We start from the raw sequence: 54,912 nt of genomic DNA, 5'->3' as shown, positions 1-54,912 counted from the left end.
GCCCACCACGATCACCGGCACGCCCACGCCCAGGCGGCGCAGGAAGCCCGCGCGATAGAGCCGCAACCGCAAGGCGATGAGTGCCGCGTAGACGCCGGACAGCATGCGGGCCCAGAGGGGCACGGGGGCGTCGCCGAACCAGTAAGCGGGGGTCTGCGCCACGCGCTTGCTCACCCCGGTTCGCCCTCGCGGAACTGCATCTGGTGCAGGTGCGCGTACAGACCGCCCTTCGCGATGAGTTCGGCGTGCGTGCCCTGCTCCACCAGCCGGCCCTGATCGAGCACGAGGACCTGGTCGGCATGTTCGATGGTGGACAGACGGTGCGCGATCACCAGCGTGGTGCGGTCGGGCATCAGCTTCTGCAGCGCGTTCTGCACCAGCCGCTCGGACTCGTTGTCCAGCGCGGCCGTCGCCTCATCGAGGATCAGGATCGGCGCGTCCTTCAGCATCGCGCGCGCGATCGCCAGGCGTTGGCGCTGGCCACCCGACAACCGTCCGCCCTTGTTGCCGATCGGCGACTGCAGGCCATCCGGCAGTTCCTGGACGAATTCCATGGCGTTGGCGCCGCGCACCGCCGCGTCCATGCCGGCCGCGTCCGCACCCTGCAGTTCGCCATACGCGACATTGGCCGCCACCGTGCCGTCGAACAGCATCACCTGCTGCCCCACGAGGGCTATCTGGCGGCGCAGGTCGGCGAGCGGGTAGTCCTGCAACGGGTGCCCGTCCAGCAGGATCTGGCCGGATTCGGCTTCGTAGAACCGCGGGATCAGTTTGATCAGCGTCGACTTGCCGCTGCCCGAGCGACCGACGATCGCGGTGACGGTGCCGGGACGCGCGGTGAAGCTGATGGCCTCCAGCGCCGGACGCGCCTGCCCCGGGTAACGCGTGGTGATGTCGCGGAACTCCAGCAGGCCTTTCGCGCGGTCGAGGCTACGCTTGCCCGAGTCCTGTTCGTCTTCCGCGTCGAGCACGGAAAACAGGCGCTGCGCAGAAGCCACTCCACGCTGGAGCATGTTCTGCACGTTGGTGAGCTGCTTGAGCGCCGGGATGATCGCCATCATCGAGATCATCAGCGTGACGAAGCCGCCTGCCGTCAACCGCCCCGCCATCGCCTCCCTGCCCGCGAAGAACAGCAGCAGCGCCAGCCCGATCGCGCCCATCAGCTGGACCATCGCCGAGGAGATGCTGCGCGTGGCTTCGACCTTCATCGCCAGCTTGAGGTTGGCGTTGGCCAGGCCTTCGTAACGCGTGAGCTCGCTGCGCTGGGCGCCGTAGACCTTCACTTCCTGCTGATTGGAGAGCGTCTGGTCGGCCGCCTGCATCATCTCCGCCCCGCTCTCCTGGATGCGGTGACTGATGCGGCGGTAGCGCTTGGCTACCTTGTCCATGATCCACGACAGCGGCGGCGCCATGATCAGGATCGCCAGCGTGACCTGCCAGCTCGTCCAGAACATCACCACCAGCGCGGCGATGATCTGCAGGATCTGCTGCAGCATCACCTTCATCGCGTCGACGGCCGCCTGGGCCATCTGGTCGGCATCCGACCCGAGGCGAACCAGCATGGCGGGCACGGGCTCGGTATCGAAGCGCAATCCCGGCAGGCGCAGGTACTTGCCCAGCACGTTGACGCGGACATCGCGCGCGATGCTGCGCGCCGCCTTGCCCATGCCCATGTCGGTGACGTAACCGGCGATGCCGCGGATCACGAACAGCCCCACGATGGCCAGCGGCAACAGCAGGCTCTTGGCACGGTCGCGATCGATGAAGGTCTCGTTGACCACCGGCTCCATCAGTTTGCTGAAGGCGCCGCCCGCAGCGGCTTCGATCAGCATGCCGAGTCCCGCCAGCAACAGCAGGCCACGGTACGGCCGGGCGAACGTCATCAGCCTCCGGTAGACCTGCCAGGGCGACTGGGTATCGCTCACTTCCGCGCCTCCGGCGCCGTGGCGATGTTGATCCGGCGGAACCCCAGCTGGCCCAGCGCATCCAGCGCGGTGACCACCGCCTGGTGGGGGGTGCGGGCATCCGCGCGCAGCAGGACAGGCCGGCTGCGATCGCTGCCCGCCACCTGCTCGAGGGTCTGCTTGAGCGCGTCGATGTCGGTGCGCAGCACTTCGTGTTCGTCCACGAAGTAACGGCCATCCGCATTCACCAGCACGCTCAGTGCCTTGACCTGCGCGGCAACGGGTTCGCCGTTCGCGCTGGGCAGCTGCAGCTGCAGCATCGAGCGCGCGTCGAAGGTGGTGGTGATCACGAAGAAGATGATCAGTACCAGGATCACGTCGATCAGCGGCACCAGGTTGAGGTCGGGCTCGTCCTGCGCGCGGTCGTCACGGATGCGCATGCGGCGGCCTCAGGAACCCGTCGCTGCCGGCGTGGCCGCCGGACGCGGCACCGCGCGCGGATGGCGGGCCTCCAGGGCATCCACCAGGGCGCTGGCTTCCTTTTCCATCTCCATCACGTAGCCGGTCACCCGGCCACGGAAGTAGCGGTGGAACAGCAGGGCCGGAATCGCGACGATCATGCCCGCCGCCGCGCACACCAGCGCCTTGCCGATGCCGCCGGCCAGCGCATTGACGTCGCCAACGCCGCTGTCCTGGATGCCCAGGAACATCTGGATCATGCCCACCACGGTACCCAGCAGGCCCAGCAGCGGGCCGGCGGACGCGATGCTGCCCAGCGCATTGAGGAACTTCTCCATGCGATGGACCAGATGGCGACCGGTGTCCTCGATGCGCTCACGGATCTGGTCGCGCGGCTTGTTCCGCACGTCCAGCGCCGCCGCCAGCAGTTCACCCAGCGGCGAGTTCCGGCGCAGGGATTCGATGTGGGCCGGCTCCAACTGGCCGCGGGCGGCCCAGGTGCGGACTTCCTCGCCCAGCCCGGGCGGCAGGATCTCCTTGCGGCGCAGCGACCAGAAGCGTTCCACCACGATGGCCAGCGCCAACACGCCGAGCAGCAGCAGCGGGATCATCGGCCAACCGCCGGCCTTCACCAGTTCCAGCACGTTCAGTCCTCCGGCGCATCGGGCCGTCCGTCTTCAGGCCGATAGGATAGCCCACCGGCCCGCTGGCGCCGCACGGCGTCCCACGGGCGCGCCCGGTCGTGACGCCGCTCACGGACCGACAGCCCGTCGCGTCCCAGCCAGATGCGCACGGCGCCGCTGGATTGCGTATCCAGCACTTCGGCGCCGGCCTCGCGCCATCGGGCGACCACGTCCTCCCGCGGGTGGCGGAACCGGTTGCCGAACCCGCTGGAGCCCACCGCCAGGCGCGCACCCGTGGCACGGACGAAGCTGCCCGCCGACGAACCGGCACTGCCGTGATGCGGCAGGACGACCACGTCACTCCGCAGCCAGGCGGCCTGCCTGCGCACCAGCCCGGCTTCGATCTGCGTGCCGATGTCGCCCGGCAGCAGCACCGCACCCTGCGTCGTACCTATCCGCAGGACGCAGCTCGCCTCGTTGCCGAAGTAGGGAAAATGCGGCGGCGGGTGGAGGAAGCGGAACTCCACGCCATCCCAACGCCAGGCCGCGCCGCCGAGGCACGGTGCGTCGCCCTCGACGGGCGATCCCGCGGGCGCCAGCGTGATCGCCACGGGCACGGATTCACGGACCGCCGGGACGCCTCCGGCGTGGTCGTTGTCGCCGTGGCTGACGACCAGCGCGTCAAGGCGGGGCACACCGAGGGCCCGCAGTGCCGGCACGACCGCCCGCTCGCCTGCGTCGAACCCTTCCTCCACCGCAGGCCCGGCGTCGTACAACAGTGCATGGTTCGCGGTCCGCACCACGACGGAAAGCCCCTGCCCGACATCGAGCACTACCAGTTCCATCTCGCCTTCGCGCGGCAACCCGCGGTCGGGCCACAGCAGCGGCAACCACAGCACGGAGGCCAGCATCTTTCCCGGCACTCCCTTCGGCAGCAGGATGAAGGCGGCGCCCATCAGCGCCAGGGGCAATGCCCACACGGAAGGCTCCGGCAACCACCACAGGGCGAAGCGGCTGTTCGCGAGCCACGTGAAGGCAGGCCAGGTCAGGTCAAAGCACGTCGCCGCCCAACGCCACGCCACGCCGCCGGCACCGGGATGGACCCATTCCCCCACCGTGCCGACCAGGGACAGCGGCACGACGACGAGGCTCCACCACGGGATCGCCACCAGGTTCGCGAGCGGGCCGGCCAGCGATGCCTGTCCGAACAGCACCGCCGTCAACGGCAACAGCCCCAGCGTTGCGACGCCCTGTGCCGGCAGGAACGCTTTCGCCCAGTGCAGCGACGCCGGCAGGCACCACGCCAGCCAGGCGACCCCGGCGAAGCTCAGCCAGAAACCGGGCGCCAGCAGCGACAGCGGATCGCATACGAGCATGGCGAGCATCGCCAGCACCAGCGCATCCACCACCCGCGCAGGACGCCGCGACGTACGCGCCAGCACCACCACCGCGATCATCAGCACGGTGCGCAACGTGGGCAGCGCGAACCCCGCCACCGCCGCGTAGCCGAGCGCCCCGGCCAACGCCAGCCACCCGATGGCCTGCGGCCGTGGCATGCGGCGCGCGAGCGCCGGGAACAGTCGCCACGCCAAGACCGCCAGCAGGGCGAAGGCACCCGCCACCAGGCCGACATGGAAACCGGAGATCGCGATCAGGTGCGTGAGCCCTGCGGCCCGCAACACCTGCCAATCGTCCTGCGACAAGCCACGCGTATCCCCGAGCGCAAGCGCGCGCACGAACCTGTTCGACGCAGCAGGCGCTCCGGCTTCGATGCGGGCGGACATCCTGGACCGCCATGCATCGAGGCCGCTGCCCGCTTCGAGCCTCATTGCGCGTTCCGGGGCGCGCACGTAGCCAGTCGCGCTGATCCGCTGCGCCATGGCGTACCGTTCGGCATCGAAGCCGCCGGGATTGGCCAGCCCACGCGGCGCCCTCACCCGCAGGTGGAAGCGCCATCGCTCGCCTGCGCCAAGCGCGCGGCGGGGGCCGATCGTCTCGGCGCCGTGCTCGTCGTACCACGCGACACGCACCGTCCGGCCCCGCAGCGGCAGCGGCTGGTCGGCACCGTCGTCGATGCGAAAGAGAAAGCGGGTACGGCGCGCCTCCGGCTCGGGCAAGCCATCGACGCGACCGGTGACGACGATCTCCCGCCCTTCCCATGCCACCGGCAGTTGCGACTGCAGGCTCCAGCCGGCATGCAGCCCCGTCCAGGCAAGACCGACCAGCGCCGCGCCGAACCAGCGCCATCGTGTGGGCGCGACCCACCACCCCAATCCCACGGCCAGACCGGTCCACAGCGCGGCCACGCCGGGCAGTTCGCTCCGCCACAAGACGCCTGCCGCGCCGATGAGCCAAGCCAACGCGCACGCCAATCCCAATGGCGGCATGGACCGGGCCGGTGTCGCCTCACCCGCCATCGGTGCGATCCAGCGGACTACGCACGGCACCCGCACCCCGGTTCAACACATGCGTGTAGATCTGGGTGGTCGAGACATCCTTGTGGCCGAGCAGTTCCTGCACGGTGCGGATGTCGCAGCCTGCTTCGATCAGGTGTGTGGCGATCAACCCGCGCGCGCCGCGCCGCGCCTGCCCCACCGCCAGCACCACACCGTCGCCGCCGTATCGCATCGCACCGCCTCCATGCCGGATAACGCGATCACGGTTGCACGCGACAGCGAGCAACGCATCGGCCAAAACCCTTGATGCTGCTGGCATTTCTCCCGATTGACGGGTAGGACGACCCCGACCCAGAATGGGGCCACACCCCACGCAGGGGTCTAATAGGCGTTAGGCACCCATGTTAGGAGTGACTTTACTCATCGTCCTCTTGGTTCTTGGCATTCGCACGTTCGTTGCGCTACGCCGAGAGTCAGCCGTGCGTTTGGAGTTCAAGCAATCTTCACAGCTCGACTGGCTGGTTCTGCTTTACCCGCTCGGCCCCATTGCCTTGCTCATTGGCCCACTGCTGGTGCCAAAAGCTATTCTGCTTGCCGCAGTCGCTGCGTTCTACGCATACATACTAATGGTCGCATCTCGACAGAGAAGCGCGCTGGAGTGCGCAGGTACTGACAGAGTTAAAGGTTCGCTCTCGGCCACATCCTATGCTTCACTTGGCGCAATCATTGGCTTGATCTACGTGGCTCTGACGGGCATCTTTGCCTTCCTCGGCCGGGCCGCTCAGTCTCCAGGGCTGGGGGCCTAACAATTCATTCAAGCCGAACCCGCTTCGCGGGTCGGCTTAACTCAGGCGTTAGGCGGCTATGCCATATCTGCGCGACTTTCAGCTTGCTCTCCGGGAGCATGATCGGGAGCTCTACAAGCAATTGCTCCCCATCTGGGACCCGATCGAGATCGAGGTACGTCGCTCTGTCCCTAGCCGATTCAGCTTCGGCGGGGTCGGAAAGATCGTCCTGGAGCTTGGCCCGCAAGTTCGACCCCTGCCGGAGTACCGAGTTCTTCTCAATGTAGGTCTGCTGCATTGGCCTGATTTTGACGTTCGCAAGCATCTCAGCCTTGCCACGCCAGAGCGCACCAACGAATCGCTTGCCATCGTTGAGACCGCGATGGCTTCCCTGGCGACGCGCTTTGATCAAGACACCCCGTGGTTAGATGCCGCGTTGGCTCGCATTCGGGGTGCGCCGCCTAACAATTCATTCAAGCCGAACCCGCTTCGCGGGTCGGCCTAATTCAGGCGTTAGGCCTCTAATGACAGATCGCAACGATCATCTCCCCGAAGCGCTCGTGGTTGTTGAACGAGACGGGGTTCATCGCATTGAGAATCGCGAGGTTCTTAGGGATGGTGATTCATGCTTCTTAGTTTTCGCCAGATCAGACGGATCGAGTGTGCGCGTACCCATAGATGGCACCAAGCTTAAGAGCACCGTGGACGGGCTGGTTCCGGCAGATTTTATCTACAACGGCGGAGCGCTCGCTGCTCCTCAGCAAGAGGTATAAATCATCATGTTCCGGGCCTTTCGAGATCTTGGTCTGAGGCCTAACAAATCATTCAAGCCGACACCGCTTCGCGGCGCGGCTTAATTCAGGCGTTAGCCAGACTTATGGCATCTAAGCTCGCCACCAAGAATACAGCGCGCTCGCTTGCCGCTATCGCGCTAGCCGGCATTGCGGCTGCGCTCATTGCATACATGCAGGGTTACAGACTGGATCTTTCCAAAGATTCCGCGCCCGCGTGGATCCAAGCCATCGGCAGCATCCTCGCAATCATCGCGGCTGCTTGGATAGCCAAGCAGCAGAACATGCACAGCCGCAAACTCGAAGAATACAAGCAAGCAAAGGCAGACAAGCAAAAGCTTGAAGTGATCATGGCGCTTATGGCCCGCTCGCATCGCTTGGCCATCGACGTATGCAAAGCCTATGAATCGAATGAACAAGAAGACATAGACCAGATATCGCCGCCACTCATGGCCGACACCCATCACGCATTGATGGCATTGCCAGTATTTGACATCCCTGAGTGGCAGCTTTCATTGGACGTACTAATGATAAGTCGGGCGCTGGCTTCTCTTCGAGAGCAGTTTCTCGCTCTGCAAGATTCTGCGTCAGAAGAAGAATTTCGCTCAAACCTTAAAGACCTGAATGAGCTTGCAAGTGAGATCAAGAAGATCAGCGAAGACGCTGTTTCGATCGCCAAAAATAAGATCAAAGAGCGAGACTTGGTTCTTGAGAGGTCTGGCTAACAATTCATTCAAGCCAACGCCGCTTCGCGGGTCGGCTTAATTCAGGCGTTAGGCGCCATAGAGACAGCATGCAATCCAAAGATGCGTACTCCATCTTGAGCAAAGAGCTAGCCGAGGCGGCAATGCCTCCACCCTCGGAGCTCTCACGGCTAGCCGACGGCGCACCGTTCTCACGCTCTATCGACCCGTCGGGTGAACCGGTAGAGATTGAGATTCACGTGCCCTGGCATGGGCCGGATCGAGCCACCGTTCTCATCTCAGCGCACGCCAGGGGTTCAAGCACCTGGCATCATCAACATTGTAAAGAGAGTTTGGTTGTGGCGTTGCGGCCTGACGTCCAATAATTCAATCAAGCCGAACCTGCTTCGAGGGGCGGCTCACTTCAGGCGCTAGGCAGCATGAAAGAACTTCTGCTCTCGTTTCTTCTTTCGGCCTCGCCCGAGTCTGGAGGCGTGGGCATGATTCCTGCCAGCGACGTGTCAATAGCCGGTGTCGCCATTGGCGATTCACCTGCTCAGGTGAGGTCAAAGCTCGGAGAGCCGAACACCACTGAAGGTATCCCAGACTACCTCCCGCTTCACTACAACTATCCAAATGTGCGCGTGTCCTTCGACGGAGATGTGGTCGCGGGACTCTTCACCCGTAGTGCGAGTGGCTGCACACCGAAGGGCCTGTGTCCAGGAGACAGTCTGGACAAGATGCGGAGGCTTTATGGCGAACCACTTAGGACGGACCGAGAAACAGGCCGCTTCTTCGAGTACTACGGCGTAGATCTGTACTGCTGGCTCCAGATTCCGGACCAAGGAGACAAGGTGCTATCCATCTATGTTGCATGCCAACCATGAAGCTTCCGCCGAATACTTCATTCAAGCCGAACCCGCTTCGCGGGTCGGCTTGGTTCAGGCATTAGCCGGCGTGGAAACATCGTTGCGAACTCAATACCTCGCCCTGCTTATCCTTCCGGTACTGGCGTCATGTTCTACCGGCGGCGCGAAAGGGCAAGACAGGATCTGCACTGAGATTGCCACGTTCGCTTCAACTATAGAAACTGGCCATAGTCGCGCCGTGGTACTGCGCGGTGGCTGGGGCGGTGATGCACCGAACACCCTCATGACGCACGATTGCCAGCACGCTGACTATGACCCCGGGAAAGCGCTTTGCGCCTATTTGGTACCCAACACTTCCTGGGAGTTTGGCAACTACAACGCAAGCAGAGTCGCCCAGTGCCTAGACTCAGCGGAGCGTCGCGCTTTCATTCGTCGCATAAACAAGCACGAATGGCCAACGGAGATGACGTCGTCATTGCGACTCCTCGCGGACAAGCGCATTCAAGTCACCGTGCGACTGGAGAAGAGCGGCACCGTACCGGGTAAGTTGTCCGATCTATCAGTGCTTACTTTGTCGGTTGAACGCGGAAACGATTAGCTTGCCTCCTAGCAGCCCATTCAACCCGAACCCACGTCGCGATTGAACTCAACCACGCGCCCCATGGATAGCCCTAGCGCCAGATTCTGGATCACCTGCGGGGCATCGCTGCTCTCGGCGATCGTATCCTCGTTGGTATTCCCGCCAGCGTTCGTACCTTGTGCGGTGCTGCTTGGGCTGGGCGGAGCTGGTTGGGTCATGTTCGCGCATGCCAGACAGGCGGGGGGCTGGGACAAGCTGTCGGCGACCAGATTTACGGTGGCGCGCTTGTTGGCACGGCAGGTGCAGCACTCTTGGCATCCGGCGCGGGTCTGTCCATGACGGTGATAGCCTTCAGCAAAGGCCTCCCTCACTGAGCTACGGGCCTGACAATTCATGCGAGCCGGATCCGCTCCGCGGCCCGGCTCATGACGTTGGAAGCCACCTGCCAGGGCGATTCACCCATGCATCCCGCCGATCCCGCAATGTCCCTGTTCGAAGTCGTCCGCTGGGGCAACGACTCGGATGCCGTCTCCACGGGAGGGCCGGATGGTCCTGACACCTGCTTCCTCGTCAGGGCCCGGTCCGTGGAGCAAGCAGCCACGCTGGTGGACCAGCAGCTCGCCCGCATGCCGGGCGACGTCGTGAACGCATGGTCGGCAGCCATCTACCTGCTGGGCACGGAATCATCCACGCAATCCGAAGAACGGATCCTTCGCGGCCCCTACATCCAACACGCTTATCGCCATGGTTGGCGGCACTGGTATCGGCAGGGTGCGGGCGAACCCTGGATGGAAACCATCCAGGCCTGACGGATCATTCCGACCGAAACGATGCTGCGACCGCCACGCGCCTGGCGTCAGCGTGGCGCGAGACAGGACAATCAGACGGCTTCAGGCGCCAGTTCGCGCAACTTGCCCTCATGGAGTTCCAGCACCCGATCCAGCCGACGCGCGAGGCGTCGGTCGTGGGTCACCAGCACCAGACTGGTCTTCTGCGCGCGATTGAGCTCGAGCATCAGATCGAACACGACTGCAGCGGTCTTCTCGTCCAGGTTGCCGGTCGGCTCGTCGCCCAGCACGCAGGCGGGTTGATTGACCAGGGCGCGGCCGACGGCGGCGCGTTGGCGTTCACCGCCCGACAGCTCGCCGGGTTTGTGCTCGAGGCGATGCCCCAGGCCCACCGACTCCAACAGCGACTTCGCACGGGCCGCGGCGTCGACCGTGGCGGCGCCGCCCAGCATCACCGGCATCATGACGTTCTCGAGTGCGGTGAACTCGGGCAGCAGGTGGTGGAACTGGTAGACGAAACCGAGCGATGTGTTGCGGAGCTGGCCGCGCGCGGCATCCGACAGCGACGACATCCTCTTGCCGGCCACATAGACCTCGCCGGAGGTCGGCGTATCGAGCCCGCCCAGCAGGTGCAGCAGCGTGCTCTTGCCTGCACCGGACGCACCGACGATGGCCACGGTCTCGCCCGGCTGCACGTTGAGCTCCAGGCCGTCGAACACCGGCGTGCGCAGCTTGCCTTCGGCGTAGGTCTTGCCCAGCGCTTCGGCATGGATGACCGCGGTACGGATGGACTCATTCATAGCGCAGCGCCTCCGCAGGCTGGGTGCGGGCGGCGCGCCACGCGGGGTACAGCGTGGCCAGGAAGCTCATCGTCAGCGCGACCGCCGCGATCACCACCACTTCGCCCGCGTCCAACTCATAGGGCAGACCGGTGATGTAGTAGACGTCCGCCGGCAGCAGGGTGACCTTGAACACCGCCTCGATGGCCGCGAGGATGTATTCGAGGTTGATCGTCAGCAGGATGCCACCGATCACGCCCAGCACGGTACCCATCACGCCGATCAGCACGCCTTGGACCATGAAGACCTGCATCACACCGCGCGGCGTAAGCCCGAGCGTGCGCAGGATGGCGATGTCGGCCTGCTTGTCGGTGACCAGCATCACCTGCGAGTTCACCAGCGAAAACGCGCCCATCAGGATGATGAAGGACAGCAGGATGCCCATCACCGTCTTCTCCATCTTCAGCGAGTGGTAGAGGTTGGCGTTCTCGCTGGTCCAGTCGCTGATCCGGTAAGGCCCTTGCAGGCGCAACGCGAGGTCGCGCGCCACGTCCCACGATTGATACATGTCGTGCAGTTTCAGGCGTACGCCGGTCACGCCCTCGCCCATGCGTAGGACACGCTGCAGATCGCCCATGTGGACGAGTGCGAGATTTCGGTCCACATCATTGTGGCCGACCGCGAAGATGCCAGTAACGGTGAAGCGCTTGATGCGCGGAGACACGGTGAACGCGGTGCTCTGCAGCTCGCTCGTGGTCACCATGACACTGTCGCCCACGCCGACGCGCAGCCACGCCGCCAGCTCCTGGCCCAGCAGGATGTGGAATTCGCCCGGCTTCAACGAATCCAGCGTGCCGGCCTTCATCTTGTCGCCGATCACGGAAACCTTCGGTTCCTCGCCCGGCAGGATGCCGGTGACCAGCGCGCCCTGCGGATCGGCGTTGCCGGTCAGCATCGCCTGCACGTGGATGAAGGGAGCCGCACCCGCCACGCGCGGATCGTCCATCGCGATCCTGGTCGCATGCGGCCAGTCGTGCATGGCCTCCCCCGCCCCCATCACCGTGGCGTGCGCGGTGGCCTGCAGCAAACGGTCGCGGATTTCGCGCTGGAAGCCGCTCATCACCGACAGCGTGGTGATCAGGATCATCACGCCCAGGGCAATGCCCACGACCGAGGCCAGCGAGATGAAGGAGATGAAACCGTTGCGGCGCTTGGCGCGGAGGTAGCGCAGGCCGATGGCGACGGGGATGGGTTTGAACATAGACCCCTATGGTGCCATCGCTCCCGTCGGTCGCCCAGCATCGCCGCCGCCCGCAGCAAGGCGCAGTTCACGCCGGGCGCGGGCCGGCAGCGTATCCGGCCACCAGGCCGCATGTTGCCAGCGCCCGCCGGGCGACTCCCGCCAGCGCAGGAACGCCAAGGGCCCCCGCCAGCGGAGGCGCATCTCGTGCAGGGGCTCGCCGTCCACGGTGGGCAGCCGGTCGTCGCCCGGGAACCAGAACGCCCGCACGGGCCGGACGCCATGGGCGTGGGCAAGCCACAGGCCGCGGGCGAGCGCCAGTGCGGCGCCCGGCCAAGCGAAGGCGCGCGGCATTTCGCATATCAGCAGGGAGGCCGCCGCCGACAGACCCAACATGACCAGACACGCCTGCAGCAGGCGCGAGGGCCGCCATTCAAGCCGGCAGTTGACGGATCCGTTCGACCAGCGCGGCGAGTTCGGCATCGGGACATTGCTCGTAGCCCATGAACCAGCGCCAGAGCTTATCGTCCTCGCAATCGAGCAGGCGTAGGAAAACAACGCGCTGCGGCTCGGATTCGGTCGCCCAACTACGGTCGAGATAACGACCGAACAGTTGGTCCAGTTCGCGCATGCCGCGTCGGCAACGCCAGCGGATCCGCTTGAGTTCCGGATCGTCGCTCATGCCGCCGCCAGTGCGAAGGCGAGTCGCACCCAGAACGCGATCAGCACCAGTGTCGCCAGCGCATAGGCGACGAAACGGGTCATGACGTGGTTGTAGGTGCAGTGGACCAGGCTGTGCACGGCACGCAACGCGACGAAGGCCCACGCCAGCGAGAGCGACACGGCATCCGAGATGCCGAGGTGCGCGGCCAGCAGCGAACCGGCGTAAAACAACACCGGAAGTTCGAACAGATTGCGGAAGTTGTCCGATGCACGGGTATCGCCCAGCAGGCGCACCGAATCCGCGGCGTTCGCCAGCGACTGCGCATGGATGCGCTTGCGGGTCATTTCACCCAGGCGAAGCTGGTACAGCCTGACCCACACGAGGAAGGTCAGGCCGGCCATCGCCACCGCGGGCCAGAGGATCGCCGTGGCAGGTGCGTCGCTCATGCGGTCAGGCGCGACGCGCCATCATCAGCTTCTTGATCTCGGCGATCGCCAGCGCCGGGTTCAGACCCTTCGGACAGGTACGCGCGCAGTTCATGATGGTGTGGCAGCGGTAGAGCTTGAACGGATCTTCCAGATCGTCCAGGCGGGCACCGGTGTCCTCGTCGCGCGAATCGATGATCCAGCGGTAAGCCTGCAGCAGGATCGCCGGGCCCAGGTAGCGCTCGCCGTTCCACCAGTAGCTCGGGCAGCTGGTCGAGCAGCAGGCGCACAGGATGCACTCGTACAGGCCGTCCAGCTTCTTGCGGTCTTCCGGCGACTGCAGGCGCTCGCGGTCCGGCGGTGCCGGGGTCTGCGTGCGGATCCAGGGCTTGATCGAGGCGTACTGCGCGTAGAAATGGGTCAGGTCGGGGACCAGATCCTTCACCACCTCCATGTGCGGCAGCGGATAGATCGGCACTTCCGCCTTGCCGCAATCGCCGATGGCCTTGGTGCAGGCCAGCGTATTGGTGCCGTCGATGTTCATCGCGCACGAGCCGCAGATACCTTCGCGGCACGAGCGGCGGAACGTCAGCGTCGGATCGATCTCGTTCTTGATCTTGATCAGCGCGTCCAGGACCATCGGGCCGCACTTGTCGAGGTCGACTTCGTACGTGTCGGTGCGCGGATTGGCGCCGTCGTCCGGGTTCCAGCGGTACACCTTGAAGGTGCGCACGTTCTTGGCGCCCTTCGCGGGGAAGTGCTTGCCCTTGGTGACGCGCGAGTTCTTCGGGAGCGAAAATTCGGCCATGTGTCAGGTCTCCCGGGCTCAGTAAACGCGTGGCTTGGGCGGCACCACATCCACGTCCTTGCTGAGCGTGTACATGTGCACGGGGCGGAAATCGAAGCTGCACTTGCCGTCTTCGGCGACATTGACCAGCGTGTGCTTCTGCCAGTTGACGTCGTCGCGCTCCGGGAAGTCCTCGTGCGCGTGCGCGCCGCGGCTCTCGTGGCGCTGTTCGGCCGAGTTGATCGTGGCGACCGCACTGAGCAGCAGGTTGTGCAGCTCGTAGGTCTCGATCAGGTCCGAGTTCCAGATCAGCGAACGGTCGCTGACCTTCACGTCCTGGAAGCTGGAGAAGATGTCGGCCATCTTGTCGCAGCCTTCCTTCAGCGTCTTGCTGGTGCGGAAGACGGCGGCGTCGGCCTGCATCGTGCGCTGCATGTTGTCGCGGATCACCGAGGTCGGCGTGTCGCCGTTGGCGTTGCGCAGCTTGTCCAGGTGCGACAGCGCCTTGTCGCAGGCATCGCCCGCGAGCGGCTTGTGCGAGGCACCGCTCTTGATGGTCTCGGCGCAGCGGTTGGCCACCGCACGGCCGAACACCACCAGGTCGAGCAGCGAGTTCGAGCCCAGGCGGTTGGCGCCGTGCACCGACACGCAGGCCGCTTCGCCGATGGCGTACAGACCGGGCACGACGGCATCCGGGTTGTCGCCGACCTTGCGCACCACTTCGCCGTGGTAGTTGGTCGGGATGCCGCCCATGTTGTAGTGCACGGTCGGAATGACCGGGATCGGCTGCTTGGTGACGTCCACGCCGGCGAAGATGTGGGCGCTCTCGGCGATGCCGGGCAGCTTCTCGTTGATGACTTCCGGGCCCAGGTGGGTCAGGTCGAGCAGGATGTGATCCTTGTGCTCGCCCACGCCGCGGCCTTCGCGGATCTCGATGGTCATCGAACGGCTGACCACGTCGCGCGACGCCAGATCCTTGTAGTGCGGTGCGTAGCGCTCCATGAAGCGCTCGCCGTTGCTGTTGCGCAGGATGCCGCCTTCGCCGCGCACGCCCTCGGTGATGAGGCAGCCCGCGCCGTAGATGCCGGTCGGGTGGAACTGCACGAACTCCATGTCCTGCATCGGCAGGCCGGCACGCATCACCATGCCGCCGCCGTCGCCGGTGCAGGTGTGCGCGGACGTCGCCGAGAAGTAGGCACGGCCGTAGCCGCCAGTGGCCAGCACCACGCCATGGGCGCGGAACAGGTGCAGCGTGCCGGTGGCCATGTCCAGGGCGAGCACGCCGCGGCAGGCGCCTTCCTCGTCGAAGATCAGGTCGAGCGCGAAGTACTCGACCATGAAGCGCGCATCGTGCGCCAGCGATTGCTGGTACAGCGTGTGCAGCATCGCGTGGCCGGTACGGTCGGCCGCGGCGCAGGTGCGCTGTGCCGGCGGACCTTCGCCGTACTTGGTCGTCATGCCACCGAACGGGCGCTGGTAGATCTTGCCCTCCTCGGTACGCGAGAACGGCACGCCGTAGTGCTCCAGCTCGATGATGGCCGGGATGGCCTCGCGGCACATGTATTCGATGGCGTCCTGGTCGCCCAGCCAGTCCGACCCCTTGATGGTGTCGTAGAAGTGGTAGCGCCAGTCGTCTTCGCCCATGTTGCCGAGCGCAGCGGAGATGCCGCCCTGCGCCGCCACGGTGTGCGAGCGGGTCGGGAAGACCTTGGTCAGACAGACGGTCTGCAGGCCCTTGGCGGCCAGGCCGAAGGTCGCGCGCAGGCCGGCGCCGCCGGCGCCCACCACGACCATGTCGTACTTGTGTTCGGTGATCTTGTAAGCGGACATTGACTCAATTCCCCAGCGCGATGCGGGCCACGGCGAAGACGCTCACGATGGCGCCCAGCACGGCGATGAACTTGACGGTGGTCTGCACCGCGAGGGCGAGCAGCGAGTTGTGGATGTAGTCTTCCAGCACGACCTGCAGGCCGAGCTGGGCGTGCCAGAACATGGCGACCAGGAAGCCCACGAGCAGCACGGCGTTCCATGGCTTGGACACGGCAGCGGTGGCGGTGACGTAATCGGCGCCGATCAGGCTCAGCACGAACACCAGGAACCAGATCGTCAACGCGACCAGCGCGGTCGCGGTCAGACGCTGATGGACGAAATGCTCGGTGCCGGTCTTCGCCGAGCCCAGGCCGCGCGCGTTCTTGATCGGAGTGCGGAAGTTGCTCATGCGCCACCTCCCAGCAACACATACGCCCAGATCAGGGCCGTGATGACCAGGCTGCCGATCACCGACAGCCAGCTGTTGCGCACGAACGTCGCGATGCGGTAGCCGATGGCGAAGTCCTGCACGATGTGGCGGATGCCGTTGCACAGGTGGTAGGCGAAGGCCCAGGTCCAGCCGAACAGGAACACCTGGCCGTACCAGGCGCGGGCCGTGTCGGTGAAGCAGTTCCAGGCTTCAGGGCCGATCATCAGCGTCAGCAGCCCCGCGGTGATCACCAGGGCACCCGCGGCGAGGACGATGCCGGTGGCGCGGTGCAGGATGGAGGTCGCCATCTGGATCTGCCAGCGGTAGACCTGCAGATGGGGGGAAAGCGGACGTTGTGGAGTCGCCATTGACGCGCTCGTTGTCTCGGCTGGGCGGTCGTGACCGCGTTGGCTCAAACGCTGCTCAGAAATCGATGCAGCGCCCGTTCTTTTCCCAATCCCCGTAACGCGTGGGTTCGGGCCCGTCGCGTCCGCCGATCTCCTTCGCCACGGCCGTTCCCCCTGCCCCGTCGCCCGCATGCGGGGTGGAGGTTTCGGGTGGCTGTGTTCCGGGATCGGTGTCGGGAGTCGGGAGTGTTTGACCTATCATGGCGGTCTCGCAACGCACAAAATTTTAATCCCCACCCCCTTGGCTGACAACCTTTCCCGTACCAGCACGCCGTTTTACGCCCTGTCCGACCATGCGCTGGTGACGCTGGAAGGGCCTGATGCGGCGGGCTTTGCGCAGGCCCAGTTCGCCAATGACGTCGCCGGACTGCCTGCCGGACAATGGCAGTGGAATGCGTGGCTGACGCCCAAGGGACGCGTGATTGCGGTGTTTGCGCTGGCGAAGCTGGCCGAGGATCGCGTGTGGCTGGTCCTGCCCGATCACCCTGCCCCCGCATTCGCCGATGCCCTCCGGCGTTTCGTGTTTAGACGAAAGTTGAAGATCGAGTCCCGTGCCGACGCGACGATCGGCGGCGCTTTCGCCGCGCCCCTGGTGGCGCATGGCGCAACGCTGTCGATGGACGCTGGCGTGCTCGAACTCGACTGGAGTGGCGCAGGCGGCCCGCGCACGCTGCGCGTGGACGTGGCCGCCCCTGCGACGGACGACGCCCGGCAGCAGGCCGCCTGGCGCGCCGCCGACCTGCGCCATGGCCTTCCACGGCTTTCCGATGCGCAGCGCGAGCAATGGACGCCGCAGCAACTGGCGCTGGACCGGCTGGCGGCCTACAGCGTCAAGAAGGGCTGCTACCCGGGGCAGGAAATCGTCGCGCGCACCCATTTCCTCGGCAAGGCCAAGCGCGCACTGCAAGGCTTCCACACCGCCGAACCCGTCGGTCCCGGCGCCATGGTGCGCGACAGCGAACGCGACATCGGCGAAGTGGTGAGCGCCGCGCCAGAAGGTCCGCAAACCCTGCTGCTGGCCGTACTGCCCCTGGACCACACGGGTGAAGGCCTGTCGGCCGATGCGCAGCCGCTGGCGCGCGTGCCGTTGCTGGACGGCCTTCGCCGCTGACCCTTCTGCGCGGGGATTGATCCACGTCAATGACGTGGAGGACTGCGGACCTAGACTGCCCTGAACCCAGGCACGAGGACACGCGCATGCACCACGACGTCATCATCATCGGCGCCGGCCCGGCAGGGCTGTGCCTGGCCAAGGCGCTATGCGACCTCGACCTCAAGGTCGCCCTCGTGGAGCGCCAGTCGCGCGCCGCCATCGCCGAACCCGCGTTCGATGGCCGCGAGATCGCGCTGACGCATGCCTCGATGCGCCTGCTGCGCGACCTGGATATCTGGCGACACCTGCCCGATGACGCCTGTTCGCCGCTGCGTGCCGCGCGGGTGATGGAAGGCGACTGCCTGCACGACATGCGCATCGACGCCGCGCTGGCCGGCAAGCAGCAACTCGGCATGCTGGTGCCCAATCATCGGATCCGCGAAGCGGCATGGAAAGCTGTCAGCGACCTGCCCGGCCTGGACTTCTTCGACAGCGCGCGCATTCATGCGGTCCACACGACCGACGACCATGCCGGCATCACCCTCGGCGACGGGCTCCGCCTGGAGGCGCCCCTGCTGGTCGCCGCGGACAGCCGCTTCTCCGACACGCGGCGCGCAATGGGCATCGGGGCCGACCAGTACGATTTCGGCAAGAGCATGCTGGTCTGCCGCATGCACCACGAGCAGCCGCACCAGGGCGTGGCGTGGGAATGGTTCGGCCACGGCCAGACGCTGGCGCTGCTTCCGCTGAAGGAGCACGAATCCTCGGTCGTCATTACCCTGCCCGATGCGGCGGCGCGACGCCTCGCCGCGTTGGACGTGGACGCCTTCGCTTGCGAGATGGAACAGCGCTACGGGCACCGGCTGGGCCACATGAAGCTGGAAAGCAGCCGGCACGTGTATCCGCTGGTGGGCGTCTACGCGCGCCGGTTCGTCGGGCGCCGGTTCGCGCTGGCCGGCGACGCGGCGGTCGGCATGCATCCGGTCACGGCGCACGGCTTCAACCTCGGCCTGGCCAGCGTCGAACGGCTGGCCGACATGGCGCGCGAAGCGCTGCAACGCAAGGGAGACCTCGGTTGTGCGGAAGGACTGGCGCGCTATGAGCGTCGCCATCGTCGCGGCACGCGGCCGCTCTACCTGGCCACGCGCGCCATCGTGGAGCTCTATACCGACGACCGTGCCCCGGCACGCCTGGTGCGCGAGGGCGTGCTGCGTGCGGGTCGCCGCCTGACGCCCTTCCGCCGCGCGCTCGCGGGTATGCTGGCCGACGAAGCCCCCACCGACCGTCGCCCACTCCAGCGCCTGCGCGATGGCCTGGCGCTATTGCGCCCGGCCTGACGGCTCAGGCCAACCAGGCCTCGAAGCGATCCAGAAACAGCTGCAGTCGCTTGCGCAGGCGCTCGTCGACGATCTCGCCCGCCGCATCGATCTGGCCTTCGCGATACTGGATCGCGATCTCGGGCTGCGGCAGCACGGCCACGTCGACCGCGGCCAGCACGTTGCGCAGGTGCTGCTGCGCCGACACCGTGCCGTGCGCGCCCGGTGACGTGCCGATGATGGCGGCGCGCTTGCCGCCGAAGGAATTGCTGCCGCCGGGACGACTGCCCACGTCGATGGCGTTCTTCAGCACACCGGGGATGGAACGGTTGTATTCCGGCGTGATGAACAGCAGCGCATCGCAGCCTTCCACCTGCTGCTTGAACTGCCGGCCCGCCGCCGGGAAATCCGCATCGTCGTCCTGGTCGTACAGCGGCAGGTCGCCGATGCCGATCTGCTCGAAGACGAAGCGATCGCCGGCCAGCCGCTGCACGGCGTGCGCGAGCTGCCGGTTGTAGGAGCCAGCGCGCAGGCTGCCGACGATGAGGCCGATGCGGGGCGTGGGCATGTCCGTTCCTCGATCAGGGAGTCGCTGCCATCATGCCAGCCGGTCGGCCGCCGCGACGATGTCCTCATCGCCCGGCAACACCAGGAAGGCCGCACCGGCCAGCGGGGTATAGGTGTCCGCGCCGACGACGCGCTGGAACGGACGCGCGCGGTAGCCGGCTTCGGCGATCGCCGTGATGACGCCCTCGCCCACGCCCGCCGCATGCCGGCCTTCGTCCACCACCAGGATGCGCTTGGCCGTCTTCGCCTGCTCCGCGATGAAGGCGTCGTTGAGCGGCACCAGCCAGCGCAGGTCGACCACGCGCACCTTCCAGCCGTGCTTGCGTTCGATGGTCCGCGCGGCCCGCAGGCTCATCGGCACGCCATTGCCGTAGGTGAAGATCACCAGGTCGTCCGCGCCTTCGCCGTACACGCGTCCTTCACCGAGGGTCATCGCCTCGTCCTGCGGCGGATACGGGAACAGCCACTGCCCGTCGCCAGCCTCGTGCAGGTCCTTGGTCATGTACAGCGCGATGGGCTCCAGGAACATGGTGACGCGCCCATCCACCTTCGCCAGCGCCGCCAGCGTGCGCAGCATGGTGGCGGCGTCATCGCCACGCGAGGGACAGCCGACGACGAGTCCCGGGATGTCGCGCAACGCCGTGATCGAATTGTCGTTGTGGAAATGCCCGCCGAATCCCCGCTGGTAGCCGAGGCCCGCGACGCGCACGACCATCGGGTTGCGGTACTGGTCGTTGCTGAAGAACTGCAGGCTGGCCGCCTCGCCACGGATCTGGTCGCAGGCGTTGTGGAAGTACGCCAGGTACTGGATTTCCGGCAGCGGCAGCATGCCCATGTTGGCGTAGCCCTGGGCCAGGCCGAGGATCATCGTCTCGTCCAGCAGCGTATTGAACACGCGGCTGCCCTTGAACGCCTTCTGCAGGCCCTTGGTGACCGTGTACACGCCCCCCTTCTGCGCCACGTCCTCACCGAACAGCAGCGTCTCGGGATACTTGCAGAACAGGTCGTGCAGTGCATTGTTGATCTGGATGGCGAGATGCCGTGGCGGCAGCTTCTCCGGCAGCTTATCCTCGCTGCCGAAGGCCGCGACACGTCGCTCGTGCGGTGCCGTGCGCGTCGCCTCCGCCGCCACCGCGTCGGGCGTGTACGGTGCCAGCGGCGCCATCACGTGCTCCAGCGTGGTGATGCGCGGGCGGCTGTCGGCATCTTCGGCGGCCGCGAAGCAGCGCTTGCGCATCGCTTCGTACAGCGCGAGCAGGGATTCCTTGGTGTAGAGACCGGACGCCAGCGCGACCGCGGCACTGCGCAGCAGCGGATCGGTCGCCTCGACCGCGCACAGTTCCTCCAGTGGCCGCCATTCGATCTCGAAGTCGGTGCCCGCGTGCCCCATGATACGGGTGGTGCGCAGGTGCAGGAAGGTCGGGCGGCGGGTGCGGCGGCAGTGCTGGACAGCGGCCTGCACTTGCCCGTAGCCCGCGGCGAGATCCAGGCCATCGGCGTGGAAGTAGTCCAGGTCGGCGCGGTCGCGGAAGTTGCGTCCGATCCAGCCGTCGGGCGTCTTCACCGAAATGCCGATGCCGTTGTCCTCGCAGACGAACAGCACCGGCGCCGGCAGCTTCTGGTAGGCGGTCCATGCGGCCGCGTTGAACGCCGTCTGTGCGGTGGCGTGGTTGGAGGAGGCGTCGCCGAACGAGCAGATCGCGATGCTGTCCTCGGGGATCGGCAGTGCATGGCCGATGCGGCGCGCCTGTTCGATCGCCACTGCGGTGCCCAACGCCTTCGGCAAGTGGGATGCGATGGTCGAAGTCTGCGGCAGCACCCACAACGGCTTGCTGCCCCACACCTTGTGCCGACCACCGGATGCGGGATCCTCCGCACTGGCCGCGAAGCTCAGCGCGGAATCCATCACCGGATCCATGCCCGGCAGCTTGCGGAAGCGTTCGGCCATGAACCCGCCGCTGCGATAGTGCAGGAACGCCGGATCGGTGTGGCGCGTCGCGCGCGCGACCATCGCATTGCCTTCGTGACCGCTGGAACCGATGGTGTAGAAGACCTTGTTCTGCACGCGCAGGACGCGCGCCATCAGGTCGAGGTGGCGGCTCACGAGCTGCGATTCGAGCAGCTCGACGAAGCCGCGCGCGTCCAGCGCACTGCCAGGCAGCACGGGCTCCGCCTGGGCCGGCGCATCGCGCACCTGACCCTCCCATTCCTTGACGAACTCGACGAAATTCTGGTCGCAGATCTCGGCCCGGTTCAGGCCCTTCATGCGTGCGGGAATTGCTTTGGCAGTCATGTGCTCGCTCGGATCAGGAGGACGCCAGGCGCGCGGCGACATCGTCGCTCACACCCGGCATGGGAACGAAACCCGGCTGGGCGCGAACGCGCGCCAGCCAGTCGGAGATATGCGGGTATGCCGCAAGATCGAAGCCGCCGTCGTCGGCGCAGTGGGTGTAGGCGAACAGCGCGATGTCGGCCACACCGTAAACATCGCCCGTGAACCACGACGCGCCCTGCAGGTGCTTCTCCATCACGACCAGCGCCTGGGCGCCGCGCTCGTGCAGGCGTGGCAGATCGGCACGACGCGGCGAATCCAGCGACGTCCAGCCCCGGATGAAGCGCGCCACCGCGATGTAGGGCTCATGGCTGTACTGTTCGAAGAACAGCCAGCTCAGCGCCTGCGCACGCTGCCAGGCATCGGTTGGCAAGTAGGCGCTGCCTTCCGCCAGCCAGCAGAGGATGGCGTTCGATTCCACGAGGATCGCGCCATCGGCACGCTCCAGCATCGGCACCTTGCCGTTCGGGTTCTTCGCCAGGTAACCGGGCGTGCGAGTGCCACCCTGGGCGCTGTCGACCTCGATCCAGGCATAGGGCCGGCCGAGTTGCTCGAGCAACAGGCGCACCTTGTGGCAGTTGCCGGACGTGGACATGCCGTGGACGGTGACGGGATCAGGCGACATGCGGATGCTCCGGCAGGACTGGAATGCGGGTGGCCTTGGCGAGGTCCTTGTCGCGACCGAAGGCGAGCAGGATGCGACGTTGTTCTGCCGGCGTCGGGAGACGCACGCCGTAACCGGCGATATCGAGGCGCACGTCGTCATGCACCTGCACAGGCTGCCATCCCGTGGCCGTCATCAGTTCCAGCCCACCCATGACTTCCACCGGCATCGGCAGGTGCACGAAGCGCGCGAACGCGGAGCGGAAGCGTGTCTCATCCGCGGGACGGTAGGCCGTATCGACATGATCGACCCACGCCTCACGCAGTTGCAGCGCGTCGCGGCGACTGCAGAGCACGTCGATGTCCTGCGGCACCACATCCGGAATGCCGGCCAGCACCATCGCCGCACTGCCGATGATCCACCAGGGATCACGGAACGTCTGCGCCATCTGCGGCAAAGCATCGTGCAGGCCTGCGTGCAGCGCGGACGTCGGGCTCACGGTTGCGCCACCCTGCCCGCCTGCCATTGCGCGCGCGTCTGGCCCCAGACTTCCACCGGCTTCTCGTGGTGGGGTTCGGGCAGGCGGTCCATCCGCAGGTAGATCGAGCCGAGTTTTGCGGCGACGGTCTTCGAGTTGGTGTTCTGCGGGTCGATGGTGTGGATCACGTCCTCCCAACCCAGGTGGTCGAACGCCCAGTCCACGCTCGCCGTCGCGGCCTCGGGCGCGTAACCGCGTCCCCAGGCTTCACGGGCGATGCTCCAGCCGACCTCGGTGCCCGGCCAGCCTTCCGGCTGCCACGGCCCTACCCGGCCAATCCAGCGGCCACTCGCTTTCTCGATCACCGAGAACATCCCGAAACCCTGCAGATGCCAACTACCCAGCGTCGCCGCCAGACTGCGCCAGGCGGGCGAGCGCGCCTGCGTGCCCCCGATGTAGCGCATGGTCTCTTCGTCGGTGGCGAACGCAGCCCACGCTTCGTAGTCCTCGCGCCGCGGCAAGCGCAGCAGCAGGCGGGGCGTTTCGAGTTGCAGGTCGGAAAGGTCCATCGGTGCCACGTCATCCCAGAACGGAAGGCAACCCCACGCGCTGAACATCCGGTCCGCGCGCGGCCTTGGTCGCACGCACGGTGCGGCGCTTCCTCAGAACGCGTTGATGCCCGTCAGTTCGCGGCCGATCACCAACTGGTGCACGGTTTCCGTGCCTTCGTAGGTGATGACCGATTCCAGGTTCAGCGCGTGGCGGATGGCGGCGTGCTCGGTGGTGATGCCGGCGCCGCCGAGCAGGTCGCGGCATTCGCGCGCGATGTCGATGGCCATGCGGCAGTTGTTCCACTTCGCCAGCGATACCTGCGAAGGCGCCATGGTGCCGGCATCCTTCAAACGACCCAGCTGCAGCGACAGCAACTGCGCCAGGGTGATCCGGCGAGCCATCTCGGCCATCTTGATCTGCGCACTCTGCGTGGCCGCCACCGGGCGGTCGAACAGGATGCGCTCCTTGGTGTAGGCCAGCACTTCGTCGAGGCAGGCGATGGCGGCGCCGATCGGACCCCAGGTGATGCCGTAGCGCGCCTGGGTCAGGCAGCCCAGCGGGCCCTTCAGTCCTTTGACGTTGGGCAGGCGGCTGCTGTCGGGCACGCGCACGTTGTCGAAGAACAGCGCGCTGGTCACCGATGCGCGCAGGCTCATCTTGTGCTTGATCTCCTGCGCGGTGAACCCGGCCATGCCCTTCTCGAGCAGGAAGCCCTGGATCCCGTCGTCGGTCTGCGCCCAGACGATCGCGATGTCGGCGAGGTTGCCGTTGGTGATCCACATCTTCGAGCCGTTGATGACCCAATCGTCGCCGTCGCGACGCGCGTGGGTCTTCATGTTGGCCGGGTCGGAGCCGCCGTGGGGCTCGGTCAGGCCGAAGCAGCCGATCACCTTGCCGGCCGCCATGTCCGGCAGCCAGCGCTCACGCTGTTCTTCGCTGCCGTAGGCGTAGATGGGGTACATGCACAGCGAGGACTGCACGCTGACGAAGCTGCGGATACCGCTGTCGCCGCGCTCGAGTTCCTGGCAGATCAGGCCGTAGCTGACCGCATTGAGGCCGGCGCAGCCGTACTTTTCCGGCAGCGAGGAACCCAGCAGGCCAAGTTCGGCGATCTCAGGCACGAGTTCCTTCGGGAAACGCCCCTGGTCGAAAGCGTCGCCGATGATCGGCCGTACACGCTCATCGGTGAAGCGGGCCACGGCGTCCTGGACGGCGCGCTCCTCTTCGCTCAGCAGGGAACGGACATCGAACAGATCGTACGGGTTCAGGGCCATCGCATTTCAACCGGCGTTTGAGGTATCCGGCGATTGTATGCGGTGGCCGTCCGGGCCGGTAAGCGCCAGTCCGCAAAGCGAAGGCCGGCGAAACGCCGGCCTTCGAGGGGTGCCACGTTGAAACGCAGGTCCCGGCCGGGACCGCGGGTTCAGCCCTGCTTGGGCGTGTCCACGCTGGCGGTCTGGGTGACGACCTGACCGTCGATCACCGGCAGGCGGGCGCCCGGCTCCTGTTCCATGCGGATCGTCTTTTCCTGGCCTTCGAAGCGGTAGGTCACGTCGTACCCGACGACCTTGTCCGTGGTGCCCAGGGCGATGCGGCTGCCCGGCTTGCTGTCCATGCGCATCGTGCCGGTGGTGCCATCCGGGTTGCGGTAGGTCACGTTGTAGCCGGTCACGCGCGAAGACTCGGACGTCGCGTTCTCGGTATGGCACTGGCGCTCGGTACGGCTGACGACCTTGCCGCCCACGTGGCGCTTGTCCACCTGGTTGCCGATGGCGCCACCGGCCACCGCGCCAGCCACCGTCGCGGCCTTCTTGCCGCTGCCGCTGCCGACCTGGTTGCCCAGCAGGCCGCCGATCACGGCACCCGCCACGGTACCGCCGACGTTGCCGTCGCGTTCCGGCGCGCGCTCCTGCACGACCACGTCCTGGCAGACTTCGCGCGGCGTGCTGCTGGTAGTCGTCTCGCGTACGGCTTCGGTACCGATCACCGTGGCGTACAGCTTTTCCGAACTCGTCACCGGGGCGGATTTGACCACCTCGGCGTACTGCAGGGTGCTGACCGGGATCTGGTTGTCGGTCGAGGCCGCATCGTCCGCGACCAGTGCACCATCCGCGGCGGTCACCAGGCCGGCATCCGCCGGGCCCTTGTCCCCGCCCTTGAGGAATGCCGCCGTGGCCACACCGCCCACCAGCAGCGCGCCGACGGCGACAAGAATGGTTGTGGTATTGCTCTTCATCGCTGCCTCCAAGTCGGGCCTTGCCCGGTTCACATTGGCCATCATTGCACCACTGCGAACCTGAACCAAGTACCCGCGAACGGCGACGAAAAACAACGGAAAATGAACGATTCCGTGACCTGCCGATCATGCTAGCGTGACGCCCATTCCAGACCGGCCGAGGTGCCACCACGATGCCTAGTCCCTTGCTGCTCCCCGTGCTCGAGTGGGCGCGCCGGCTGCGTTATCCCACGTTGTTCAAGATCACGGCGACGTTGTTCGTGATCAGCGTGCTGCTGCCTCCGGGCCTCGATCCGATACCGCTGCTCGACGAAGTGCTGTTCGGCCTCGGCACGCTGCTGCTCGCCAACTGGAAGCGCAGGAAAGACCCGCCCTCCTCGCTCGAGGCGCCCGACGCACGCCGCTGACGCCATGCTGGTCGACAGCCACAGCCACTTCGATGCGCCCGAACTGGACGCCGACCGCGACGCCGCGCTGGCGCGCGCGCGCGCAGCCGGGGTGACGCGCCAGGTGGTGCCGGCGGTAACGGCGGCTTCGTGGCCGAAACTGCGCGATGTCTGCGCGCAGGATGCGGGATTGTTCGCCGCCTACGGCCTGCACCCGATGTACCTGTCGGAGCATCGGCCCGAACACCTGGACGAACTGCGCGCCTGGATCGAACGCGAGAAACCGGTCGCGGTCGGCGAATGCGGCCTTGATTTCTTCGTGGAAGGGCTGGATGCGGAGACGCAGCAGTTGTACTTCGATGGCCAACTTCGGCTGGCGCGCGAGTTCGACCTGCCCTTGATCGTGCACGCCCGCCGCGCGGTGGATGCCGTGATCGCGTCGATCAGGCGGGTCGGCGGCCTGCGCGGCGTGGTGCACAGCTTTTCCGGCAGCCCGGAACAGGCGAAGCAACTGTGGCAGGCCGGTTTCCTGATCGGCCTGGGTGGGCCGGTGACGTACGAGCGCGCCAACCGGCTGCGCACCCTCGCTGCCACCATGCCGCTGGATTACCTGTTGCTGGAAACGGATTCGCCCGACCAGCCCGACGCCGGTATCCGCGGCCAGCGCAACGAGCCCGCGCGGCTGCCGGTGATCCGCGATGTCATCGCCGGGCTGCGCGATATCGCCGCTGACGAAGTAGCCCGCGCCACCACGCGGAATGCGGAGCGCCTGTTCGCACTGCCCGCTGTCGGGAGCTGAGCGTCAGCGCACGGCCGCAGCGCCCTCGGCCGTGCCGGGAGTCCACGCATGGTAGGCCTTGACCACGATCTTCCATGCGTCGCCCTGACGTAACAGCGTCATGTGGTCCAGCGCCTTCATGTCCGGATAGTCCAGTTCGATCACGGCCGTCGCGACGTCGCCGGTCACGGTGATCTGGCGGACATGGCGCGTGCGCTTGGCCTCGTCCGCCGGTACGCGGCCGCTCGAAGAGGCATCGATGTAATCCCGCGCAGGCCAGCGCCGATAGCGCCCGTCCTTGAACCCCAGCAGCACCGCATCATCGGCGAATGCGCGCTGGAAGTGCCGACGCTGGCCGGTCGCATGGCCGTCCAGATACGCCTGCAGCGGCAGGCGCACCGCGGCCACGTCATCGCCGCTCGCGCTTGCGACATTGTCCGCAGCGATCGCCACGACCACTTTCCCGCGGGTCGAACCGGCGCGGTTGTGCTGCTGGGCCTGGACGATCTGCGCCAACGGATACAGGCCATCGACATGGACGCGCAACTGACCGGCCGCGATCAACGGTGCCACGCCGTTGAGCCCCGCCTGCACGTCCCAAGGCGGTGTCGCGGGGCAGACGATACGCCCCTGCGTGCAGACGGCGGCGGGGGCCTGGCCGACCAGCGTGACCAGTCGCCCGCCGTCGCGCAGCACGTCGGGCGAGCGTGCCAGCGTGTCGCCGCCGACGGTATCGACCACGATGTCGACATCGCGCACAACGTCCTCGAAGCGGACGCTGCGGTAGTCGATCACATCGTCCGCGCCGAGGGCGCGCAGGTAATCGTGGTTGCGCGCCGATGCGGTCGCGATCACCTGGGCGCCGCGCGCCTTCGCGAGTTGCACGACCATCGAACCCACGCCGCCGGCGCCCCCGTGCACCAGCACGCGTTCTCCGGGCCGGACATCGGCCGCACCGACCAGGTAGCGCCACGCCGCGACGGCGACCGTCGGGTAAGCCGCGGCTTCCTGCAGCGTGAACGCGGGCGGCGCCGGCACGAGCGCCGCGACCGGTGCCGCCACATATTCGGCATAGCTGCCGGACCGCTCGCGCGGATCCACGATACCGGCGACGCGGTCGCCGCAGGCAAAGGTGGTAACGCCGGGCGCGACGGCCACCACCTCGCCGGCGAAATCGCCGCCCGGCGTGGCAGGAAAGGGCAAGCGACCCGCTTCCTGCAACTTCCAGTCGACAGGATTGATGCTTGCGTAGTGCACGCGCACCAGCACGTCACCCGCACCCAGCGTGGGTGTCGGCACGCGCTCCACGCGCAACGCCTCCGGGCCGCCGGGCGCATGGATGCGTGCGGCGCGCATGGTGTCGGGAACGACGGAACAGGCATGGGCTGCCGCGGCGCAAGGCAGCAGGCTGGCCAACATCAGCAGGAGGCGGGTGTACATGGAAAGGGAACGGTCGGGAGGGGCGCGAACTATCCCCCCACGCCATCGCCGTGCACAGACGACATGCGCCAGAACGTCGCGCTCGCGCGCCGGGGCGAGTCGCTTCGCCCTCTCAATGGCTGGCGGCGACGACCTTGCGCGGTTTGAGCAGCAGTTCCAGTGCCTTGCCCACCATGGCGAAGGCGAAAGCGCCGGTGATATGCGTCGCCGCGCCCAGGCCGACGCCGCAGTCCAGCTTCAGCGCGGCATCGGCGCCCAGTTGTGGACGCAGGCCGCACACGGTGCCGTCCGCCTGCGGATAGTTGACGTTTTCCAGCGAATAGACCGCCTGCACGCCGAAGTAGCGGTCGCGGTTCTTCGGGAAATTGAACTCCGCGCGCAACTTCTTGCGGACCAGCGCAAGCAACGCATCGTGTTCGGTGCGCGAGAGATCGCGCAGGCGGATCTGGGTGGGATCGGTGCGCCCGCCCGCCGAACCGGAGACGACGATCGGCAGCTTCCGCCGCCGGCACCAGGCGATCATCTCCACCTTCACGCGGAAACTGTCGCAGGCATCGAGCACCAGGTCGAAATCGCGATCCAGCAGCTCCTCCATATTGGAAGCCGTCAGGAATTGCGGGACGACATCGACGTCGATCAGCGGGTTGATCGCGCGGCAACGTTCGGCCATCGCCTCGGCCTTGTTGCGGCCGTAGTGACCTTCCAGCGCGGGCAACTGGCGGTTGGTGTTGGAGACGCAGATGTCGTCGGCATCGATCAACGTGAGATGACCAACGCCCGAACGTGCCAGCGCTTCCACCACCCACGATCCGACGCCGCCCATGCCGACGATGGCCACCCGCGATGCCGCATAGCGTTCCGTCGCGCCCACGCCGTACAGACGGTCGATGCCGGCGAACCGGTCCCGGAGTTCTTTCTTCATCTCACTAGTGTAAGCCGTGGCGCGAACCGTGATGGCCGTCGTACCATCGCCCGGTCACCCACATGGAGCCCGCCGCATGGCCAGCCAGCCCGAGACCAAGAAGCCTTCCGCCGCTTCGCGCTACTTCTTCCTCTTCCTGATCGGCCTGGTGGTGGGCGCCATCGGCACGGTGATGGCGATGCGTGCGCTGCAGGCGCGCCAGGACCCCTTCCCCCACAGCGTCATGCATGTGATGGGCAAGCATGCCGGCCAGTTGGCAGACAAGGTCAAGCAGAACCGCTGCGCGGCCACCGACACCATCCCGCACGTGCGCACGCTGCGCGCGATGGCCAACGACCTGGAACTCGCGTTCCCGGGGCTGGCCGACGACGCGCGCTTCAAGAGCCATACGAGCCAGTTCCGCGCCGACCTGGACGCTGCATTGAGTGCGCCTCCGACCGATTGCGCCGCCGCATCCGCACTGGTCGAGAAAGTGGGCGGGGACTGCAAGGCCTGCCACCAGGATTTCAAGGGGTGACGTCGGCGTCTCGCCCATGAATCCCACCTGACATCCGGGCCGCGCAAGCGGCCCGATTGTCATCACGTTCACGCGCGGCTGCGGAGCATGTGACGCGAGAAGACCCGGCGAACGCACGGGTTACATCGCACACAGGAGCCCCCCATGAATATGCGTCTGCTCGTCATCGGTTTGACCGCCACCGTCGCCCTCGCCGGTTGCGCCAGCACGTCACCGGGTTACGGCAACAGCGGCTATGGCGGCGGCTACAACGCCCCGGCCAGCCGCTACTGCGCCGATTGCGGCATCGTCGAGCGCATCGACGTGGTGTCCTCGGGGCGCAGTGCCCCGTCGGCGACGGGCGCCGTGCTCGGCGGCATCGTCGGCGCGGTGGCCGGCCGCCAGATCTCCGATCGTACCGGCGGCAGCGACGGCAACAAGAACGTCTCCACCGTCGCCGGTGCCGTCGCGGGCGCGGCCGCGGGCAACGCCATCCAGAAGCGCACCACCGGCGATACCTACAACGTCACCGTGCGCATGGACGACGGTCGCCGCGTGACCATCAGCCAGCACGACTTGGGCGGCATCCGCGAGAACACGTACGTGCGCGTCCAGAATGGCCGCGTGGTGCTGCGCTGATCCACGCACACGCCCCGTCAGGCAAAGAAAAAGCCCGGCATCTGCCGGGCTTTTTCTTGCGGAGCCCGCGCCAGGCGCGGTACGCGTTACGATCACTCAGACGGGTTCTACCGCATCCGCCTGCAGGCCCTTCTGGCCCTGCACGACGGTGAAGGTGACCTTCTGGCCTTCCTTCAAGCTCTTGAAACCCTGGGTCTGGATGGCGCGGAAGTGCACGAACACGTCTTCGCCATTCTCACGGCTGATAAAGCCGAAGCCCTTGGCATCGTTGAACCATTTAACGGTTCCGGTTTCACGCTCGGACATCTTGTTGCTCCTTGGAACGGGTGGTGGTTACGCCTCTCGGCGGCTGGTTGCAAGGAGGACACGAGGTACAAGCGATGCAGCGGATCATTGGATCTACCCCATCAGGCCACGGTGCACGGTGACCTTGGCAACGACAGCGGCCGCACAGTAACCCGGCATTTGGCAAAATGCAAACGCTTGAACGAGAAAGTCAACCCCCCGGCAAGCCTTTGATTCCCTAGGAGAATTGTTTGGACATCCAGTTTCTGTACTACGCCGTGGCCATCGTGCTGATCCTGGTCGGCATCGCCGGGGTCATCCTGCCCGCCCTGCCCGGCCTCCCGCTGGTGTTCGCCGGCATGCTGCTGGCGGCGTGGGCAGGCGATTTCGAACGGATCCACTGGGGCACCCTGGTGGTGCTGGGACTGCTGACGGCGCTGTCCTTCGCGGTGGACATCTTCTCCACGGCGATCGGCGCGCAGCGCGTCGGGGCCAGCCGGAAAGCCCTGCTGGGCACCGTGATCGGCACCTTCGCCGGCCTGTTCTTCATGCCCATCGGCTTGCTCGCAGGCCCCTTCATCGGCGCGCTGCTGGGCGAGTTGTGGCATGGCCGCGAGTTCCGACAGGCCACCAAGGTCGGGCTGGCCACCTGGCTGGGTATCGTCCTTGGGGTGGTCCTGAAGCTGGGCCTGGCCTTCGCGATGCTGGGGCTGTTCGTCTTCGCCTGGTTCTTCTGACCTTGGCGCGTCGGCTGGCAGAATGGCGGCGCCCCCACCGAGCGACCCCTGCATGACGCATTGCATCCGACTGCTCCCCCTCGTCATTGGAGTTACAGGCGCGCTGAGCGCCCATGCGCAGGAAAGCGCGCCGGTCGCGACATCGGCCGAAGCCTGCTTCCTGCTGGAAAACGACGCCCAGCGCCTGGCCTGCTACGACCAGGCCCTGGGGCGCACCGCCGCCGACACCCGCCGGGCGGATGAAGAAGCGGTGGCGGCGAAGGAAGCCGAGGCCGCCGCCCGCGCGAAGGCCCGGGCCGAAGCGCGCGCCGCCGCCGAAGCGCAGGACCAGGACGTAGCCCTGAGCGAGCGCACCCGCCGCCGGCTGGGGGCCTGGTTCCGCGCGGACGACCCCGCGGACGCCGACCTGATCGCCAACGCCGGGCGCGGCTCGTTGCTGGACAGCCGCTGGGAACTGGCCAAGGACTCGAAGCTGGGCGTGTTCCAGCTGCGCGGCTACAAGCCGGTGTACCTGCTGCCCGCCTTCTGGACCAGCCAGGTCAACGAGACCCCGACTTCGCCGAACCCCGACAACACGATCACCACGCCGCAGGAGTTGCAGGACATCGAGGCGAAGTTCCAGCTGAGCTTCAAGACCAAGTTCGCGGAGAACCTGTTCGGCGACAACGGCGACCTCTGGGGCGCGTACACGCAGAGCTCGCGCTGGCAGGTGTTCAACGGCGAGGAGTCGCGGCCGTTCCGAGAGACGAACTACGAGCCGGAAGTGATGCTGGTGTTCCGCAACAACTACAGCATCGCCGGCTGGAAGGGCCGCATGGCCGGCATCGGCATCAACCACCAGTCCAACGGACGCGGCGATCCGCTGTCGCGCAGCTGGAACCGCGTCATCGCCACCATCGGCCTGGACCGTGAGAACTGGGCGTTCGTCGTCCGGCCGTGGTACCGCGTCCCGGACGGCAACGACGACGACAATCCGGACATCGAGGACTACATCGGCCGTGGCGACGCGATGCTGACCTATGCGAAAGGCGGTCACGTCTTCACCGTGCTGGGCCGGCACTCGCTGCGCGGCGGCGACGATTCGCATGGCGCGCTGCAGGTGGACTACGGCTTCCCGATCAACCGCACGTTCCGCGGCCACCTGCAGGTCTTCCATGGTTACGGCGAAAGCCTGATCGACTACAACCACAAGGCCACCTATCTCGGCCTGGGCATCTCGTTGCTGGACTGGTACTGATGGACGACGTGACGATCTACCACAACCCCGCTTGCGGGACCTCGCGCAATACGCTGGGGCTGATCTGCAATGCCGGTATCGAGCCGCAGGTCGTCGAGTACCTGCAGACGCCGCCCGACCGCGCCACGCTGTTGTCGCTGATCGCGGCCATGGGCGTGCAAGTGCGCGAGGTCGTGCGCACCAAAGAGGCGCTCCATGCGGAACTCGGCCTGGCCGGGGCCGATGATGCGGCGCTCATCGACGCCATGCTGGCGCATCCGGTGCTGATCAACCGCCCGATCGTGGTCACTGCCCTGGGCACGAAGCTCTGTCGCCCATCGGAACAGGTGCTCGACATCCTCCCGCAACGGCAGCGTGGCGCCTTCACCAAGGAAGACGGCGAGCCGGTCGTGGACGCGGCCGGAAACCGCATCGCCTGACGTAAGATCGGGCGCAGGACCTGTTTCGCCTGCCAAGGAAGCCAGCCATGTCGCGCCCGCGCCGTTCGTTCTTCGCCTATGCCTCCGCCCTGCTGGGCCTGCTCAGCCTGATGGCGGTGCTGTGTTTCCACTACCCGGAACTGCTGACCAGCAAGGAGTTCCGCGCGGCCTACAACGAACAGTTCGCCCGCCACCTGCTGCTGGTCGGATTGGTCGCGGCGTTCATGCTGGGCACGGTGGCCATCCTGCGCGACCGCAACAAGCGCATTGCGCTGGTCGGCGTGGGCGGCGCCACGCTGGCGGTGTTGCTGGGCGGCACCAACGTGCAGTTCGATGCCATCGGCAAGACGCCGTATTCGCTGGGCCTGGACTGGTTCGTGATCTCGCTGTTCTTCTCGGCGCTGGTGTTCGTGCCGCTGGAGCATTACCTCGGCAAGCGCCGGATCTCGCCGTTGCGCCCCGGCTGGCGCACCGACGTGACGTACTTCTTCATGAGCCACATGCTGGTCCAGTTCATCCTGATCCTGGTGACGGCCTCCACCTCGACCATCGCCGGCCTGGCCGCGTTCCCCGCCTTGAAGGACGCCATCCAGTCGCTGCCGGTCTGGGCGCAGTTCCTGATCGCCGTATTCGTCGCCGACCTCGCGCAGGCGCTGCTGCACCGCGCGTACCACAACATTCCGTGGCTCTGGCGCTTCCACGCCGTCCACCATTCCAGCCGCGAGATGGATTGGCTGGCCGGCTCGCGCATCCACATCGTCGAGATCGTGCTGACCCGCAGCGCGGTGCTGCTGCCGCTGCTGATCCTCGGCTTCTCGACGCCGGCGGTGAATGCCTACGTGATCCTGGTCGGCCTGCAGGCCGTGCTGGCGCACGCCAACCTGGGCATCCGCTTCGGCTGGCTGGAGTACCTGCTGGTGCTGCCGCGCTATCACCACTGGCATCACGCCCGGCACAAGGACTACCTGGACGTGAACTACGCCATCCACCTGCCGCTGGTGGACATGTTGATGGGCACGTTCAAATTGCCGCCCAGGCAGGAAGCGTGGCCGGAAGAGTATGGGGTGATGAAGCTGGAAACGGTGCCGCGCGGCATCCTGCGCCAGCACCTGATGCCGTTCCAGGGCGGGCGGAAGTTCGACGAGTATGTGGACTGAGTTGCCAAGGCAATCGGTGTGGGAGCGACGTGAGTCGCGAAACTGCATGACCCAAGCGATGCGAGCCGGAGAAAAAGCTCGCGACTTACGTCGCTCCCACAAGACGCCTGTCCACTACGTCCAGTCCGTCAACCCCTCACGAGCATAGACGTCCTTGAAGCTCGGCAGCGCCTTCATGCGTTGGGCGTAGGCCTCCAGCACCGGCCAGGTGTCGGTGGGCTTCGGCATGTTGCGCGACCAGCGCATCAGCATCGTCAGCAGGAAGTCGGCCGCGGTGCGCTGCGTGCCCAACAGGTAGGGGCCATGCGCCTCCAGATGCCCGGCGACCTGTCCCCACGCCTTCTCCAATTTCGCCCGGGCGTGCTGCTGCGTGGCCTCGATGTTGGCCTCGCCGGCGATCTCGTCCGAATAGAACCACGCGCGATACGCCGGCATCAGCGTGTTGGCGCAGAACAGCATCCACCGGTAGTACTGCGCACGCTGTGCGCTCGCCACGGCAGGCGCCAGCTCGGCGCGCGGATGCGTATCGGCGAGGTGCATCAGGATCGCGGCGGTCTCGGTGATCACCTGACCGTCCATCACCAGCGTGGGCACCACGCCGGCGGGATTCAACTTCAGGTACTCGTCGGACTTCTGGTCGCGCTTGTCGAAGTCCAGCTCGCGCAGCTCATGCGGGATGCCGAGTTCGATCAACAGCCAGTGGACGACCAGGCTGGCGGTGCTGCGGGAGTAGTAGAGCGTCGTCGACATGCATGGACCTATGAAGTTTGAGCCCCTCTCCCTGCGGGAGAGGGGTTGGGGTGAGGGGCACCGAAGGTCAGGATGACTCAAGCACTCCGGCTTCGTTCGCCCCTCATCCGCCTTCGGCACCTTCTCCCGAAGGGAGAAGGGAATAGCCTCAGGCCACCACCACCGGAATCTTCCCGATCCGCGCCTGCCATTCCTTCGGGCCGGTCTGGTGCACCGAGGTGCCCTGCGAATCGACGGCGACCGTCACCGGCATGTCCTGCACGGTGAACTCGTAGATCGCTTCCATGCCCAGGTCGGCGAAACCGACGACCTTCGCCGCCTTGATCGCCTTCGAGACGAGGTACGCCGCGCCGCCGACCGCCATCAGGTAGGCCGACTGGTGCTTCTTGATGGCCTCGATCGCCGCCGGGCCGCGCTCGGCCTTGCCGACCATGCCCAGCAGGCCGGTCTGCGCGAGCACCTGTTCGGTGAATTTGTCCATGCGGGTGGCGGTGGTCGGGCCGGCCGGGCCGACGACTTCATCGCGCACGGGATCGACCGGGCCCACGTAGTAGATGAAGCGGCCCGTCAGATCGACCGGCAGCGCCTCGCCCTTGTTGAGCATGTCGACCATCCGCTTGTGCGCGGCATCGCGTCCGGTCAGCAGTTTGCCGTTGAGCAGCAGGACTTCGCCCGGCTTCCAGTTGGCGACATCCTCGCGGGTCAGCGTGTCGAGATCGACGCGACGGCCCTTCGATGCGTCGTAGGTCAGCTCCGGCCAGTCTTCCAGCGACGGCGGGTCCAGCATCACCGGGCCGCTGCCGTCGAGGGTGAAGTGCGCGTGGCGCGTGGCGGCGCAGTTCGGGATCATCGCCACCGGCAGGTTCGCCGCGTGGGTCGGGTAATCCTTGACCTTGATGTCGAGCACGGTGGTCAGGCCACCCAGGCCCTGCGCGCCGATGCCCAGCGCATTGACCTTCTCGTACAGCTCCAGGCGCAGTTCCTCGGCACGGTTGTTCGCGCCGCGGGCCTGCAGGTCGGTGATGTCGATGGGCTCCATCAGCGATTCCTTCGCCAGCAGCATCGCCTTCTCGGCGGTACCGCCGATGCCGATGCCGAGCATGCCCGGCGGGCACCAGCCGGCGCCCATCGTCGGCACGGTCTTCAGCACCCAGTCGACGATAGAGTCGGACGGGTTGAGCATCGCGAACTTCGACTTCGCTTCCGATCCGCCGCCCTTCGCGGCGACGATCACGTCGACGGTGTTGCCCGGCACGACCTTGACGTTAACCACGCCCGGCGTGTTGTCCTTCGTGTTGGTGCGCTTGCCGGCCGGGTCGGCCAGCACGCTGGCGCGCAGCTTGTTGTCGGGGTGGTTGTAGGCGCGGCGCACGCCTTCGTGGACCATGTCCTCCACGCCCATCGTGGCGTCGTCCCAGCGCACGTCCATGCCGATCTCGAGGAACACGGTGACGATGCCGGTGTCCTGGCAGATCGGGCGATGGCCCTCGGCGCACATGCGCGAATTGATCAGGATCTGCGCGATGGCGTCCTTCGCGGCCGGCGATTCTTCGCGGCCATAGGCCGACGCGAGGCTCTTGATGTAGTCGACCGGGTGGTAGTAGCTGATGTACTGCAGGCCGTCGGCGATGGACTGGATGAGGTCTTCTTGCTTGATCGAGGTCATGGGACGTAAAGCCGGGGGCTGCCGGTGGGGTAGCGGGCGGAAGCGTCCATTTTAGGCCAAAGTGGCTCCGTGCCCGGCTGTCACGCCACGTCGCCCTGCCCCGTCTTTGGTCGCATGAACGCCGAAAACACCTTCGAAACCCACCGCTCCCGTCTTTTCGGGCTCTCCTACCGCCTGCTGGGCAGCCGCAGCGACGCCGAGGATGTCGTCCAGGACACCTGGCTGCGCTGGCAGCAGACCGACAAGACCGGCATCCGCGACCCCGAGGCCTGGCTGGTCACCGCCGCCACCCGCCTGGGCATCGACCGCCTGCGCGCGGCGCGCGTGCAGCGCGAGCACTACACCGGCCCCTGGCTGCCCGCGCCCTCGGACATCGACGAGGCCCCCGGCCCGGAGCGCACCGCCGAAGTCTCGGAACAGGTCTCACTGGCCTTCCTGGCCGTGCTGGAACGGCTGGGTCCGGAGGAGCGCGCCGCCTTCCTGCTGAAGGAGGCCTTCGACTACGACTACGCGCAGATCGCGCCCCTGCTCGGCCAGAGCGAGGCCAATTGCCGGCAGATGGTCCATCGTGCGCGCGAACGCGTGCAGGCAGGGCGTCCGCGCTTCGACGTGCCGCCCGAGAACCACCGACGCCTGCTGGAGCGCTTCATGGACGCCGCGCGTCGCGGCGACCAGCCTGCGATCACCGCCCTGCTGCGCGAGGACGCGCAGTTGGTCTCCGATGGCGGCGGCAAGGCGCAGGCGGTCATCCGGCCGCTACAGGGCGCGATGCGGATCGCACGGCTGTTCTGGGCCGCCTACCGCCGGCAGGACCCGACGATCGCCTGGCGCATGGGCACGGTGAACGGCGAGCCTGCGATCCTGCGCTACCGCGACGGCGTGCTGGTCGCGGTGATGGTGGCGATGAGCGATGGCGAACGCATCAGCGAACTGTTCACCGTCGCCAATCCGGACAAGCTGGGCACGGCTGTCACGGCGCAGGACGGTGGCGCGTCCTGGTAGTGAAGGTGGCCATGACGGCCACCATTGAGGCACTGCCATGACCATGAAATTCCATCGCGTCGACTATCCGAAGTACGTTCCCGAGGCCTTCCGCGGTCTCTACGCCACCAGCACGGCCGTCCACAACGGCGTGCTGGGGAAGGAGTTCCTTGAACTCATCTTCCTGCGCGTCTCGCAGATCAACGGCTGCGCCTACTGCATGGACATGCACAGCAGCGCACTGGTCAAGGCCGGGGTGGAGTCGCGAAAGCTGCACACGCTGGCAGGCTGGCGAGACAGCCGCTTCTTCGATGCCCGCGAAGGCGCCGCGCTGGCCTGGGCGGAGCAGCTGACCACCTTGCCCTCCGGCGCACCGGCCGACAGCACCTACGAGGCGCTGAAGACGCATTTCGACGAACAGGGCATCGCCGAGCTGACCATGGCGGTGGCCACGATCAACGCCTGGAACCGCCTGGGCGTGGGGATGCAGCCGATCCTGGCCTGATCTCCGCCGCTCGCCGACCCCGTGCGCGGGCGGCACAATACGCGGATGGATACCCTGGTGCTCATCCTCGACCTGGTCGGTACGTTCGTGTTCGCGCTCAGCGGCGCCATGCTGGGCGTGCGCCGCCGCCTGGACATCTTCGGCGTGCTGGTGCTGTCGTTCATCGCCGCGACCGCCGGCGGCATCACCCGCGACCTGCTGATCGGCGCCACGCCGCCGGCGGCGCTCAGCGACTGGCGCTATCCGGTCACCTCGCTGGCGGCCGGCGTGGTGACGTTCTTCCGCGCCTCGCTGATCGAGAAGCTGCACCATCCGGTGCGGCTCTTCGATGCGATGGGCCTGGCGCTGTTCGCCGTCGCCGGCACGCAGAAAGCGCTGGAATACGGCATCGCCCCGCCGATGGCGGCGGCGATGGGCATGCTGACCGGGATCGGCGGCGGTATCGCCCGCGACCTGCTGCTGGCCCAGGTGCCGCTGGTGCTGCGCGCCGAACTGTATGCCGTGGCCGCGCTCGCCGGCGCCTCGATCGTCGCCCTGGGCTACTGGCTGGTGCTGCCGCCCCTGCCCTGCGCGCTGTTCGGCGCAGCGGTCTGCTTCGGCCTGCGCATGGCCGCCATCACCTTCGGCTGGCATCTGCCGGTGGCGCTCCAATCGGGCGGCGACGGCGAGCCGCCCGGCCCGCTGCGCTGACCTCGCGCGTCCGCGTGCGCCCAAGCGTGCACGGGGGCCGATGAGCCGTGGCGCACCGCGGGGCGCATGGCCTTAGCATGGCGGCACCTGCGTCCGTACCCGTCCACCGCCATGGCCATCGCTGCATCCCGCACCCTCGACATGCCCCGCCAGCAGGCCTTCTGGCTGCTGCACCTGGCCGGCTGGGGCGCGTATTTCGCGCAGGGCTGCCTGTATGCCGTCGCGCACGGCAAGCCTTCGGGGTACTGGGTGGTGCCGCTGACGGCGGCGATCACCGGCGCCGTGGTCACCCTGGGACTGCGCTACCTGCTGCGCGCGTGCTGGGGCCTGCCGCCGCGCCGGCTGCTGGCCGTGATGGTGCCGGCGATCCTCGTCAGTTCGGCCGTCATCGATTTCGTCACCCGCGAGGCACTGGTCGATTTCTGCGAAACCTGCCGGCCCTCCACCCAGTTGGAGTTCATCGCCTACTCGCTGGGCTATATCTACGTGGTGCTGGCCTGGGTGGGCGCCTACATGGGCATCAAGTACTACCGCCAGTTGCAGGGCGAAACCCAGCGCGCGCTCGCGGCGCGCAGCATGGCCCACCAGGCGCAGCTGAAGATGCTGCGCTACCAGCTCAACCCGCACTTCCTGTTCAACACGCTCAACGCGATCTCCACCCTCATCCTCGACCGCGACAACGCCACCGCCAACCGCATGGTGCAGGGGCTGTCGTCGTTCCTGCGCCACTCGCTGGACAACGACCCCATGCAGCGGGTGACGCTGCGCCAGGAGCTGGACGCGCTGACGCTGTACCTGGACATCGAGAAGATCCGCTTCGCCGAGCGCCTGCGCATCGAAACCGACATCGACGAGGACTGTTGGCGCGCCCTGCTGCCCAGCCTGCTGCTGCAGCCGCTGGTCGAGAACGCCATCAAGTACGCCGTCGCCAAGCAGGTGGCGGGCGGCCTGCTGCGCATCGAGGCCGAGCGCGATGGCGGGCAGCTGGTGCTGCGCGTGATCGATGACGGCCCGGGTTGCAGCAGCCTGGAAGGCAGCGAACTGCCGCCGGGCAAGGGCGTGGGCCTGCGCAACACGCGCGAGCGCCTGCACGTGCTGTACGGCGATACCGGCGGCTTCTCGGTGCGCAATCGCGAACGTGGCCTGGAGGTTTCGTTGCGCCTGCCGTTCGAAACCTCGCAGACGCTGGGGGACTGACGCCATGGACCACCCCACCCGACCGGACCCCGCCCCGCGCCTGCGCGCCCTGATCGTCGACGACGAACCGCTGGCGCGTCGTGGCCTGGAGATCCGCCTGGCCGCGCATCCCGACATCGAGATCGTCGGCCAGTACGGCGACGGCGCATCGGCCATCGCCGGCCTGCGCGAGCACCGGCCGGACCTGATGTTCCTCGATGTGCAGATGCCCGGCATGGACGGCTTCCAGACGCTGCGGGCGATCCCCGCCAGCGAAATGCCGCTGGTGGTGTTCGTCACCGCCTACGACCACTACGCGATCCGCGCGTTCGAAGCCTCCGCCACCGACTACCTGCTGAAGCCGGTGGAAGACTCGCGGTTGGCCCAGGCACTGGCCCGCGTCCGCCAGGCGCGTGCGCAGCGCGAGGCCAGCGGCCATTGCGCCCACCTGCTCGGCCTGCTGGGCGAACTCAGTGGCCGCCCGCCGCTGGACCTTGACGAAGCGCTGAAACCGGACGCGCTCGACCTGCTCCGCCGCGAGGAGAAGCTCGCCGTGCGCGACGGCGGCCGCACCGTGCGGGTGGACCTGCACAGCATCCGCTGGATCGATGCCGCCGGCGACTACATGTGCATCCATGTGGACGGCGACGAAGCGAACGGCACCACGCTGATCCTGCGCGCCACCATGCGCGAACTGGAGAAGCAGCTGGACCCGCAACGTTTCCCGCGCATCCACCGCTCCACTATCGTCAACGCGCGCCGCGTGGTGGAGATGCGCCCGCACACCAACGGCGAGAGCTTCCTGCGCCTGGACTGCGGCCAGGAACTGAAGCTGTCGCGCAGCCATCGCGACAAGCTGGCGGTGTTGCTCTAAGCGTCGCCTGCTTCTTGTGGGAGCCCTGTTTCTTGTGGGAGCGACGTCAGTCGCGATGGCCGCATCATGGCGCGTCATCGCGACTGACGTCGCTCCCACATCTTCTACGCAAAGCGGTGTAACGCGGATTCTCAACGTTCGGTTCACCGCACCGCCTCCACCGCTTACCGCAACGCCACGCCGCGCATGACTTCCGGGCCATAACGCCGCGTGTGACTGCGCGCATCGTGCGCACCGCCGACCACCACGCGGACCGCACGATGAAACTCACCGACGCCTCCCTGCGCAATCCTGCCGCCGTCGCCATCGTGGTCGCGATGGTGTGCGCATTCGGGCTGCTGAGCCTGGGCAAGTTGCCGCTGCAGCTTTTCCCGGACATCGAGCGTCCGCAGATGTCGATCCAGACCGGCTGGCGCGCTGCTTCGCCGCAGGAGATGGAATCGGAAATCGTCGAGCCGATCGAAACCGTGATGCAGGGATTGCCCGGGCTGGAGGAGATGGCCTCGAACGTCAATGCCGGCAACAGCTTCATCAACCTGACGTTCGCGGTAGGCAGCGACATGGACGCAATGCTGGTGGAAGTGCTGTCGCGGATGAACCGCCTGCAGCCGTTGCCGCGCGACGCAACGCCACCCGTGGTGCAGGCCGGCGCCGACAACGCCAACAACTCGCTGACCTTCTTCTTCGTGCAGAAGCTGCCCGGTACGCGCGGCGACATCCTCGACTACCGGCAGTTCATCGAAGACCGCATCGTGCCGCGGCTGACCTCCGTCGATGGCGTGGCCGGCGTGGAGATCAACGGCGGCGCGGAGGAGGAACTGACCATCACCCTGGACCTGTCGCGGGCCGCGGCGCTGGGCATCCAGATCCCGGAGGTCGCCGCCGTCGCTGCGCGCGCCACCGATGTCTCCGGCGGCGTGGTGGAAGCCGGCCGCCGCGAGTATGTGCTGCGCTTCGCCGGACGCTACTCGCCCGACGCGCTGGGCAACCTGATCCTCGCCTGGCGCGATGGCCGGCCGGTGCGCCTGGCCGATGTCGCCACGGTCGAGGTCAAGCGCCCCGAGCAGCGCTTCTTCGCCTACCAGAACGGCAATCCGGCGATCGGCCTGCGCATCCTGCGCGAAAGCGGCGCCAACGTGCTCGACACGCTGGACGAGGTGAAGCGTGTCGTCGCCGACGTGCGCGAACAGGAACTCAAACCGCTGGGCCTGGACATCGCGCAGAGTTTCGACGCGTCGGTCTTCATCAATCGCGCCCTCGGCCTGCTGTCGGGCAGCCTGACCGCGGGCGTTCTGCTGGCCGTGGGCTGCCTCTGGTGGTTCCTGCGCGATGTGCGCGCCACCGCGTTGATCGCGTGCGCCATCCCCATCTCGCTGCTCGCCACCTTCATCGTGCTCCAACTGACCGGGCGCAGCCTCAACGTCATCTCGCTGGCCGGCCTCGCCTTCGCGGTCGGCATGGTGATGGACGCCGCGGTCGTCGTCGCCGAGAACATCGTGCGCCTGCGCGAGCAAGGCCTGTCGGCCACGCATGCGGCGCTGGAAGGCACACGGCAGGTGGGTGGCGCGCTGGTCGCCTCCACGCTGACGACGGTGGCGGTCTTCCTGCCGGTGATTTTCATGGACGACGTCGAAGGCCAGCTGTTCGCCGACCTCGCCCTGACCATTTCCATCGCCGTAGGCATCTCGCTGCTGATCGCGGTCACCGTACTGCCCGCCGCTGCCGGCAGCTGGCTGCGCACGCGCCCCGGTGAAGCGCGCCAGCACCGGTTCTGGTCGCGGCTCAGCGACTGGGCGCTGAAGACCACCGAAGGCCGGCCGCGCCAGCTCGCCTGGGTCGGCGGCCTGGTGCTCGCGCCCGCCCTGCTCGCGGCGCTGCTGATGCCGCAGATCGACTACCTGCCGCCCGTGAAGCGCGCGGCCGTCGATGCCTTCTTCAACTTTCCGCCGGGCATGAGCCCGGAACGCGTGAACCAGGAGATCGCGCCGGTGCTGCTGGAACGCATGCGTCCCTACATGGACGGCGAGAAGGGCCCGCAGCTCAGCAATTGGTACCTCAACCTGTGGCCGGGTGGCGGCACGCTCGGCGCGCGCGTGGTGGACCCCGGCGACATCGGCGAACTGGAGCGCATCGTGCGCGACGAGATCGTGGTCGGCTTCCCCGATACGCGCGCTTTCGCCAGCGAAGGCGAATTGTTCGGCAGTTTCGGCGGTTCGGCGCGCGCCATCGCCATCCATCTGCAACACGGCGACGGCGATGCGCTGGCGCGCGCGGCAGAAACGGGGCGCAAGGCATTGTCAGAGCGTTTCGCCGGCGCCAACGTGCAGGCCTGGCCCAATGCCGACGGCGGCACCCCGGAGCTGCGCGTCAATCCCGACGACCGGCGCCTGGCCGAAGTCGGCTGGCGGCGGCCGGAATTGGGCACCGTGGTGCGCACGCTGGGCGATGGCCAATGGCTGGGCGAGCATTTCGACGGCGACCGCCGCCTGGCGATCATCCTGCGCAGCAACGGCGAGGACGACATCGCGCGCCTGGGCGATGCGCCGCTGGCCACGCCGCAAGGCGGTGTGTTGAGCCTGGCCGACCTGGCGCAGGTGGACACGGTGCTGGCGCCGAACCAGCTGCGCCGCATCGATCGCCGTCGCACGGTCACGCTCACGGTCGATCCTCCCGCGGCGATGTCGTTGGAAGAAGCGCTGGACATCGTCAACGGGGAGATCGTGCCGACCCTGCGCGACAGCCTGCCGCCGGATGCGGCCATCCGCATCTCCGGCAGCGCGGACCGGCTCGGCGAGGTGGTGCGCAGCATGGGCATCAACTTCGCGATGGCGCTGGTCGTGCTCTTCATGCTGATGGCGGCGATGTTCCGTTCGCTGCGCGACAGTGCGTTCGTCATGGCCACGCTGCCGATGGCGGTGCTCGGCGGCGTGGCCGGCCTGCGCGTGCTTGATCTCGTCGCCGGCCAGACGCTGGACCTGCTGTCGATGATCGGCTTCATCATGCTGCTGGGCATGGTGATCAACAACGCCATCCTGCTGGTGGCGCAGACGCGCGAAGCGCAGGCCGACGGTGCGTCCCTGGACGACGCGCTCAAGCAGGCCCTCGAACAGCGCCTGCGCCCGATCCTGATCGCCGCCCTCACGGGCGTGCTGGGCGCGCTGCCGATGGCGATCAATCCGGGGCCCGGTGCGGTGATCTATCGCGGACTGGCGGCCGTATCGGTCGGCGGTGTCGCCCTCAGCCTGCTGTTCACCGTGGTGCTCGTGCCTGCGCTGCTGCGCCTGGCCGGCCGCACCGCGCCCCGTGTCGTGGCAGACGACCTGCCGCTCCCCCATCCCGCTTCCTGATCCCCTGCTCCGGAGAACGACATGCGTACCCTGCACAAGTCCCTCATCGCCCTCGCGCTGGCCGGCGTCCTCGCCCTCCCCCTGCTCCGGCTGGACGCCGATGCCAGCGCCCCTCCCTCGACGCCGGAGGCGCCACCCGCGATCGTCAGCGTCGCGGCTGCCGTGCGCACCGACTTCGCGCCGCGCCACTGGTCGCCCGGCAGCATCATCAGCCGGCAGGACGCACGGGTGGCGAGCGAACTGGAAGGCCGCGTGCTGCAGGTCGCCGAGGTCGGCCAGCGTGTGCGCGCCGGACAGGCGCTGGCGGTGCTGGACGACACCGCACTGCGCCTGCGCGAGCGCGAGAGCGAAGCCGACCTCGCCCGCATCCAGGCGCAGCTTGATCTCGCCGCACGGCAGGAACAACGCTACGCCCAGCTCGCCGCGCAGCAGAACATCGCGCGCGCGCAGTACGAACAACTGCGCGCCGACCGCGACGTGCTGGCGCAGGATCGGGCACGCGTGCAGGCACAGCTCGCGCAACTCCGCCACCAACGCTCGCAGATGGTGGTGCGCGCGCCGTTCGACGGCATCGTCGCCGAACGCCACACCCAGCGCGGCGAGTACCTGGTGACCGGTGCATCAGTGGCGCGACTGGTGGACACCGCGGCGCCGGAAGTACGCGTGCGCGCGCCGGTGGACCTGGCCCGCCACCTCGAACGCGGCACCCTGGTGCGCGTGCGCAGCAGCGGCGCCGAGCACGACTATCCGGTGAGTGCACTGGTCCCGGTCGGCGATGAAGCCTCGCGCCAGCTCGAATTGCGGATCGCGGTGCGGGACCTGCAGGCCCCGGTAGGCACCGCGGTGGACGTCGGTCTGCCCAGTGCGGAAACCCGCAGCGTGGTCGCCGTCCCGCGCGATGCGGTCATCCTGCGCCGCGAAGGCGACTTCGTCCTGCGCGTGGACGCCGCAGGCAAGGCCGAGCGCCTGGCGGTGAAGACCGGCGTGGCCGTGGACGACCTGGTCGAAGTCAGCGGCGACGTGCGCGCTGGCGACCGCCTGATCGTGCGCGGCGGCGAGCGCGTCGAACCGGGCCAGGCAGTGTCGGTGCAGCCCCTCGCCATCGCTCTCGCCGCACGCTGAACCCGCTTTCAGCGTTCGAGGAGGCGGGATCCTTGTGCGCTGCCGCGACGCGGAGGCGTTCGTGCTTCATCCGTCACGCGCAGCACCGGAATCGTGGCCGCGGGCGGCGCCGGTGCGGGACGTCCGGGAATGAGCGGCTGCGAGCCGTTCATGCGGACGAGGAATCGCGCGGGATCGAGGATTTTCGCCGCATCCAGGCAATCCAGGAACGGATACTGCCCCCCCGAGGCGGCATCGTTCAGTCGCAACGGCGAAAGCTGCATGACCGCCATGCGTTGGTACGGCGTGGCCAACGGCGACGCCTGGTGCAGGGCGCCCGCGCAGGCGGCCACCATCGGTGCGGCCTGCGACGTGCCGCCGTAGGACGAGAGGCCACCGTTCAAGCCGGCCGACTGGACGAACGCCCCCGCGGCGAACAGCGCCGTGGTCGTGCTGCGGTTGCTGAAGCAGGTGGGTTGCCGCGGCGACCGCGAGGTCTCCGTGCAACCGAGGAAGGTCGTCGACCCCGCCGTCATGTCCCAGGTCGCCGCCACGCCGAGCACATTGCTCAGGCAGGCCGGCGCGGCCATCCGTTGCAGATCGCCCTGGTTGCCACTGGACGCCACCACCACGGTGCCCTGCGCATTCAGTGTGTCCACGGCGCTCTTCAGCGCCGCCAGGTAGGACGCCGATGCATCGCAGGCGCCCGCGAACAAGTCCCAGGTGCCCAGGCTGAGGTTGACCACGGCGGTGTCGGGGTGTTGCGTCGCGATCCAGTCCAGCGCGGCCACGACATCCGAGGTGCAGCAGAAGCCGTTGCCGCCATCCATCACCTTGATGGCGACGAGTTGCGCCGCCGGCAGTGCGCCACGCGGCGCGACATTGCCCGCACCGACCATGATGCCGCTGACATTGGTGCCATGGCCGTGGTCGTCCTCCGCCGCGCCCGCGCCGGACTGGGTGGCCTGCCCATTCGGACAACACCCGCCGCTGCCGGATATCCGCGAGCAGAAACACTGCTGGCCCACCACGCGTGGCGCCAGGTCCGGGTGATCGGTATCCACGCCGGTATCGACGACCGCGACCTTGATGCCGGTGCCATCGAGTCCTACACCCTGCAGCAGGTCCACCCGGTTGAGCACGGAGCTTTCGTCCGCAGCGACGGCACCGCCAGTGCCTCCCCGGTCCACGTCCACCTTGCGCACCCACACATTGCGCTCCAGCCGGCGCAGCACGTCGGCATCGGCGTCGATCACCAGCGCGGGCACGCGCGCGAAGCGGCGGTGCAGGCGATAGCCTGTCGCGGGAAGCGCGCCGAGTACCGCATCGCCCTGACGGCGCACGCGCTGCTCCTTCGCGACCGTCATGTTGCGCGGCATCCCCGCGACACCCGCCCCGACGTCATCCATCAACACCACGACGCGTGCGCGGCCCTGCTGCTGCGCGACCTGCTTCGCCTGGCCCGACACCTTGTCCGTGGCCATCGCCTGCGCGCCCGCCAGCAGCAGGCACGCCATTACGACGAGCTTCTTCATCTCGATCCCCTGTCCGTTGGGCTAGATTACCCGCAACGCGGCATCGCCGCCGGCCAGCACCACCCCCGATGCCGTCACCGCGCAATGCCCGAGCCACCGGACCCAATCTGCGCGAACGCGTCGATGCGATGCGCAACCTGGCGCCGTTCCTGCGCCAGATCTGGCAGACCAGCCGCACGCTGACCCTCGCCAGCCTCGGCCTGCGCGTGGTGCGCGCGGTGATGCCGGTGGCCGCGCTGTACATCGGCAAGCTGATCATCGACGAGGCGATCCGCCTGGTCGGGCTGGGCCTGGGGTTCGATGCACTGGGCGAGGCCTGGCGCAGCGGCCAGCTCGATACGCTGTCGGGATTGCTGGTGCTGGAGTTCGCGCTCGCCATCGTCTCCGACCTGCTGGGCCGGCTGGTGAGCTATGCCGACGCGCTGCTCTCGGAACTGTTCACCAACGCCACCAGCATCCGCCTGATGGAGCACGCGGCCCAGCTGGACCTGGAGGACTTCGAAGACCCGGACCTGCAGGACAAGCTGGACCGCGCGCGTCGGCAGACGATGGGGCGGATGAACCTGATGAGCCAGTTGTTCGGCCAGGTGCAGGACGCCATCACCGTCGCGAGTTTCGCCGCTGGCCTGCTGGTGTACGCGCCATGGCTGATCGCACTGCTGGCGCTCGCCCTGGTGCCGGCCTTCGTCGGTGAGTCGCACTTCAACGCGTTGGGCTATTCGCTCAACTTCCAGTGGACGCCCGAGCGCCGTCAGCTGGAATACCTGCGCCAGATGGGCGCCAGCGTGGAAACGGCGAAGGAGGTGAAGATCTTCAACCTCCACCGGTTCCTGATCGATCGCTACCGCGCGCTCGCGGAGAAGTTCTTCGCCGCCAACCGCGCGCTCGCCCGTCGGCGCGCACTCTGGGGCGCGCTGCTCGCGGCGCTGGGCACGCTGGGCTACTACGTGGCCTATGGCTATATCGCCTGGCGCACGGTGCGCGGCGATTTCAGCATCGGCGACCTGACCTTCCTCGCCGGCAGCTTCCTGCGCCTGCGGCAGTTGCTCGAAGGCCTGCTGATCGGTTTCTCGCAGGTCGCCGGACAGGCGCTGTACCTGGACGATCTGTTTTCGTTCTTCGAGATCGAACCCGAGATCGCCTCGCCCGCGGAGCCGCTCCCGGTGCCGCGACCGATCACCCGCGGCTTCGTGTTCGAGAACGTCGGCTTCCGCTATCCCGATGCCGAGCGCTGGGCCGTTCGGCACCTGGATTTCGAACTGCACGCTGGCGAAGTGCTGGCCCTGGTCGGCGAAAACGGCGCGGGCAAGACCACGCTGGTGAAGCTGCTGGCACGCCTGTACGACCCCGATGAGGGCCGGATCCTGCTCGATGGCCGCGACCTGCGCGATTACGACCTCGACGACCTGCGCGCCAACACCGGCGTGATCTTCCAGGACTTCGTCCGCTACCACCTGACCGCGGGCGAGAACATCGGCGTCGGCCGCATCGAGGCCATGCACGATCAGGCGCGCGTGCGCGCCGCCGCCGCACGCTCGATGGCCGACGAAGTGATCGAAGGCCTGCCACGCGGTTACGACCAGCTGATCGGCCGCCGTTTCAAGGACAGCGTGGACCTGTCGGGCGGCCAATGGCAGAAGATCGCCATCGCGCGCGCCTACATGCGCGATGCGCAAGTGATGATCCTGGATGAACCAACGGCCGCACTCGATGCACGATCGGAGTTCGAGGTCTTCCAACGCTTCAAGGAATTGTCGGACAATCGGACCGCCGTGCTGATCTCGCACCGCTTTTCCAGCGTCCGCATGGCCGACCGCATCCTGGTGCTCAACGAAGGCCGGCTGGAGGCCAGCGGCACGCACGAGCACCTCATGGCCCAGGGCGGTCGCTACGCGGAACTGTTCGAACTGCAGGCCGCCGGCTACCGCTGACCTTCCCCCACAGGAGACACGACGTTGCGCCACGTTCCCCATCGACTCGCCACCGCCCTCCTCCTCGCGTTGCCGCTGGCCGCTTGCAACTCCTCCGCCAAGAGCGACGCCGAAGCCAAGGCACCGGCGGCGGCGCAGGCCGCGCCGGCCAGCCAGTCTGCGCAGACACTCACCAGCGCCAAGGGCCAGATCCGCGTCACCCAGGTGGCCAGCGGACTGTCGCATCCGTGGTCGCTGGCCTTCCTGCCGGACGGCGCCATGCTGGTCACCGAACGCAGCGGCGCGCTGCGCCGCGTCGGCGCCGACGGCGCGGTGTCCGCCCCGATCACCGGCGTGCCGAAAGTGTTCGCCACCGGCCAGGGCGGCCTGCTCGACGTGGTGCTGGCCCCGGATTTCGCCAGCACGCAGCGCATCTATCTGAGCTACGCCGAGCCCGGCGACAACGGCACGGCCGGCACCGCGGTCGCCTACGGCACGCTGGCCGGCGACGCGCTCACCGACGTCAAGGTGATCTACCGCCAGGAACCGAAAGTCGACGGCCCGAACCATTTCGGCTCGCGCCTGGTGTTCGACGGCCAGGGCCATCTCTTCATCAGCCAGGGCGAGCGCAACAAACGCGCGATGTCGCAGGAACTCGACAAGCTGCAGGGCAAGCTCGTGCGCCTGAACCTCGACGGCAGCGTGCCGCAGGACAATCCCTTCGTCGGCAAGGCCGGCGCACGCCCGGAAATCTTCAGCTACGGCCACCGCAACATGCAGGGCATGGCGCTGGACCCGCGCACCGGCAAGCTGTGGCAGAGCGAGCACGGCCCGCGCGGCGGCGATGAGATCAACCTGCCCGAGGCCGGCAAGAATTACGGCTGGCCGATCATCACCTACGGCATCAACTACTCCGGCCAGCCCATTCCCGAGGCGGAAGGCAAGGCGAAGGACGGCATGGAGCAGCCCTTCCACCTGTGGGAGAAGTCGCCCGGCGTCTCCGGCATGGCGTTCTACACGGGCCAGCCGGACAGTCCGTGGAACGACAGCGTGTTTCTCGGTTCGCTGGCCGAACGCAACCTGATCCGCCTGACCCTGCAGGGCGATACGGTGTTGGGCGAAGAACGCCTGCTCAACGAGATCGGCGAACGCGTGCGCGATGTGCGCGTCAGCCCCGACGGCAACGTCTACGTGGTCACCGACGAGGAAGACGGCAAACTGCTGCGGATCGAACCGCCGAAGGCGCCGTGACCATGCGTCCAATGCTCCGTGCCACGGCACTGGTCTTCCTCGCGATGGCGGCGACCGCCACCGCGCAGGTGCCGTCGCCCACCGACTACACGCAGGCCAAGCAGCGCGCCGATGCCGATGAAGCGTCATTGCCTGCGGCCACCTCGCAAGCGATGCGCGATGCGCAATCGGGCGTACTCGGCGATGCGATCGCCGAATGCGCCACGCCCAACGCCGACACCGCGCCCTTCGTGATCGTGGCCGAACTGGATGCCGGCGGCGCCGTCCGCCGCACCTGGCGCGACGGCGCCACGCCGCTGGCGATCTGCGTGCAGAAACAGATCAACCGGAAGACGCTGGCCGCACCGCCGCGCGCACCGTTCTACACGTCGTTCGAACTGAGCTTCACGCCATGACCGACCCCGCCGACATCAACGCCCTGCTGCGTGCGCGCCTGCCCGCGGGCGTGCCGCTGCAGATTCCGCCGCCCTGCCTGACCGACATGCAGGGCGAGCCGGTGGAGTACGTGGAGGGCCAGTCGCTGGCGATGCGTTTCCCGGTGCTGCCGCGCTACCAGAACCCGATCGGGCACATGCAGGGCGGTTTCATCGTGGCGGCGCTGGACAACACGCTGGGGCCGTTCTCGTACCTGATCGCGCCACCCAGCGTGACGACGTCGCTCAATACGCAGTACCTGCGTCCGGTGACGCAGGAGATGCCGCACATCACCTGCCATGCGCGGTTGGTCGAACGCACGCGCAATCAGTTGTTCCTCGCAGGCGAGGTCCGCGACGACGCGGGTCGTGTGCTGGCGATGTGCCAGGCGGTGTGCCAGATCCTGCCGCAGAAGGCCGCCTGAGGCGACTGAGCCCCTCTCCCGCCGGGAGAGGGGTTGGGGTGAGGGGCAACGAAGTCAGCCCACTCCGAACCACGCGTGCCCTGGCAACAACCACCATGAGCACATCGAGCTCATGCTTTCAGTGATGGACCTTGGGGACGCCAGCATGGTGCCGCTCGCCGCGGGGGCCCTACTTTTCTTTGCTTGTGCAAAGAAAAGTAGGCAAAAGAAACACACCCCGGCGGTCCGCCCGCCGCTGCGCGGCGGGTGCGCAGTCCCGACGGGAATTTTCGGACGGGGCATCCCCGTATCAAGTACGGGGCAGGCTCTGCCCCGGCCGAAAACGGCGCACATCCTTGTGCGCCGCCCTGCGGGTTTTACCCGCCGTGACTGCCGGACCTTAAGGGGCCCCGAAAACCAACGCGGACATATCCGGTGTGCACGCCTTTGACGTGGCTCTTCAGGGTCCCCATGAGGCACGGCGAGTGGGCCGGGTAAAACCCGAAGGGCGCCGCCCCGGATGGGCGGCGTTTTCGTATGGCACATGGATGTGCCTTACGAAAATTCCTGGGCCGCTCGCGGACCCGGAGCGAAGCGCAGGGCGTGCCGCCTGGGGTGTGCTTTCTTTGGTTACTTTCTTTGCACAAGCAAAGAAAGTGACGCCTCGCGGCGAGCGCACCATGCCAGCTGTGCCAGCATGCTTTCTACCGAGCACGACATCCGAGGGCTCAGCGCAACTCGAACCGATCCGCATCCAGCATCGCCGGGAACTTCTCACGATGCGCAGACAACGCCGCCGCCGAGATCGTCGACGTCGCCACCCCCTCGCCCGCCGGCAACTCCACCACCGGCTGCCCCAGGAAATCGATCACCGCACTGTCGCCGCTGTACGCGTGCCCATTGCCATCCGTGCCCGCACGATTGACCGCCGCCACGTAGCACAGGTTCTCGATCGCCCGCGCCCGCAACAGCGTCTTCCACGCATACGCCCGCGGCGCCGGCCAGTTGGCGACGAACAACTGCAGATCGAAATCGAGTTGCCCCGGCCGCTCCACGTCGTACCGGTTGCGTGCGAACACCGGGAAGCGCAGGTCGTAGCAGACCAGCGGATTGATCCGCCAACCCTTCCACTCCAACGTCAGCCGGTCGCTGCCCGCCGCATACCGCTTGTGCTCGTTGGCGTAGCGGAACAGATGGCGCTTGTCGTAGTGCTGAAGATCGCCATCGGGCGTCGCGAACAACAGGCGGTTGAACACGCCCTCGGCGGTACGCAACTGCACGCTGCCGGTGATTGCGGCACCGAGCGTTGCCGCCTGCGCGCGGACCCACGCCACCGTGGCGCCGTCCATGCCTTCGGCCTGGTCGATGGCCTCGTTGCTGAAGCCGCTGGTGAACGTCTCCGGCAGGACGACCAGATCGGTCTGCCCCGCGAGCGGCGCGATCAACGCACCGTAGTAGTCGCGGTTGCCGGCCGGATCGTGCCAGCGGGTCTCGCCCTGGACGAGGGAAATGCGGAGGTCCTGCATGCGGCTACCGCCATCGTGGAGTGAATGCGCTCAAGTGTACTTTCGGATGAAGACGAAGTAGACCAACACGGTACAGACGACGATCAACGCCATCCGCAATCCGCGCGACGCAAGCTCCCCCAAACTGAGCACCAGATAGGCGCCCCACGAGATGCTCCACGCGGAAAAGAACAGTAGCCGCTCCCGCGTCCAGGGTCCCCGCCCGATCGCGCGCTCGTTGAACAGTCGCCCCGTGAGCAGCCGCGGCCACCACAGGGTGGCAGCCAGTCCGATCACGCCATGGAGGGCGAGCAGCATCCCGAGGGCGATGCCGCCCCAGCGAACCGATGTCCAGAACACGTCCATAGAGCCTCCTCCTTGAGCCTCCGCAGGGAGAGGCCTACAAATGCTTCAACCGCGCGATCGCCGCATCCAGCGTCGCCTCGTTCTTGGCGAAGCACAGCCGCGCCAAGCGCTGGCCGGCCGGCGGCGTTTCGTAGAACGGGGACAGCGGGATCGCGGTGACGCCATGCTCGACGGTCAACCACTTCACGAACTCGGCATCCGGCAGATCGCTGACCGCCGAATAATCGACCAATTGGAAATAGCCGCCCGGCACCGGCAGCGGCACGAACTTCGTGCCCAGCAACTGCTCGCGGAAACGGTCGCGCTTCTCCTGGTAGAACGCGCCCAACTGCTCGTAGTGCTCCGGCTCCTGCCGGATCATCGCGGCGAACGCGTGCTGCGCCGGGGCGAACGTGCAGAACACGTTGTACTGGTGGACCTTGCGGAACTCCGCGCTCAGCGCCGGCGGCGCGATGGCGTAGCCGATCTTCCAGCCGGTGCAGTGGTAGGTCTTGCCGAAGCTGGACACCACGAACGCACGCGCGGCCAGTTCCGGATAACGCAGGATCGATTCATGGCGGCGGCCATCGAACACGATGTGCTCGTAGACCTCGTCGGAAATCAGGTAGATGCCGGTACCTTCCAGCAGCGCGGCCAGCGCGCGGATGTCGGCGTCGTCGAACATCGCGCCGGACGGGTTGTGCGGGCTGTTGACGATCAGCAGGCGGGTGCGCGGGGTGATCGCGGCGCGCACGCGGTCCCAATCGACCGCGAAGGTCTGCGGGTCCAGCGGCACGTGCACGGCGCGTGCACCGGCCAGGTCGATCGCCGGCTCGTAGCTGTCGTAGGCGGGGTCCAGCACGATGACTTCTTCGCCGGGACGCACCACCGCGTGGATGGCGTTGAACAGCGCCTCGGTCGCCCCGCTGGTCACGGTGATCTCGGTATCGGGATTCACCTCGCGTCCGTAGCAGCGCAGCACTTTCTCCGCGATGGCCTGGCGCAACGGCGCCACGCCCGTCATCGGCGCGTACTGGTTGTGGCCGGCGCGCATGGCGGCATCCAGTTCGTCCACCAGCCGCTGCGGCACCGCGAAATCCGGGAAGCCCTGCCCCAGGTTGACCGCGCCGTGCTCGGCGGCGAGCTGCGACATCACGGTGAAGATGGTGGTGCCCACCTTGGGCAGCTTGGTCTGCGGCTGGAACATCCCGGTTCAGGTACTCGATGGAGGGGGGAGCACGGAGTGTACGCGCTCGACGTTACGCGCGATGATGCGGCCATGGCCGAACACAGCGTTCCTGCCGACGGCACCGCGAACGGGGAAGTCCCCGACGCTGAGCGTGCGCGGCTGGCCACTGCCTGGGCTGCTGCGCACTACTTCGTGACCATCGGCCGCAAGGAATGGCTGTTCTGCGCCGGCGTGTCCGCGCCCGAGGTCGAACGCCAGGTCATGGCGGACCGTTATCTGTTCATCACCGGCTGGAATCCCCCGCCCGGCGAGGCCTCGCGCGCCGACAACGACACCGCGCAGGCCCGGCTGGAAGCGCGCGTGCAGGCGCTGGGGCTGGCGCTGCACCCGGCGCTGGGCTGCGACAACCGGGGTGGCATGGTCGAGTACGGCTGCCTGGTGCTGGACGCGACGCTGGCGCAGGCCGACGCACTGGCCAGGGAATTCGGCCAGGGCGGCACGCTCTGGTGGAACGCGGGCGAACCCGTTCGCCTGCGGATGATGTGGCCGCGCCCGGCCGGCGCCGACGCCGACCCGCACACCGACTGGGTGGGCTAGGAACCGGACTCGCGGGGCGCGACCGTATGTCGCAGGCGGTCTGACGGGCGACACCGTTTAGAATAGGCGGCTGAGCCTCAGGACACCCCAGCCTCCCGCCCGGGAACGCCCGACCCGATGACCGACGCCGCTCCTTCCCATCCGCCGTTGCTGGCCGCCCAGGGCCTGGCGTTCTCGCGCAACGACGAGCCGGTGTTCGGTCCGCTGGATTTCGCCGTGGATGCGGGTGAGGCCCTGCTGGTGCAGGGCGGCAACGGCGTCGGCAAGACCACCCTGCTGCGCGTGCTGGCCGGGCTGCTGCGCGCCGATGCGGGCCATATCGATATCGACGGCCACCCCGCCGGCCCCGCGCGCCGCGCCCACGCCATGGCTTACCTGGGTCATCTGCCGGCGCTGAAAGCGGACCTCAACGCGCTGGAGAACCTCAACTTCCTGTGCGGCCTGCACGGGCGGCGCGCGCGCCAGATGCCCGGCAATGCGCTGGCCATGGTCGGCCTGGCCGGCTACGAGGACGCGCTGGCACGGCAGCTCTCCGCCGGGCAGAAGAAGCGCCTGTCGCTGGCCCGCCTGTGGCTGTCGC

Annotated in this window: 59 protein-coding genes and 1 pseudogene (2 of these 60 only partly in view); 28 read left to right on the top strand and 32 right to left on the bottom strand. The window is 67.2% G+C overall.

The genetic code is table 11. The annotated features are described in order from the left end of the window. The 6 genes and pseudogenes from lpxK to ASD72_RS21335 form a co-directional block, all read right to left on the bottom strand. Positions 1-174: the 5' end (the start) of a tetraacyldisaccharide 4'-kinase gene (gene lpxK, locus ASD72_RS16035; protein WP_056880941.1), read on the bottom strand. 837 nt of this gene lie to the left of the window's left edge; only the first 174 of its 1,011 coding nucleotides appear in the window; its start codon is at positions 172-174; its stop codon lies beyond the left edge, outside the window. Continuing rightward, positions 171-1,883 carry a lipid A export permease/ATP-binding protein MsbA gene (msbA, locus tag ASD72_RS16030; protein WP_056881088.1) on the bottom strand — a complete coding sequence of 571 codons (1,713 nt, stop codon included), beginning with the start codon at positions 1,881-1,883 and terminating at the stop codon, positions 171-173. Before msbA ends, lpxK begins: the two co-directional genes overlap by 4 nt. Positions 1,884-1,921: 38 nt before the next feature. Then, entirely contained in the window at positions 1,922-2,344 is a 423-nt protein-coding gene (locus tag ASD72_RS16025; RefSeq protein WP_056880940.1) for a biopolymer transporter ExbD, read from the bottom strand. 9 nt (positions 2,345-2,353) lie between these two features. Continuing rightward, the gene (locus tag ASD72_RS16020) at positions 2,354-3,007 is read right to left on the bottom strand and encodes a MotA/TolQ/ExbB proton channel family protein (RefSeq protein WP_056880939.1); all 654 of its coding nucleotides are present in this window, start codon (positions 3,005-3,007) and stop codon (positions 2,354-2,356) included. Between the two features lie 2 nt (positions 3,008-3,009). Next, positions 3,010-5,373 (bottom strand): DNA internalization-related competence protein ComEC/Rec2, encoded by a 2,364-nt coding sequence (locus ASD72_RS16015; RefSeq protein WP_056880938.1) that lies wholly within the window; start codon positions 5,371-5,373, stop codon positions 3,010-3,012. A 19-nt stretch (positions 5,374-5,392) separates the two neighbouring features. Then, positions 5,393-5,545: pseudogene (locus tag ASD72_RS21335) on the bottom strand (tyrosine-type recombinase/integrase); the annotation flags it as partial. A gap of 701 nt (positions 5,546-6,246) precedes the next feature. Here ASD72_RS21335 and ASD72_RS21035 point away from each other — a divergent pair. The 5 genes from ASD72_RS21035 (at position 6,247) to ASD72_RS15990 (ending at position 9,899) form a co-directional block, all read left to right on the top strand. Further along, on the top strand, positions 6,247-6,672 hold the full coding sequence (locus ASD72_RS21035) for a hypothetical protein (RefSeq protein ID WP_155944691.1): 426 nt from the start codon (positions 6,247-6,249) through the stop codon (positions 6,670-6,672). A 372-nt stretch (positions 6,673-7,044) separates the two neighbouring features. Then, positions 7,045-7,683, top strand: coding sequence for a hypothetical protein (locus ASD72_RS15995; RefSeq protein WP_056880935.1), 639 nt, complete (start codon positions 7,045-7,047; stop codon positions 7,681-7,683). Between the two features lie 398 nt (positions 7,684-8,081). Continuing rightward, entirely contained in the window at positions 8,082-8,528 is a 447-nt protein-coding gene (locus ASD72_RS21030) for a hypothetical protein (RefSeq protein WP_155944690.1), read from the top strand. Next, positions 8,509-9,108, top strand: coding sequence for a hypothetical protein (locus ASD72_RS21025; protein ID WP_155944689.1), 600 nt, complete (start codon positions 8,509-8,511; stop codon positions 9,106-9,108). Before ASD72_RS21030 ends, ASD72_RS21025 begins: the two co-directional genes overlap by 20 nt. Positions 9,109-9,572: 464 nt before the next feature. Next, positions 9,573-9,899 (top strand): hypothetical protein, encoded by a 327-nt coding sequence (locus ASD72_RS15990; RefSeq protein WP_056881086.1) that lies wholly within the window; start codon positions 9,573-9,575, stop codon positions 9,897-9,899. Positions 9,900-9,970: 71 nt separating this feature from the next. Here ASD72_RS15990 and lolD read toward each other — a convergent pair whose 3' ends face one another. Genes lolD through ASD72_RS20670 form a run of 10 tightly spaced genes read right to left on the bottom strand, consistent with a single transcriptional unit; the run spans position 9,971 to position 16,621 of the window. Further along, complete coding sequence (gene lolD, locus ASD72_RS15985) at positions 9,971-10,678, bottom strand: lipoprotein-releasing ABC transporter ATP-binding protein LolD (RefSeq protein WP_056880934.1); 708 nt, start codon at positions 10,676-10,678, stop codon at positions 9,971-9,973. Beyond that, positions 10,671-11,918 (bottom strand): lipoprotein-releasing ABC transporter permease subunit, encoded by a 1,248-nt coding sequence (locus ASD72_RS15980; protein WP_056880933.1) that lies wholly within the window; start codon positions 11,916-11,918, stop codon positions 10,671-10,673. The genes lolD and ASD72_RS15980 overlap by 8 nt, the downstream gene beginning before the upstream one ends. Positions 11,919-11,924: 6 nt before the next feature. Next, positions 11,925-12,380 carry a hypothetical protein gene (locus tag ASD72_RS15975; protein WP_056880932.1) on the bottom strand — a complete coding sequence of 152 codons (456 nt, stop codon included), beginning with the start codon at positions 12,378-12,380 and terminating at the stop codon, positions 11,925-11,927. Then, the gene (locus ASD72_RS15970; RefSeq protein WP_056880931.1) at positions 12,331-12,579 is read right to left on the bottom strand and encodes a succinate dehydrogenase assembly factor 2; all 249 of its coding nucleotides are present in this window, start codon (positions 12,577-12,579) and stop codon (positions 12,331-12,333) included. Before ASD72_RS15970 ends, ASD72_RS15975 begins: the two co-directional genes overlap by 50 nt. Continuing rightward, the gene (locus ASD72_RS15965; RefSeq protein ID WP_056880930.1) at positions 12,576-13,007 is read right to left on the bottom strand and encodes an MAPEG family protein; all 432 of its coding nucleotides are present in this window, start codon (positions 13,005-13,007) and stop codon (positions 12,576-12,578) included. Before ASD72_RS15965 ends, ASD72_RS15970 begins: the two co-directional genes overlap by 4 nt. A 4-nt stretch (positions 13,008-13,011) precedes the next feature. Further along, the gene (locus ASD72_RS15960) at positions 13,012-13,794 is read right to left on the bottom strand and encodes a succinate dehydrogenase iron-sulfur subunit (protein ID WP_056880929.1); all 783 of its coding nucleotides are present in this window, start codon (positions 13,792-13,794) and stop codon (positions 13,012-13,014) included. 18 nt (positions 13,795-13,812) lie between these two features. Continuing rightward, positions 13,813-15,603: a succinate dehydrogenase flavoprotein subunit gene (sdhA, locus tag ASD72_RS15955; protein WP_056880928.1), complete on the bottom strand. Its 1,791-nt coding sequence runs from the start codon at positions 15,601-15,603 to the stop codon at positions 13,813-13,815. Positions 15,604-15,607: 4 nt separating this feature from the next. Beyond that, complete coding sequence (sdhD, locus tag ASD72_RS15950) at positions 15,608-15,991, bottom strand: succinate dehydrogenase, hydrophobic membrane anchor protein (protein ID WP_056880927.1); 384 nt, start codon at positions 15,989-15,991, stop codon at positions 15,608-15,610. Then, entirely contained in the window at positions 15,988-16,380 is a 393-nt protein-coding gene (gene sdhC, locus ASD72_RS15945; protein WP_056880926.1) for a succinate dehydrogenase, cytochrome b556 subunit, read from the bottom strand. The genes sdhD and sdhC overlap by 4 nt, the downstream gene beginning before the upstream one ends. 55 nt (positions 16,381-16,435) lie before the next feature. Then, complete coding sequence (locus tag ASD72_RS20670) at positions 16,436-16,621, bottom strand: DUF1674 domain-containing protein (RefSeq protein ID WP_081420417.1); 186 nt, start codon at positions 16,619-16,621, stop codon at positions 16,436-16,438. Positions 16,622-16,660: 39 nt separating this feature from the next. Here ASD72_RS20670 and ASD72_RS15940 point away from each other — a divergent pair, with 39 nt between their 5' ends. Then, positions 16,661-17,530, top strand: a complete 870-nt coding sequence (locus ASD72_RS15940) for a folate-binding protein YgfZ (protein WP_056880925.1) — start codon at positions 16,661-16,663, stop codon at positions 17,528-17,530. An 86-nt stretch (positions 17,531-17,616) separates the two neighbouring features. Then, a complete protein-coding gene (gene ubiM / locus ASD72_RS15935; RefSeq protein WP_056880924.1) occupies positions 17,617-18,849 on the top strand; it encodes a 5-demethoxyubiquinol-8 5-hydroxylase UbiM in 1,233 nt (410 codons plus the stop codon). Positions 18,850-18,853: 4 nt separating this feature from the next. Here ubiM and ASD72_RS15930 read toward each other — a convergent pair whose 3' ends face one another. The 7 genes from ASD72_RS15930 to ASD72_RS15900 all read right to left on the bottom strand — a co-directional run bounded on the left by ASD72_RS15930 (position 18,854) and on the right by ASD72_RS15900 (position 25,597). After that, positions 18,854-19,396, bottom strand: a complete 543-nt coding sequence (locus tag ASD72_RS15930; RefSeq protein WP_056880923.1) for an NADPH-dependent FMN reductase — start codon at positions 19,394-19,396, stop codon at positions 18,854-18,856. Between the two features lie 30 nt (positions 19,397-19,426). Further along, on the bottom strand, positions 19,427-21,688 hold the full coding sequence (locus tag ASD72_RS15925; RefSeq protein ID WP_056881085.1) for a thiamine pyrophosphate-dependent enzyme: 2,262 nt from the start codon (positions 21,686-21,688) through the stop codon (positions 19,427-19,429). Between the two features lie 13 nt (positions 21,689-21,701). Further along, on the bottom strand, positions 21,702-22,352 hold the full coding sequence (locus ASD72_RS15920; RefSeq protein WP_056880922.1) for a glutathione S-transferase family protein: 651 nt from the start codon (positions 22,350-22,352) through the stop codon (positions 21,702-21,704). Continuing rightward, positions 22,342-22,830 carry a hypothetical protein gene (locus ASD72_RS15915; protein WP_155944688.1) on the bottom strand — a complete coding sequence of 163 codons (489 nt, stop codon included), beginning with the start codon at positions 22,828-22,830 and terminating at the stop codon, positions 22,342-22,344. The genes ASD72_RS15920 and ASD72_RS15915 overlap by 11 nt, the downstream gene beginning before the upstream one ends. Next, positions 22,827-23,378 carry a GNAT family N-acetyltransferase gene (locus ASD72_RS15910; RefSeq protein ID WP_056880920.1) on the bottom strand — a complete coding sequence of 184 codons (552 nt, stop codon included), beginning with the start codon at positions 23,376-23,378 and terminating at the stop codon, positions 22,827-22,829. The genes ASD72_RS15915 and ASD72_RS15910 overlap by 4 nt, the downstream gene beginning before the upstream one ends. Before the next feature lie 93 nt (positions 23,379-23,471). Continuing rightward, positions 23,472-24,635 (bottom strand): acyl-CoA dehydrogenase family protein, encoded by a 1,164-nt coding sequence (locus tag ASD72_RS15905; protein ID WP_056880919.1) that lies wholly within the window; start codon positions 24,633-24,635, stop codon positions 23,472-23,474. Between the two features lie 149 nt (positions 24,636-24,784). Next, entirely contained in the window at positions 24,785-25,597 is an 813-nt protein-coding gene (locus tag ASD72_RS15900; RefSeq protein ID WP_056880918.1) for a glycine zipper 2TM domain-containing protein, read from the bottom strand. Positions 25,598-25,770: 173 nt separating this feature from the next. On the opposite strand from ASD72_RS15900, the gene ASD72_RS15895 reads away from it, so the two are divergent. Together ASD72_RS15895 and ASD72_RS15890 are read left to right on the top strand one after the other, a co-directional pair. Next, positions 25,771-26,004 carry a DUF6116 family protein gene (locus tag ASD72_RS15895; RefSeq protein ID WP_056880917.1) on the top strand — a complete coding sequence of 78 codons (234 nt, stop codon included), beginning with the start codon at positions 25,771-25,773 and terminating at the stop codon, positions 26,002-26,004. Positions 26,005-26,008: 4 nt separating this feature from the next. Continuing rightward, positions 26,009-26,782, top strand: a complete 774-nt coding sequence (locus ASD72_RS15890) for a TatD family hydrolase (protein ID WP_056880916.1) — start codon at positions 26,009-26,011, stop codon at positions 26,780-26,782. 3 nt (positions 26,783-26,785) lie between these two features. Here the strand turns inward: ASD72_RS15890 and ASD72_RS15885 are convergent, their stop codons facing one another. Further along, positions 26,786-28,201 carry a nuclear transport factor 2 family protein gene (locus ASD72_RS15885; RefSeq protein ID WP_200948910.1) on the bottom strand — a complete coding sequence of 472 codons (1,416 nt, stop codon included), beginning with the start codon at positions 28,199-28,201 and terminating at the stop codon, positions 26,786-26,788. 112 nt (positions 28,202-28,313) lie between these two features. Then, positions 28,314-29,123 (bottom strand): tRNA threonylcarbamoyladenosine dehydratase, encoded by an 810-nt coding sequence (locus ASD72_RS15880; RefSeq protein ID WP_056880915.1) that lies wholly within the window; start codon positions 29,121-29,123, stop codon positions 28,314-28,316. 76 nt (positions 29,124-29,199) lie between these two features. On the opposite strand from ASD72_RS15880, the gene ASD72_RS15875 reads away from it, so the two are divergent. Both ASD72_RS15875 and ASD72_RS15870 read left to right on the top strand, forming a co-directional pair. Beyond that, the gene (locus ASD72_RS15875) at positions 29,200-29,640 is read left to right on the top strand and encodes a cytochrome c (protein WP_056880914.1); all 441 of its coding nucleotides are present in this window, start codon (positions 29,200-29,202) and stop codon (positions 29,638-29,640) included. A 144-nt stretch (positions 29,641-29,784) separates the two neighbouring features. Further along, positions 29,785-30,258 (top strand): glycine zipper 2TM domain-containing protein, encoded by a 474-nt coding sequence (locus ASD72_RS15870; RefSeq protein ID WP_056880913.1) that lies wholly within the window; start codon positions 29,785-29,787, stop codon positions 30,256-30,258. 96 nt (positions 30,259-30,354) lie between these two features. Here the strand turns inward: ASD72_RS15870 and ASD72_RS15865 are convergent, their stop codons facing one another. Beyond that, positions 30,355-30,564: a cold-shock protein gene (locus ASD72_RS15865; protein ID WP_056880912.1), complete on the bottom strand. Its 210-nt coding sequence runs from the start codon at positions 30,562-30,564 to the stop codon at positions 30,355-30,357. Positions 30,565-30,794: 230 nt separating this feature from the next. Here ASD72_RS15865 and ASD72_RS15860 point away from each other — a divergent pair, with 230 nt between their 5' ends. Genes ASD72_RS15860 through ASD72_RS15845 form a run of 4 tightly spaced genes read left to right on the top strand, consistent with a single transcriptional unit; the run spans position 30,795 to position 34,093 of the window. Next, complete coding sequence (locus ASD72_RS15860; protein ID WP_056880911.1) at positions 30,795-31,280, top strand: DUF456 domain-containing protein; 486 nt, start codon at positions 30,795-30,797, stop codon at positions 31,278-31,280. Between the two features lie 52 nt (positions 31,281-31,332). Further along, a complete protein-coding gene (locus ASD72_RS15855) occupies positions 31,333-32,517 on the top strand; it encodes a phospholipase A (RefSeq protein ID WP_056880910.1) in 1,185 nt (394 codons plus the stop codon). After that, positions 32,517-32,936: an arsenate reductase (glutaredoxin) gene (gene arsC, locus ASD72_RS15850; protein WP_056880909.1), complete on the top strand. Its 420-nt coding sequence runs from the start codon at positions 32,517-32,519 to the stop codon at positions 32,934-32,936. The genes ASD72_RS15855 and arsC overlap by 1 nt, the downstream gene beginning before the upstream one ends. Positions 32,937-32,983: 47 nt before the next feature. After that, entirely contained in the window at positions 32,984-34,093 is a 1,110-nt protein-coding gene (locus ASD72_RS15845; RefSeq protein WP_056880908.1) for a sterol desaturase family protein, read from the top strand. Between the two features lie 114 nt (positions 34,094-34,207). Here the strand turns inward: ASD72_RS15845 and ASD72_RS15840 are convergent, their stop codons facing one another. Then, a complete protein-coding gene (locus ASD72_RS15840) occupies positions 34,208-34,843 on the bottom strand; it encodes a glutathione S-transferase family protein (RefSeq protein WP_056880907.1) in 636 nt (211 codons plus the stop codon). Between the two features lie 148 nt (positions 34,844-34,991). Beyond that, positions 34,992-36,509, bottom strand: a complete 1,518-nt coding sequence (locus ASD72_RS15835; protein WP_056880906.1) for a fumarate hydratase — start codon at positions 36,507-36,509, stop codon at positions 34,992-34,994. 114 nt (positions 36,510-36,623) lie between these two features. Here ASD72_RS15835 and ASD72_RS15830 point away from each other — a divergent pair, with 114 nt between their 5' ends. The 7 genes from ASD72_RS15830 (at position 36,624) to ASD72_RS15800 (ending at position 45,204) form a co-directional block, all read left to right on the top strand. Then, entirely contained in the window at positions 36,624-37,511 is an 888-nt protein-coding gene (locus ASD72_RS15830) for an RNA polymerase sigma-70 factor (RefSeq protein ID WP_056880905.1), read from the top strand. Positions 37,512-37,554: 43 nt separating this feature from the next. After that, entirely contained in the window at positions 37,555-37,995 is a 441-nt protein-coding gene (locus ASD72_RS15825; protein WP_056881084.1) for a carboxymuconolactone decarboxylase family protein, read from the top strand. Between the two features lie 45 nt (positions 37,996-38,040). Then, on the top strand, positions 38,041-38,685 hold the full coding sequence (locus ASD72_RS15820; RefSeq protein WP_056880904.1) for a trimeric intracellular cation channel family protein: 645 nt from the start codon (positions 38,041-38,043) through the stop codon (positions 38,683-38,685). Positions 38,686-38,796: 111 nt separating this feature from the next. After that, complete coding sequence (locus ASD72_RS15815) at positions 38,797-39,882, top strand: histidine kinase (protein ID WP_056880903.1); 1,086 nt, start codon at positions 38,797-38,799, stop codon at positions 39,880-39,882. A gap of 4 nt (positions 39,883-39,886) precedes the next feature. Beyond that, on the top strand, positions 39,887-40,735 hold the full coding sequence (locus tag ASD72_RS15810; protein ID WP_056880902.1) for a LytTR family DNA-binding domain-containing protein: 849 nt from the start codon (positions 39,887-39,889) through the stop codon (positions 40,733-40,735). A 212-nt stretch (positions 40,736-40,947) separates the two neighbouring features. Further along, the gene (locus tag ASD72_RS15805) at positions 40,948-44,082 is read left to right on the top strand and encodes an efflux RND transporter permease subunit (RefSeq protein WP_235578034.1); all 3,135 of its coding nucleotides are present in this window, start codon (positions 40,948-40,950) and stop codon (positions 44,080-44,082) included. A 21-nt stretch (positions 44,083-44,103) separates the two neighbouring features. Next, on the top strand, positions 44,104-45,204 hold the full coding sequence (locus ASD72_RS15800; RefSeq protein WP_056880901.1) for an efflux RND transporter periplasmic adaptor subunit: 1,101 nt from the start codon (positions 44,104-44,106) through the stop codon (positions 45,202-45,204). A gap of 8 nt (positions 45,205-45,212) precedes the next feature. On the opposite strand, the gene ASD72_RS15795 is transcribed toward ASD72_RS15800, so the two are convergent. Continuing rightward, on the bottom strand, positions 45,213-46,718 hold the full coding sequence (locus ASD72_RS15795) for a S8 family serine peptidase (RefSeq protein ID WP_056880900.1): 1,506 nt from the start codon (positions 46,716-46,718) through the stop codon (positions 45,213-45,215). Between the two features lie 68 nt (positions 46,719-46,786). Here ASD72_RS15795 and ASD72_RS15790 point away from each other — a divergent pair, with 68 nt between their 5' ends. Genes ASD72_RS15790 through ASD72_RS15775 form a run of 4 tightly spaced genes read left to right on the top strand, consistent with a single transcriptional unit; the run spans position 46,787 to position 50,717 of the window. Further along, a complete protein-coding gene (locus ASD72_RS15790; RefSeq protein WP_056880899.1) occupies positions 46,787-48,649 on the top strand; it encodes an ABC transporter ATP-binding protein in 1,863 nt (620 codons plus the stop codon). Positions 48,650-48,673: 24 nt separating this feature from the next. Then, the gene (locus tag ASD72_RS15785; protein WP_081420382.1) at positions 48,674-49,879 is read left to right on the top strand and encodes a PQQ-dependent sugar dehydrogenase; all 1,206 of its coding nucleotides are present in this window, start codon (positions 48,674-48,676) and stop codon (positions 49,877-49,879) included. Between the two features lie 2 nt (positions 49,880-49,881). After that, positions 49,882-50,274 carry a hypothetical protein gene (locus ASD72_RS21565; RefSeq protein WP_235578033.1) on the top strand — a complete coding sequence of 131 codons (393 nt, stop codon included), beginning with the start codon at positions 49,882-49,884 and terminating at the stop codon, positions 50,272-50,274. Continuing rightward, complete coding sequence (locus ASD72_RS15775) at positions 50,271-50,717, top strand: PaaI family thioesterase (RefSeq protein ID WP_056880898.1); 447 nt, start codon at positions 50,271-50,273, stop codon at positions 50,715-50,717. The genes ASD72_RS21565 and ASD72_RS15775 overlap by 4 nt, the downstream gene beginning before the upstream one ends. A 707-nt stretch (positions 50,718-51,424) precedes the next feature. Here ASD72_RS15775 and ASD72_RS15770 read toward each other — a convergent pair. From ASD72_RS15770 to ASD72_RS15760, 3 genes are read right to left on the bottom strand one after another with little or no spacing between them, the layout of a single operon-like run. Continuing rightward, entirely contained in the window at positions 51,425-52,222 is a 798-nt protein-coding gene (locus ASD72_RS15770; protein WP_056880897.1) for an amidohydrolase, read from the bottom strand. A 30-nt stretch (positions 52,223-52,252) separates the two neighbouring features. Beyond that, positions 52,253-52,567, bottom strand: coding sequence for a hypothetical protein (locus tag ASD72_RS15765; protein ID WP_056880896.1), 315 nt, complete (start codon positions 52,565-52,567; stop codon positions 52,253-52,255). A gap of 34 nt (positions 52,568-52,601) precedes the next feature. Continuing rightward, positions 52,602-53,753: a pyridoxal phosphate-dependent aminotransferase gene (locus ASD72_RS15760; protein WP_056880895.1), complete on the bottom strand. Its 1,152-nt coding sequence runs from the start codon at positions 53,751-53,753 to the stop codon at positions 52,602-52,604. A 72-nt stretch (positions 53,754-53,825) separates the two neighbouring features. Between ASD72_RS15760 and ASD72_RS15755 the strand changes: the two genes are divergently transcribed. After that, positions 53,826-54,332 carry a DUF3293 domain-containing protein gene (locus ASD72_RS15755; RefSeq protein WP_155944687.1) on the top strand — a complete coding sequence of 169 codons (507 nt, stop codon included), beginning with the start codon at positions 53,826-53,828 and terminating at the stop codon, positions 54,330-54,332. A 117-nt stretch (positions 54,333-54,449) separates the two neighbouring features. Further along, positions 54,450-54,912: the 5' portion of a heme ABC exporter ATP-binding protein CcmA gene (gene ccmA, locus ASD72_RS15750; RefSeq protein WP_056880893.1), read on the top strand. It continues 182 nt past the right edge of the window; the window shows 463 of its 645 coding nt (coding positions 1-463); it begins with the start codon at positions 54,450-54,452; its stop codon lies beyond the right edge, outside the window.

Source organism: Pseudoxanthomonas sp. Root630, assembly GCF_001427585.1.
Lineage (GTDB): Bacteria > Pseudomonadota > Gammaproteobacteria > Xanthomonadales > Xanthomonadaceae > Pseudoxanthomonas_A.
This window is presented reverse-complemented; position numbering and strand designations above follow the sequence as displayed.

Bases quoted from the DNA above. Each gene is read 5' to 3' on its own strand.
- ASD72_RS15920 (WP_056880922.1), bottom strand. From the start codon at position 22,352: ATGTCGCCTGATCCCGTCACCGTCCACGGCATGTCCACGTCCGGCAAC.
- ASD72_RS21025 (WP_155944689.1), top strand. From the start codon at position 8,509: ATGTTGCATGCCAACCATGAAGCTTCCGCCGAATACTTCATTCAAGCC.
- ASD72_RS15765 (WP_056880896.1), bottom strand. From the start codon at position 52,567: ATGGACGTGTTCTGGACATCGGTTCGCTGGGGCGGCATCGCCCTCGGG.
- ASD72_RS15825 (WP_056881084.1), top strand. From the start codon at position 37,555: ATGAAATTCCATCGCGTCGACTATCCGAAGTACGTTCCCGAGGCCTTC.
- ASD72_RS15990 (WP_056881086.1), top strand. From the start codon at position 9,573: ATGTCCCTGTTCGAAGTCGTCCGCTGGGGCAACGACTCGGATGCCGTC.
- ASD72_RS21030 (WP_155944690.1), top strand. From the start codon at position 8,082: ATGAAAGAACTTCTGCTCTCGTTTCTTCTTTCGGCCTCGCCCGAGTCT.
- ASD72_RS16025 (WP_056880940.1), bottom strand. From the start codon at position 2,344: ATGCGCATCCGTGACGACCGCGCGCAGGACGAGCCCGACCTCAACCTG.
- ASD72_RS15910 (WP_056880920.1), bottom strand. From the start codon at position 23,378: ATGGACCTTTCCGACCTGCAACTCGAAACGCCCCGCCTGCTGCTGCGC.
- ASD72_RS15930 (WP_056880923.1), bottom strand. From the start codon at position 19,396: ATGCCCACGCCCCGCATCGGCCTCATCGTCGGCAGCCTGCGCGCTGGC.
- ASD72_RS15965 (WP_056880930.1), bottom strand. From the start codon at position 13,007: ATGAGCGACGCACCTGCCACGGCGATCCTCTGGCCCGCGGTGGCGATG.
- ASD72_RS15795 (WP_056880900.1), bottom strand. From the start codon at position 46,718: ATGAAGAAGCTCGTCGTAATGGCGTGCCTGCTGCTGGCGGGCGCGCAG.
- msbA (WP_056881088.1), bottom strand. From the start codon at position 1,883: ATGACGTTCGCCCGGCCGTACCGTGGCCTGCTGTTGCTGGCGGGACTC.
- ASD72_RS20670 (WP_081420417.1), bottom strand. From the start codon at position 16,621: ATGATAGGTCAAACACTCCCGACTCCCGACACCGATCCCGGAACACAG.
- ASD72_RS15855 (WP_056880910.1), top strand. From the start codon at position 31,333: ATGACGCATTGCATCCGACTGCTCCCCCTCGTCATTGGAGTTACAGGC.
- ASD72_RS15890 (WP_056880916.1), top strand. From the start codon at position 26,009: ATGCTGGTCGACAGCCACAGCCACTTCGATGCGCCCGAACTGGACGCC.
- sdhA (WP_056880928.1), bottom strand. From the start codon at position 15,603: ATGTCCGCTTACAAGATCACCGAACACAAGTACGACATGGTCGTGGTG.
- ASD72_RS21565 (WP_235578033.1), top strand. From the start codon at position 49,882: ATGCGTCCAATGCTCCGTGCCACGGCACTGGTCTTCCTCGCGATGGCG.
- ASD72_RS21035 (WP_155944691.1), top strand. From the start codon at position 6,247: ATGCCATATCTGCGCGACTTTCAGCTTGCTCTCCGGGAGCATGATCGG.
- ASD72_RS15970 (WP_056880931.1), bottom strand. From the start codon at position 12,579: ATGAGCGACGATCCGGAACTCAAGCGGATCCGCTGGCGTTGCCGACGC.
- ASD72_RS15820 (WP_056880904.1), top strand. From the start codon at position 38,041: ATGGATACCCTGGTGCTCATCCTCGACCTGGTCGGTACGTTCGTGTTC.
- ASD72_RS15790 (WP_056880899.1), top strand. From the start codon at position 46,787: ATGCCGTCACCGCGCAATGCCCGAGCCACCGGACCCAATCTGCGCGAA.
- ASD72_RS15775 (WP_056880898.1), top strand. From the start codon at position 50,271: ATGACCGACCCCGCCGACATCAACGCCCTGCTGCGTGCGCGCCTGCCC.
- ASD72_RS15760 (WP_056880895.1), bottom strand. From the start codon at position 53,753: ATGTTCCAGCCGCAGACCAAGCTGCCCAAGGTGGGCACCACCATCTTC.
- ASD72_RS15905 (WP_056880919.1), bottom strand. From the start codon at position 24,635: ATGGCCCTGAACCCGTACGATCTGTTCGATGTCCGTTCCCTGCTGAGC.
- ASD72_RS15830 (WP_056880905.1), top strand. From the start codon at position 36,624: ATGAACGCCGAAAACACCTTCGAAACCCACCGCTCCCGTCTTTTCGGG.
- ASD72_RS15995 (WP_056880935.1), top strand. From the start codon at position 7,045: ATGGCATCTAAGCTCGCCACCAAGAATACAGCGCGCTCGCTTGCCGCT.
- ASD72_RS15960 (WP_056880929.1), bottom strand. From the start codon at position 13,794: ATGGCCGAATTTTCGCTCCCGAAGAACTCGCGCGTCACCAAGGGCAAG.
- ASD72_RS15845 (WP_056880908.1), top strand. From the start codon at position 32,984: ATGTCGCGCCCGCGCCGTTCGTTCTTCGCCTATGCCTCCGCCCTGCTG.
- ASD72_RS15975 (WP_056880932.1), bottom strand. From the start codon at position 12,380: ATGCCGAACTCGCCGCGCTGGTCGAACGGATCCGTCAACTGCCGGCTT.
- ASD72_RS15840 (WP_056880907.1), bottom strand. From the start codon at position 34,843: ATGTCGACGACGCTCTACTACTCCCGCAGCACCGCCAGCCTGGTCGTC.
- ASD72_RS15755 (WP_155944687.1), top strand. From the start codon at position 53,826: ATGGCCGAACACAGCGTTCCTGCCGACGGCACCGCGAACGGGGAAGTC.
- ASD72_RS15770 (WP_056880897.1), bottom strand. From the start codon at position 52,222: ATGCAGGACCTCCGCATTTCCCTCGTCCAGGGCGAGACCCGCTGGCAC.
- lolD (WP_056880934.1), bottom strand. From the start codon at position 10,678: ATGAATGAGTCCATCCGTACCGCGGTCATCCATGCCGAAGCGCTGGGC.
- sdhC (WP_056880926.1), bottom strand. From the start codon at position 16,380: ATGGCGACTCCACAACGTCCGCTTTCCCCCCATCTGCAGGTCTACCGC.
- ASD72_RS15870 (WP_056880913.1), top strand. From the start codon at position 29,785: ATGAATATGCGTCTGCTCGTCATCGGTTTGACCGCCACCGTCGCCCTC.
- ASD72_RS15925 (WP_056881085.1), bottom strand. From the start codon at position 21,688: ATGACTGCCAAAGCAATTCCCGCACGCATGAAGGGCCTGAACCGGGCC.
- ASD72_RS15815 (WP_056880903.1), top strand. From the start codon at position 38,797: ATGGCCATCGCTGCATCCCGCACCCTCGACATGCCCCGCCAGCAGGCC.
- ASD72_RS16015 (WP_056880938.1), bottom strand. From the start codon at position 5,373: ATGCCGCCATTGGGATTGGCGTGCGCGTTGGCTTGGCTCATCGGCGCG.
- ASD72_RS15875 (WP_056880914.1), top strand. From the start codon at position 29,200: ATGGCCAGCCAGCCCGAGACCAAGAAGCCTTCCGCCGCTTCGCGCTAC.
- ASD72_RS15880 (WP_056880915.1), bottom strand. From the start codon at position 29,123: ATGAAGAAAGAACTCCGGGACCGGTTCGCCGGCATCGACCGTCTGTAC.
- ASD72_RS15980 (WP_056880933.1), bottom strand. From the start codon at position 11,918: ATGTTCAAACCCATCCCCGTCGCCATCGGCCTGCGCTACCTCCGCGCC.
- ASD72_RS15885 (WP_200948910.1), bottom strand. From the start codon at position 28,201: ATGTACACCCGCCTCCTGCTGATGTTGGCCAGCCTGCTGCCTTGCGCC.
- ubiM (WP_056880924.1), top strand. From the start codon at position 17,617: ATGCACCACGACGTCATCATCATCGGCGCCGGCCCGGCAGGGCTGTGC.
- ASD72_RS15895 (WP_056880917.1), top strand. From the start codon at position 25,771: ATGCCTAGTCCCTTGCTGCTCCCCGTGCTCGAGTGGGCGCGCCGGCTG.
- ASD72_RS15900 (WP_056880918.1), bottom strand. From the start codon at position 25,597: ATGAAGAGCAATACCACAACCATTCTTGTCGCCGTCGGCGCGCTGCTG.
- ASD72_RS15835 (WP_056880906.1), bottom strand. From the start codon at position 36,509: ATGACCTCGATCAAGCAAGAAGACCTCATCCAGTCCATCGCCGACGGC.
- ASD72_RS15865 (WP_056880912.1), bottom strand. From the start codon at position 30,564: ATGTCCGAGCGTGAAACCGGAACCGTTAAATGGTTCAACGATGCCAAG.
- ASD72_RS15800 (WP_056880901.1), top strand. From the start codon at position 44,104: ATGCGTACCCTGCACAAGTCCCTCATCGCCCTCGCGCTGGCCGGCGTC.
- ASD72_RS15810 (WP_056880902.1), top strand. From the start codon at position 39,887: ATGGACCACCCCACCCGACCGGACCCCGCCCCGCGCCTGCGCGCCCTG.
- arsC (WP_056880909.1), top strand. From the start codon at position 32,517: ATGGACGACGTGACGATCTACCACAACCCCGCTTGCGGGACCTCGCGC.
- sdhD (WP_056880927.1), bottom strand. From the start codon at position 15,991: ATGAGCAACTTCCGCACTCCGATCAAGAACGCGCGCGGCCTGGGCTCG.